This is a genomic window from Halorubrum miltondacostae (assembly GCF_041379815.1).
GTDB lineage: Archaea > Halobacteriota > Halobacteria > Halobacteriales > Haloferacaceae > Halorubrum > Halorubrum miltondacostae.
In genome coordinates, this window is record NZ_JBEDNY010000002.1 from 1 (window position 1) to 55,196 (window position 55,196).

A 55,196-nucleotide genomic window follows, 5' to 3' on the forward strand; every position below is an offset into this window, starting at 1 on the left:
ATTCCGAACACGGAAGTTAAGCCCACCAGCGTACCGTGAAGTACTGGAGTGAGCGATCCTCTGGGAACCACGGGTCGCCGCCTGCCCATTCATTCGGGAGAATACTCCCACTCGGCCCACGGACATTGCGTCCGTGGGCTTTTTTGCTGTATAGCGAGCGGCCACGCCGCTCACACGCGACCGCTAGGCTTAAACGCTCCACAGCGGTACGTTCGAACAGCGCCAAGGTGGCAGAGTCCGGTCAGACGCAGCGGCCTGCAGAGCCGCCCAACGCCGGTTCAAATCCGGCCCTTGGCTTTCTATTTCGGTCGCGATGCCCCGCGAGGTCGGTCCCGCGAACTGAGCCGCTTAGTAACCGTTAAACACCGGGTGACCTATGCGTCAACTATGCAACGACGCGCTGTGGCCGTGTTTGTCGCGCTGTTCCTCGCCGTCGCGGGCGTGGCGGGCGCGCTGACCGCGACGGCCGATAGTCCGGAAATCGGGTTCGAGAATCCGGAGATCGACGCCTCGCAAGGCGACACGATCGACGCCGGTGGGCAGTCGTACGTCGTGGCCGACATCTCCGAGACCGAAGAGGGCGGAGGCGGTCACGGTGGCTCGGCGACGACCGTTATCACCGGGACGCTCGAGCGCGAGTTCACCGCGGAGACTTCCGAGACGTGGGCGAACGGGTCGACCGTCTCGGTCGACGACCGCGAGTGGCGCGTCGAGGTCGCCGGCGAGAACGCCACCGAGTTCACGCTCGTCGAGGTACTCGACCGGCAGGCGATTCTCGAGGCCGACGACGCGGCCGAAAATGAGACGGTCACGCTCGACGACGGCGAGTACGTCGCCGTGACGGACGACTCCGGCGAACGGACTCTGGTGCCCGTCGAGGAGTACTTCCCCGCGCCCGAGCGGCGGTCGTACGCGACGGGCGAGACCCTCGAGTACGACGGACAGACGGTGACGGTCGACGGCGTGTCCGCTGACGGCGCGGTCCTCGTGTGGGAGACCACCGAGACGCAGAGCGTCGAGGTCGGGCAGCACTCGGTGGTGACGCTCGGCGGCACGGACTACGTCGCGCACTTCGAGGACACCTCGACGCTTCAGATGTCGTCGGACATCGAGGCGTACGAGGCGCAGGTCTCCGAGATCGACCAGTACAAGCAGTACAACAGCGGGCTCTCGCGCGTGTTCATCCTCGCGGTCCTGTCGTCGGTCATGCTCACCGGGATGGCGTTCATCCCGTCGCGATACTGATCCGCGGGCGGACCGGGTTCGGTTTTACCTCACTGGATTTCACCGACAGCCACTAGCCCGCGGCAGGTATACCCCGAACATGACATCGACAGCCGAAAAGGTCCGACAGCTCGCTCCGCATTGGGCGGTGATGTTCGTCGCCATATTCGCCGCGCTGGCGGTCGTCGAGCGCGCCGCCGGCGAACTCGGGCTCGCTCTGTCTCTGGCGATCGTGTTGGGCATCGCTTTCGCCTACCCCGTCGCCGTCCGCGCGCTCGGCGTCGCCCCACCTGTCTGGCAACCGTGAGGGTGCCGGCCGGGACGGCGGCTCGGTCCGTGCGGGCACGTCTTCATCGAGCGGGCGAGCCGAGGGGCTCGGACGGTGAGCGCTCGACGGCCCGCCCCCGTCAGTCCGATTACCGGGAGTCGGCCCCGACCGCCGGCCGCGCCGGACTCCTGCCCCGCGTGGAGCGGGACGGCCAGTCTCGGCGCGTAATTCATCGACCGATAACACCGGTGTCAGCCGGTCACGGTCCCGTCCCTCTCTATTTTATACGGCTCGGTCGCGTCGGATCGGTATGAGCGACGAGAAGCCGGCTCCGGTCACGTCGGAGCGCCCGGACGCACCGTTTCACACCAGCGGCACCGACCACGTCACGGTCTGGGGCAGCAACGAGGAGGACACGCTCGCGTTCTACCGCGACCTGCTCGGGATGCCGCTCGTCTTGCGGCAGCCCAACCTCGACGACCCCTCGCAGACGCACCTGTTCTTCGACACCGGCGACGGGCGGATCCTCACGGTGTTCGTGAGCGACGAGCGGGCGTCCGCGCGCGGTCAGCGCGTCAACACGGGAGCAGTCCACCACCTGTGTTTCAGCGTCGAGCCCGACGAGTACGAGGAGATCATGGCGGCGCTCGAAGACGCGGGGAAGGGGTACAACGTGTTCGACCGCGGCATCTTCCACTCGATCTACACGCAGGACAACAACGGGCTCGTGATCGAGCTCTCCGCCGACAAGTACGAGATACCCGACGACCGGAAGGGCGAGGTGCTCGCGACCGCGCAGCGGCTCCGCGAGGAGGACGGCGCGGACTTCGCCCAGGACCGACACATGGAGGGCGCGCTCGAAGAGCTCGGCCTGCCGGTGAACAAACACGACCTGCCCGACGCCGACGCCGGCGTCGGGATGTGAGATGCCCGCCCGATCGCCGGGGCCGCACGGCGGGGCCGACCCGCACGGCGACGAACCGCTGGTCACGGCCGGGACGCCGCTCGCCGACGCGGACGCGACGCTCGTGCTCGTCCACGGCCGAGGCGCGACCGCACGCAGCGTTGTCGACCTCGGCGAGCAGCTCGCGGGGAACCGCAACGTCGCGCTCCTCGCCCCGGCGGCCGCCGGCAACACCTGGTATCCGAATTCGTTCCTCGAGCCGGTCGCGGACAACGAGCCGGGACGGAGCTCGGGCCTCCGGGCCGTCGGCGCGGCCGTCGATCGGGCGGTCGAGGCGGGAATCCCCCGCGAACGCGTCGTCGTCGGGGGGTTCTCGCAGGGCGCGTGTCTCGCGAGCGAGTTCGTCGCCCGCAATCCGGCCCGGTACGGCGGGGTCGCAGTGTTCAGCGGCGGACTGATCGGCGAAGCGGTCGACGTCGGCGACTACGTCGAGGACGCGATCGGTGGCGCTGAGTCGGAACCGAGCGACGACGCCGAGAGTCCCCTCGCGGGCACGCCCGCGTTCATCGGGTGTAGCGATGTCGACCCGCACATCCCCGAGGAGCGCGTCCACGAGACGACCGCGGTGTTGGAGGCACTCGGGGCCGACGCGGACGAGCGGATCTACGAGGGGATGGGACATGGGATCAACGAGGAGGAGGTCGCGGCGGTGGCGGAGCTGGTCGCGTCACTGTCGTAGGCCTCCGGTTACGGGTCCGATCGCCGGCGCGCGCCGTCACGACACCGCCGCGATCGAGAGCCCCAGCGTCGCCAGCGCCGTGAGGAACAGGACCCCGCCCACCGCCGTCAGCGACGCCGAGAGACCGCCCGTCACCGTCGCTACCGAAGCCGGCACGCCGACCGCCGCGCCGATGAGCGCCACCGAGACGAGCCCCAAGGCCATCGGGTCGGCGCTCCCGACGCCGCGCCGGAGGCCCGGGAACGCCGTTGTTCGGTCGTCGCCCGTCCGACCGCGGCCCGCTCCGTCGGCCTTCCCGCTCGCACCGCGGTCGCCCTCCGGCCGCCGTCCCGTCACGATCCGCCAGCGGCCGTGCTCGCTGCGCGCGCGAGCGAACTCGCCGTCGACGAGGTCGGCGGCCCCGGGCGGGTAGCCGAGCCCGCGGACGAGGTTGAGGAAGTCGCTCTCGTCGTACCGCCCCGCGGTCGGCCACCGATACCGGTCGCGGAGCCGCTCTCCCGTCGGGAGCGCGTACGCGACCCGGACCGTGTCGTCGTCGCGCTCCCACCCGAGCACTTGGACCCGAACCGTGCCGTCGGCGCCGGCGTGTCGATCCAGCAGGTACAGCTCCGTCGCGTCGTCGAGTGCCGCGGGGTCGCGCTCCGCGAAGGAGAGCGGCGTCTCCTCCGGTGGCGGTGCCGCCCGCTCGGCCTCGCGCTCGCCGTTCTCCGTCTCCGGAGCGTCCATGCGTGTCGTTGTCATTCGACGGTGATAAGTGTCGGTCCGAACGGCCCGGGCCGTCGGACGCCCGGACCGGCAGCTCGGCTCACGCCAGCCAGTCGTCGGGCTTCGTGTCGTAGTCGACCTCGTCGGCGGTGATCCGCTCCCGAACCGACTCGTCGAGGTCGTGCTCTGTCACCTCGCCCCCGTCGTACTGGAGGCGCACGCCGACCTCGGTGCCGTCCGGCTCCTCTCCCCGCCGCTTGGCGCGCCGGACGGCCCCGTCGTCGTACTCGACGCGGATCGTCGCCAGGTTCACCGGGCGACCCCACAGCTCGAAGGCGCGCTTCAGCGTCGCCTTCGCGCGCTCCTCGTCGAGCGCGACCCCGTTGAACCGGTGGCCGAGGAGGAGCTCGCCCCGGTTCCGGAAGTTCCCGTCCAACACGACGATCGTCGGCTTCCCGAAGTTCGTGAACCGGAGGAGCAGCTTCTTGCGCACGTCCTCGGCGTCGACGCTGGCGACGCGGTGCTCCTCGGCGGCCTGGCTGTACTCGTAGGTGAAGTAGTTCCCTTCCCGGACGAACTCGTCCGTGAGGAACGCGTCGACGAACGTCACGTCGTTGTGGCTCTCGCGCACCGAGAACATGCGCTCCCAGCCGGCAGCGCGGTCGACGTCGGCGACCGCCTCCTCGACGGTCTCGTACCGGTCGACGTCGAAGAGGTACCGCGCCTGCTCCTCGAGTGCCTCCCGCGAGACGTTGCGGAGCGCGCCGTGGTGTTCCGGCCGCGAGAGAACGTAGTGTCGCTCCGCGAGCCCCTCGCGCGTGAGGAGCTTCCACGGGTAGCGCTCGACGTCGATGTCGTCGCTCGCCTCGTCGTCGCCGTCCCGGGCGGACAGCGCCCGGTCGACCGCCTCGGCGTCGACCCGCGAGTCGCCAGCGGCAGCGAGGTCGGCGAGTTCGTCGAGCGTCGCCGGTCCCGCGGCCGCGATTGCCGGGTGCGGCTCGAGCAGGTCCGCGACCTCGTCCAAGTCGATCTGCGAGTGGAAGTTCTCCGGCGTCACCCCCTCGACGCGGAGCAGCTTGTCGACCACCTCCTGGCGCGCGGCGCGGAGCTCCACGTGCGTCCACAGCTCGAACCCGAGCTTGTAGGGGTTGAGGCCGGGCGAGCCGAGCACCCGGGCCATGTGGTCCGCGTAGGTGAGGAACTCGTCGGGGCCGGCGAACCCCTCGCCGCCCATCATCGTCGCCTCCCAGTACGTCGCCCACCCCTCGTTCATCACCTTCGTCTGCTTCTGCCCGGCGAAGTAGTACGCCTCCTCGCGGATCGCGTCGATGACGGTCGTCTCCCACGGCTCGCGGTCGATCGCTTTCCCGCTCTCCGGGTCGTACCGCTTCCCGTGGTCGCGCAGGAAGGCGAGTACGTCGGGACGGGGCGTCTCCGGCTCGACGCCCTCGCCGCGCGCCTCGAGCCACTCGTCGTCGAACACGTCGCGGCGCACCTCCTCGGAGAGGTCGAGGTCGTCGATCCGCGCTTCGATCGCCGCGACCGGGTCCTCGTCGCCGTCGCTCACGTCGGCCGCGATCCCCGGCTCCTCGACGGACCGGGCGGCGTCGACCGGGCTGTGCTGGTCGATCGTGTCCTCCATCGCGCTCACGGCGTCGACGAGCCGCTCGACCTCGTCGCGGTCGACGTCGCTCCGCTTCGCGATCGACGCGATCCGGTCGGCGTTGCGCTCCAGCCTCGCGGCGGCGTTCGGGCCGCCCTCGCCGCGGTCAGCGTACAGCCCGAACCACTCGTTGTTCGCGAAGAAGTCCGCGTGCGCCTCGACGTGCGTGATGACGGCCTTCTGGTCGGCCGGGGCGTTCGACTCCTGGAGGAACGCGTGGGAAGGGTCGTCGTTGTTGACGATCTCGAACGCCTTCCCGAGCCCGTGGCGGTCCTTCTTCCGCTGTCGCTCGTAGTTCATCCCCCACCGCCAGTGCGGGTACCGGCGCTGGAAGCCGCCGTAGGCGATCAGCTCGTTCATCTGGTCGTGGTCGACCACCCAGTACCGCACCGGGTACGGCTCCAAGCCAAGCCGCTCGGCGAGTTCGCGCGCTTCGCGCGCCGGCTCGTCGAGGGCCTCGGCCTCGCGTTTCGCCTCGATCCTGTCGTCTCTCATCTGTGTTCACCTCCGTCGGTCCGGCGGGCGACGGTCGCCCCGTCTGGCGCGCTCCCCCCGCCGCTCGACTCCGTGCTGAGGATCTCGTAGATGGCGTCGGTGACGTCGTCGGGCTCGGAAACGCGCGCGACGGCCACGTCGTCGGCGTCGCCGAACGCGGACTCGACCTCGTCGGCGTGGCGGGCGTTCGCCGCGCCGTCGCCGGGCTGGGTCTCGACGTACGCCTGGAGGTTGGCGTCGATCGACTCCATCGCCGGGATCACGTTGTCTCTGGTGTCGCTGCCGGCGTTCTCCGAGTCACCCGCGGCGAACACGTACCGGTTCCACTCGCTGTACGGGTACTCCGTCAACAGCTCCTCGACGAGGTCGTACGCGCTGGAGATCCGGGTGCCGCCGCCGGACTGGATCCCGAAGAACTCCTCGCGGTCGACCTCCCAGGCCTCCGCGTCGTGGACGACGTACCGGAACTCGGCGGCGTCGTACTTCCCGGTCAGGTACCAGTCCATCGGCGTGAACACGCGCTCGACGAGCTCCCGCTTCGTCTCGCGCATCGAGCCGGAGGCGTCGCGGACGTTGATCACCACGACGTTGCGCTCGCGCTTCTCGATCACCTCCGGGTGGCGGAACCGCTCGTCCTCGCTGCGGAACGGGACGCTGTCAAGCCCCTCGCGCCGGATCCGGTGCGTGACGGGCTCGCGGTCGACCCCGTCGTCGAGTGCCTCGAAGCTCTCCCACCGGTCGAGCGCGGCGACCGGCTCGCCCGCCTCGTCCGCGACGGTCGCGGCGGCGTCGGCGATCCACGCCCGGGAGACGGGCGTCCCCTGATCGCGCGCCCACGCGAAGACGTCGTCCACGTCGGCCCCGTCGACGAACAGGCCCTCCCGGACGTACGCCTCGTCGAAGTCGGTGGCGAGGTGCCGTTTCAACCCCCGCTTGAAGAACTCGTCCACGTCGAGGGTGCCCCGTGGTCCGGAGCGGGCGGTGTCGGTGAAGTCGCCCTCCACCTCCTCTATCACCTGCTTCCCCTTCGGTTCGAGGTCGAGCCCGAGCGCCTCGTCGAGCTCGCGCGCGAACTCCTCCGGGTCCATCTCGTAGTACTCGTGGTCGCCGCCCTCTTCGCCCGGCTCACCCTCCTCGTCGCCGTCGCCGGGCTCGGGCTCGACCGGCTGGCCGGGCTGCGGCTGCCCGTCGCCGCCCTGCCCGACCCCACCGGCGGAGCGCTGGTCGTACTCGAACGCCGGGAGGTCGACGACCTTGATCGGGATCCGGACCCGGTCTGCGCCGGACCCGCCGAGGTCGCCGTGGCTAATGAACTCGGCGAGGTCCGCGCGGCGGGTCTCGCCCACCTCGCGGAAGCGCTCGCGGTCCTCGGTCAGTCCCACGGGCTCTCACCCCCGTTCGGGCCGACGCCGTCGTCCGGGTCGTCGCCGACGCGCCCGCCGTCGACCTCGGGCCACTCGTCGCGGACCTGCTCCATCACGGCCCGGCTGGTCAGCTCCGCGGACGCGGGGCTGTACCCGCGCTCGCACAGCCGGTCGATCGTCTCCGACTTCACTCGCTCCGTCTCGGTGTCCGCGGGCGGATCGGGCCACGCCGCGGGGTCGAGGTCCGGGAACCGGCGCTTCACGTCGGCCAGCTCGTTCGCGTCGATCACCGCCTTCAGCTCCGGCACCTCCGCGAGGTCGACGTCGTCGACGCTGAACGCGTCGTCGCGGTTGCGCCACGCGTACTGGGTGAGCCCGCGGATCACGCGCTTGCGCCGGAACTGCTCGACGTCGCGCCCGGGCTCGGTCCCTCGGTAGTCGCCCTCGTCGAACCGCCCGAGCGTCTCCGTCTCGAACACCTTCATGACGAGCGGGTCCGGGGCCTCGTCCTCCCGGCCCCGCGTCGTCGGGTCCTCGTCGTCCCACGCGTACACGTGCTCGACGTACTCGGCGACCGTCTCCGTCGAGACGGTCTCCTCCGCGAGCATCGCGTCGATCACGTCCTCGCGCTGTCGCTCGCGGATCCGGGTCGCGACCGCCCCGCGCCGCCCCTCGAACTCCGCGACCTCCGCCCGCGAGAACAGCGGCGCGTCGGCGAGCCCGCCGGCCATCGCGTCGAGCACGTCCGTCGGGGTGACGACACGCTCGACCGGCAGCTCCGGGTGGTGGCGGTCGGCGGTCGTCGCGAGCAGGTCGGCGACCGCGTCGCGGGCGTAGGTGACCGGGATCCCGTTGCGCCCGTCGCCAGGGGCGAGGTCGACGTCGGCGACGGTGACCGCATCGTCGCCGCGCCCGACCTCGCCGGTCTCGTACAGCTCGGCGGTCTCGATCAGGTCGAGGTCGCCGGGCAGGTCGTCGGCGTCGAGCCGTGTGACCACCGCGTACAGCGCCGCGGCGCCGATCGCGTGCGGCGCGATCTCGCGCTCGGCCACGCTCCCGTCCGACTCCCGGACGTCGACCGACAGCGGCGCGGTCCCCGGGTCGCTCTTCGCGTGGTTGTCCGCCGTCGGACCGCTCGCGACGGCCGATTCGGCGTCGCCCTCGACGGTCGCTCCACCGACCGCGGTCGCCCCGGCGATCTCCCGTCGGAGCAGCCGGGCCTCCAGGCGGCGATTCGTGAGGTAGCGGAACTCGTGTTTCGAGAGCCGCCGCTTCAGCGCCTTCAGCGGGTCGGCGTCGCCGCGCTCGGCGTGGCGGTCCAGCTCTGCGTCGAGGTCGGGGTTCGAGATGACGATCAGCTGGGTGTCGAGGTCCATCCCGATCCCCTTGTCGAGCTTCACGCGCCGCTCGTCGGGCACGTTGAGCAGCCGGCGGAGGAGGTCGGCGTGCTGGCTCGCGTCCTCGACGACGGTCGCGACGCCGTTCCCCTGCGAGAGCACGCCGTCGTAGCTGAACGCCTGCGGGTTCTTCCGGCCGCGGGAGTCGAGCTCGCGCAGCATGCCGCCCATCCACGAGCCGACGAGCCGCTCTTTCGGGGACCCGTCGTCCTCTGCGTGGAGGACGCCGATCCCCCGGCCGACGTCGACCACGTAGCTCGTCACGCGGAGGTGGTCGCGGTCGGTGATCGCCGAGAAGAGGTCCCGTCGCCCCTGCTCGCGGTAGGTCGACTCCAGGTGGTCGTACGCCTCGCGGCTGAACGGGTCGAGCTCCACGTCGGCCGCGATCGGGTAGGCGTCGCCGTCGACCGCGTCGGCGACCGACTCCCGGACCGGCTCCGGGAAGACGGACAGCGGGTGCGTCTGGACCGGACTGCGGTACCACGCGCCGGTGTCGCCGCCGTCGCCGTACGAGAGCGACGCGGCCCCCGCCCCGCCCCCGCCGCCTGCGCCGGCGCCGGTGACGTTCCACTCGACAGTGTACCGGCGGCCGGCGTCCGTCTTCGAGAACGCGCGGAGCCCGTTCACCAGGCACCGCTTGAATTCCGACTTGCCGGTCGCGGTCGGGCCGTCGATCCAGACTATCGTCTCGTCGTTGCCGCGCCCGGTCGCGGCCGCGCGCAGGTCGTCGACGAACGCGTTGAGCGCGCGGGTGTTGCCCAACACGGCGTGTTCCCCGTCGTTCGCCGGGTCGTCGAAGAAGCGGTACCGGTCGAGCGTCTCACCGCGCTCGCGGACCTCTCGGGTCCCCTGCGACTCGATCGCCGCGAGGACGTACCCCGCGCCGGAAGCGGCCGCGGTCGGCCGCTCCAGCACGCGGTCGACGTAGGACTCGAGGCTCATCGGCGGGTCGTACGCCCCCCGGAGCGCCTCGTCGGCCGCGTCGACGAACCCCTCGCCGTCGGGTCGGGTGCGGTCGCTCATCTCAGTCCCCGCCGTCCTCGATCTCCGAGCGCGCGACCGCCGCGCCCGCGTACTCCAACACCTCGGCGGCCCCGTCCTCGGAGTAGCCGCGGTCGACTAAGGCGTCGACCCAGGCGCTCCGGTCCTCGTCGTCGAGGTCGGTCGCGGACACTAACGCCGAGAAGTTGATGTTGTGCTTCTTGTCCTCCCACAGCTTGCGCTCCAGGGCGCGGCGGAGGCGGTCGTTCTCCTGCGGGTCGAACCCGCGCCCCTCGCGGGCGCGCCGGGAGACCCAGTTCGACACCTCCTGACGGAAGTCGTCCTTCCGGTCGGAGGGGACGTCGAGCTGCTCTTCGACCGCGCGCAGGAACGTCTCGTCCGGCTCGGTCTCCCGGCCGGTGAGCTCGTCGTCGACGGTGTCGTCGTCGATGTACGCCATCACGTGGTCCATGTACTTCTCGCCCTGCCGCCGGAGCTCGTCGACGTCGTACGCCAGCGCGTGGCGCACGTCCTCGATCGCCCGTTCGCGGTACTCCTCGCGGACGGTCTCTAGGAGCCGCTCGTAGCGGCCGAGGTCCTCGGCCGCGATCGAGCCGTGGCCGCCGAGGTTCGCTTCGAAGTGGTCGAAGACGGACAGCGGCGAGAGGTGGCTGCGGTCGCGGTGCGTCGCGTCCATGATCGCCTCGGCGATCTCGTCGCCGACGAACCGCGCGGAGATCCCGTCCATCCCCTCGCCGACGTCGGCGGACTCGGCGGCGTCCTCCCGGAGCTTCCGCCGATCGATCTCCTCGTCTTCGAGCTCGCCGTTGTACGCCTTCGCCTTCTCCAACAGGTTCACCGTCTCGTCGGTTGGCTCCTCCAACCGGGTGAGAACCCCGAAGAGCGCGGCCATCTCCAGCGCGTGGGGCTCGACGTGGACGTTGGGCACGTCCGCGTTGGCGAGCATCTTCTCGTAGATGTTCGCCTCGCTCTCGTACTCCAACACGTACGGGTAGTCGATCCGCTTGGTGCGGTCGTTGAACGCCTCCATCTTCTGGTCGCCGGTCTTCTCGCGGTACTCCGGCATGTTCGTCCGGCCGACGATCACCTGGTCGATGTCGATCCGCGGGTTGTTCTTCGGCTTGATCGTCGACTCCTGGGAGGCGTGGAGGAAGTCGTAGAGGAACTCCCGCTGGAGCTTGAGCAGCTCCTCGCCGGAGAAGAGGCCGCGGTTCGCGTTACAGAACGCGCCGGCGTAGTCGAACGCCCGCGGGTCGGACTCGCCGTAGACGGCGAGCTTCGCGTAGTTGACGTCGCCGGTGAGCTCGGTCTCGTCCTGATTCTTCTTGTCCTTCGGCTCGAACGTCTCGATACACTCCCGACGGTTCTCGTCGGCCACAAGCCGGACGACCTCGACGTGCTTGTCGAGGACGCGCTCTAAGTCGTCGTCGTAGTGCGCGAGCAGCTCGTTCAGGTAGAACTCCGAGGCTGGGTCCGGGTGCTGGTCGTTCCGGAGCGTGTAGGGAGCGTCGAGCAGCTCGTTGAGGTCGTCGATCACGGCCTGCCGCTGCGGCTTCGGGAGGAGGACGAGCGGGTCCTGGCTCATCGGCGAGCGGACGGTGTCGTCGTCTGGGTCTTGGTCGTCGATCACCGAACAGAGGTCGACCCACCGGAAGGTGTACATCCGGCCGGCGTCCTCGCGGGTGTACGCCTCGAAGTAGCGGCGCACGAGCCAGTCGAAGTGCGACTTCCCGGAGCCGACCGGCCCCAACAGGAGCTTGATCCGCTTCTCGGGGCCGAGCCCGCGGGCGCCGGACTTCACTTTGTTGACGAACTCGTGGATCGCCTCGTGGACCTCGCGGCCGTAGAACACGTTCTCGCCGTCGTGGTGCGGGTCCTCCGCGGCGAGCGCGTACTCGACGACGCCGCGTTCCTCGTCGTAGTGGGTCCCGTAGTAGTCGAACATGTCCGCGACGCGCTGGTGGGCGTTCCGCGCGATCCGCGGGTCGTCGTACAGCGCGTCGAGGTACCAGTCGAATGATCGCGCCGCTCTGAGATCGTCCGGAACCTCCGTCCGGTACTCCTCGCTGAGCCGTTCGAGCGTGTGTCGTTCTGCCATCGTATCACGTTCGCTCGGATCGCGGGTGGCGTCGTTCGGCCCCGACGCGACGGCTTGAGTCGTCGCTCACCGTGCGCGTGTCGACAACTCGTCTGACCGCGAGCAGCGCGTCGTCGTTCTCCGTGTCGGTGCCGGTGGTCGCCTCGCCCGTATCCGAGGCTATATATATGGGAGAGACTCTCACGGATAAGTATGTCGCTCGTTGACACTCGTCACTCTCCGTCCGGCCCCGTCGCCCTCGCCGAGTCCCCCCGGTTCACCGACGGTTCTTCGGTCGGTCTTATCAACGGTTCGTGAGATCGACGGCGGGGCTCGGCGCGTCCCCCCGGCGAGCGCTCGCGCGCGGACGCCGCGACCCGTTTTGGAACCGGAACCATCGGCCCCGGCACGCAGCCTTTTGCGGGACGCCCCCGCACCACCGGTGTGACGTTCAGCATCTGCGTCCGCGAGCGGTACACCGACGAGGACGGCGACGACCAGATCCGGTTCGGCGTGGCGGTGACGACCCGGCTGCCGGGCGTCGGCACCCTGTGTCCGTTCGCCTCGTCGGACGGGGCGGTGGCGACCCAGTCGCTCGTCAATGTCGAGTTGGGGCGGAAGGGGGTCGAGTACCTCGGCGACGGCTTGGCGGTCGACGACGCGCTGGAGGCGCTGTTGAACGCCGACGAGGGGAGCGCCCAGCGCCAGCTCCACGGCGTCGACGCCGACGGGACGTTCGCGTTCTCCGGCGACGAGTGTAACGGCTGGTACGGCCACCGCGAGGGACAGAACTACACGGTCGCCGGCAACCTCCTGACGGGCGAAGACGTCGTCGAGGACACCGCGGCCGCCTACGAGTCCGACGCCCACGGCGACGCGCCCCTCGCCGAGCGGCTGATCGACGCCCTCGCCGCGGGGCACGCCGCGGGCGGCGACAAGCGCGAGGACCTCGAGGTCCAGTCCGCCGCGCTGCTCGTCCGGACCACCGAGGAGGAGGCGGACGACCCGTACTACAACGACCTCCGCGTCGACGCGAGCGAGACGCCGGTCGCGGACCTCCGCGAGACGTACGAGACGGCCAAGCGCGGCTACGAGACCATCCTGGAGAAGTACGCGGAGGAAGCTGAAGACGAGGAAGAAGCGGGCGACGAGGGGGCGGCCGACGAGGAGGAGGACGAGACCGAGGGTACCACCGCGGACGACGCCGGGGAGTAGCGCCCTCGCTTAGACCGATAGCCGCGCGAGGATCGGCAGGTGGTCGGAGGGGTACCGCCCGCGGTCGTCCCGGTCCGCGAGCGTCGCGAACGCCTCGACGGACACACTCGGCGAGACGAGCGCGTGGTCGATCCGCCGACCGTCGATGAGGTGAGCGAAGTCGGTGAGACTCGTCTCCGGCCCGTGCCGGAGGTCGGCGGCGGCCGCGGCGTCGCGCAGCCTGGGGCCGTCGCCGGGATCTCCGCTGCCGGCGACTCCGCCGTTACTGCCGTCGTTCCCGCCAGTTTCGACGTCGTCTCCGACGAGGATCCGGTGCGGCTCCGACCCGGGCGTACAGTTGAGGTCGCCGACGAAGACGATCGGGAGTTTCTCGCCGTCCCCGCTACCGGCTCCCTCGCCCGTCGCGAGCGTCGGGAGCAGCTCGCGAAGCAGGCGGGCGGACTCGCGCCGCGCGCGGGCGCTTACGTGGTCGAAGTGCGCGTTGACGACGCGAAGTGCGGCGTCGCCGTTTCGGGCGCGAACCCGCGCCCACGTCGCGATCCGCGGGTGGGTCGCTCCCCATCCCGTCGACGGGGTCTCGGGGGTCTCCGAGAGCCAGAACGTCCCGTCCTCGACGACCTCCCAACGGTCGCTCCGGACGCCGATCGGACACCCCTCGCCCTCGCCGTCCGCCTCGCGGCCCCGCCCGACGAACTCGTACTCCGGGAGCCGGTCCCGGAGGTCGCGGCGCTGTTCGGGGACCGGCTCCTGGAACGCGGCGACGTCAGGCCGGTGAAAGCGGACGAGCCGCCCGACGGCGTCTCGGCGGTCGTGCCAGGCGTCGTGGTGGTCGCCGCGGTTGGCGTAGCGGACGTTGTAGCTCAGTACCCGGATCGCGGTCATTACCGTTGGGGTCGACGGGGAGGCGATTAAAATGCGCGGAGCGACGGCGGCGGCCGCGCGTGGCCGGCCGGCGTCTGCCGCCGCCGAGACGGATTCACGGGCGGCGATCGACTGCCGCTCCCCGGCCGCTCACACAGAGAACTCGTAGAGGTCGTCGCCGACGTGGTGGATCGACTCGACGACTTTCCCGCTGTCGCCGACCATCTCGTCGCCGTCGGCCAGCGCGCGGCCCACCGCCAGCACCTTCCCGTGTGTCTCCTCGGCGATCACGACGAGGTCGTCCGCGCGGATCTCCGGGTCGGCCTCGACGATGCCCGGGCGCATCACGTCGGCGCCGTCTGAGACGAACGAGATCGCGCCGGCGTCGACCGTGACGACGCCCGTCTCCGGGTCGTAGTCGTTCGCCCCTCGGACGGTGAGGAACGGCTCGTCGTCGTCGACGTAGAAGACGGCGGGGTCGCCGTCGACCAAGACGAGCTCGTAGCCGGCGTCGACGAACTCCACGAACTCGAAGGTCTCCCCGTCGATGTCGACCCCGAGGTGGTCGGCGACCGCGTCGCGGATCGCGGTGATCTGGTCGCTCCGGAGATGGTGCCGGGATTTCACTTCCATGAGCGTCCGGTCGACCGCTCGGCCGATAAATGGACCGCTCCGCGGCGTGACGGGCCGCCGATCACCGCCGTCGGGGGTCTCACGCGGTTGGATCGATCAAAACGGCCTTATGCTACCTCTCCATATCAGTTCGTATGCTCAATCCGCTCATTGCGAACGTCGCAAACACGCCCGCGATCGTTATCGGGGCGATTGCGACGCTGCTCATCGTCCTCGTCACGTCGGTGAGGGGGACCGGGTGGGAGCCCACCACCGACATCTCGGACGAAGTGATGGAACGCCGCGCGTCCGCGGTCCCGGAGACCGAGTTCCCGGAGCCGGGCAACCGCGCGGTCGGCGGCGGTGGCGGCGGCGGCGCCATCCCGGCCGCCGGCGAGGGAGAGGAGGGCGAGCTCGAAGAGGGCGGCACCGTCAGCTCCGGCCCCGGCGACATCCCCGAAGACGAGGTGGAGTACTTCGAGGTCGAGTTCGTCAAGCAGGGCGAGACGATCGAGCTCTCCAACGACGAGCCGATCCTCGAACAGGGCGAAGACGCGGGGTGGGACCTCCCGTACGCCTGCCGACAGGGGCAGTGCGTCTCCTGCGCCGGCCAGATCGCGGACGGCCCCTCTGAGGACTTCGTCGAGCACGACAACCAGCAGATGCTCGAAGAGGCCGAGATCGACGACGGCTACACGCTCACCTGCGTCGCGTACCCGCGCGACTCCTTCAGCATCGAGACCGGCGAAGCGCCGTAGTCCCGCCGGCGACCGCTCCGCACCGGATCTCCCGCTTCGCCCTCCGCTTCTCGCTTTCCGCTCGCGACACCCTTTTTCGCGTCTCGCCCCAACGAATCGCATGTCCCTCACCACGGCCCTCGTCGGGGGCGGCGGGGGCGTCGCTGTCGCGCTGATCGCCGCGGCCGTCTACCGCGACGCCGCGCGCGTCGGTGTCGACCTCGGTTCGCCGGCGGCGTGGGCCGCGCTCGTCGTCCTCACCGGCGGGGCGAGCCTCGTCACGCTGATCCTCGTCCCCGACGCGCCCCTGCCCGGCGTCCTCGTCCTCACCGCGCTCGGGCCGCTGCTGTACGTGCTCGAACGCGACGACTCGCTGAACGGCGACGACGCGGCCGACCCCACGCGGCTCCCCAGCCAGTCCGGCGAGTCCGCCGACGGAAGCGACGAAGCAGAGCGATAGCGCGCTCGGCTGCCGCCGTTCCGTCTCATCGACGATGACACAGTTCCTTTCGCGAGTTTCTGTGACTCCTAAACCGCAACTTTCCATACCGTCGGCGGTGAAGGAGGTGTAATGAGCGACGAGAGCGACGAAAGCCTCGCGGACCGGGTCGAGCAGTGGATGGTCGGACAGATGCCGATCATCCAGATGCACGGCGGCACGAGCGTCGTGCGCGAGGCGAACCCCGAGACCGGCGAGGTCGTCGTGGAACTCGGCGGCACCTGCTCCGGCTGCGGCATCTCCAACATCACCGCCGACAACATCCGCCGCGACCTCATCATGGACTTCGACGAGGTCGACAACGTCACCGTCCGAACCGCCTCCTCCGGCGACAACGGTGCGTCCACCGTCGAGGGCGGCCGCGGCGGGGAGCTCAAACACGAAACCGAGTCCGCCAACCACTTCTGAACGCGACAGGGGAGTCTCTCCCGGTGTTTCTCTTGCTTACAGCGGCGTGAACGGCAGCGACGCGAGCGAGCCCGGGCCGTAGTCCAGCGCGTCGGCCTGCGAGACGCCCTCCGGCGTCACGAGGTCGATCACACGCGGGGCGTTGTCCGCCGCCCCCTCGTGGGCGCCGCCGAAGACGTAGGCCTCGGCCTCTTCGGCGACCGGCCGCAGGGTGCCGACGTCCTCCGAGCCGACGATCGGCACCACCTCCCAGTCCGCGATGTTGTCGCCGACCACGGACTTCGGTATCGAGATAACCGCTGTGTCTGACTCGAAACTGGTGAACACCTCTGGAGTCCCGAGGCTACCGCCGTTAGTGTCGGTGATCCCCCTCCCGAAGCCACTGGCGTCGATCCGGTACTGCCACGGCTGATCGAACTCTGCGGTAAGATCCAGGTCGTCCAGTGCGGTCGTCCGTCCGTCGCTCGCGTCGGGGTTGCGAAGGTAGACGAGGAAGTAGTGCGGCGAGAAGTCGCCCCCGAACACGTCGTACAGGTTCTCAACCTCGAAGGTGAACCGGTACTCTTCCTCTGTCTCCAAGACGCGGAACGAGCGTAGGTCGAACGCACCGTCCCGGAACGCACCGTTCGTCGGGTAGACGTACTCGCCGGGACCGTCGTCGTCGCCCGCAGGGTCGGTGAACTCGCTAATGATGTCCCCCGGTGCGATCGTGACGGTCTCCGATGCCAGTTCAGCGCCGCCGTCGGGCTCGCGGACGGCGACGTCGAACGTGCCGATCCGCGAGATGCTGAAGCCGAGATCCACCCTTTCGTCCGTCGCGCTCGGCGGGAGCCGGACGTTGCCGACCGACTCGAACTCGCCGTCGACGAAGATATTGACGTTCGTGCCGCCGACGAAAGCGGCGTCGTTCGAGCCGGTCGCCGTGATGAACGGCTCGTTGAGGTCGGCCTCGCTGGCGATGTCGATCGAAATGTCCTGCTCCGGGCGCTCGTACTCCGGGAGGTCGTTGATCTCCCGTCCGCGAGCCGGCCGGAGTCGGACCGCGGTGCCGCCGCTCGGCACCGTAGACGCGAGCAGCGTCGTCGACGGGTCGACGACCGCCTCGTCGATCCGGGTCGCGGTCGGGTCGGCGTCGACGCCGCCACCGATCGCGTCGCCGTAGATCTCCGCGACGTACTTCGGGCCGGACCGGCCGTTTCCGTTGCCGCGACCGTCCTCCTTCCCCCGGTCCTTGCCCTTCCCGCGCTCCGTTCCGTTGCCACGTCCCGGCGCGTTGCCGGAGCTACCGGGTGCGAGGAAGTCGAGCGGCACGTCGACCGCCCGGCCGTCGCCGTCGGTCATGACGCCGAGGTACCACTCGTCGCCGTGCCGGCGGGCGATCGCGAGGTACTCGCCGATCGCGGAGCCGACGACGCGGGTCTCGTCCCAGCCGGCGGCCGGGACGGACTCGATGAAGCCGAACTCGGGTTTGGCGTCGAAGTTCTCGTTCTCGGGGACGTACCCGTCGTACTCGGCGGGAATCGGCGACGACTCTCCCGGCTCGGTGACGGCGACCGCGTTGAGGTTGAAGCCGCCGACGTCGCCGGTGAAGCCGTCCTCGCCGTCCTCGTAGTCGAGCTCGATAGCGATCTCGTTGTCGCCGGCCACCAGTTCGACCTCGGTCGTGAACACCTGCCAGTCGTCCCAGTAGGCGGTGAAGCCCGGCTCGACGGTCTCACGCGTGTCGTTGACGCGCAGGGTCGCTCGCGGCCCGCCGGCGTCGATCACGCGTTGCGCGTTCTCCTCCGGCGCGCTCGCGTACCGGAGATGGAGGTCGTACGTCCCGGCGGCGGGCACGTCGCGGACGACGTACGTCGCCGACGAGCCGCTCGGCGCACGGTTGGGGTCGACGGCGACGTGGTTCGTGCCGAACGCGTCCCGCCACGAGTCGTCGGTGACGAGGCCGTCGAGGTCGCCGGCCGCGGCTTGGAGCCCCTCGCCCACGTCGAACGTCTCGTCGACGTACCCCTCGATCCGGTCGGCGGCCATCTGGAGGCCGCTGAGGTACGTCGGGTACATCGCGAGCTGCTTGGCGCGGGTCGTCTGGATCTGGTCGCCGCGGTCGTCGCCGAACGTGATATCGAAGATGCCGGGCTGAAAGCTCACCGGGCCGGCGAGGTTCCGCGTGAACGGGAGCGTGACGTGGTGGTCGCGGCCGACGTTCGAGCCGAGCTGGCCGAACCCGTCGTACTCTTGGGCCTTCACCACCTCGCGGTTCGCCACATTCGGGTAGGTCCGGATCTCGCCGGTCGGCTTGATCCCCTCGTGGATCTCTAGGAGCTGGCGGTTCGCGGCCGCCTCCCGGATCACCAGTCGGTGGTGGTTCACCGCGAGCTGGTTGTGCTGATTGTGGGTCGGCTTGGCGCCGTCGCCGTTGATGCCGAGGCCCGGGTCCGAGACGTAGCCGTTCTTGATCGAGTTGATCCCCTCGGCCTCGTACCCCGCGAACACGTCCTCGTCGAGGATCGCGGTCTCGTACTGCGGGACGTTGCCGGCCGTCTCGTTGTGGATCGTCATCTCGACTGGGTCCGACAGCGACGCGCCGAACGCGGTCACCTCCGGCACGTCGAAGTCGGGGGTCGAGCCGTCCACCCCGAACTCGAACCCGGTGCCGTCGCCGGGGTAGGTGTCCCACCCCTCGTTCCACCCCTCGACGAGGACGCTGTCGAGCCCGTTATGGCTCGCGAAGCGCATGTACCGCTTCATCCGCTCGGTGCGCGCGCCGTGGACGTACGCGGCGGGGTTGCCGTCGTCCCCGGCGATCTCGTCGTCCGTCTTGTACTCCCAGTTCGCCTGCCCCGCGATCATCGTCCACCAGATGCCGACGTACTTGCGGGGCTCGATCCAGTCCGTGTCCGGCTCGCCGCCCGCGCTCGGCAGCGCCGACTCGTCGAGCGGGTCGGCCAGCAGCGGGACCAGCTGCGACTCGATCAGCTCGCCCGGTCGGTCGACGACCTGTATCGTCCGCCACGGGGTCGCCGCCGGGAGTTCGAGCGACGCCTTCGTCCCGTCCGGGAGCGGCGTGAGCTCCGTCGAGAACGCAGTCCCGCCGTCCGCGTCGCGCGGCGCGAGCGTCGCCGCCGCGTAGTCGTCGAGGTTCGCCTCGTGGACGCTGAGGTACGCGTCGCCCGCGTCGACGGTCAGCGGCGTGTGCGCCCCGGTCCGCATCGGTGTGTCGGTGGGCCGTCGGTTGTCGCTTCCGCCCGGAATCTCCGACAGCGGCGCCTCCGCGTACTCCTGTTCGAACCGCGGGTTCGTCACCGCGTTCTCGATCCACCAGGCGGTGTAGTCCGCCGCGAAGTCGACGCCGGTGTTCTCGGCGGCGACCACCGCCCGCTCGGCGTTGCTCGCGAACCCCTCGCCGAGCACGGTCCGGAGGCCGACCCCGTCGTCGAAGACGCGAATCTGGAGGGTCGCGGTGCGGGCGTCGTCCGCGGTGGTCCCGTCGTCCGCGGCGTCGGCGAGCCCGACACTCAGGGCGTGGTACTCCGCGGACACCTCCTCGTAGGCGCCCCACACCGGCTCCCACTCCTCGGTCGCGACCTGCCGAACCGTGCCCGTGACCGACAGTTGACCGTTCGCCCCCTCCGCGCTCGCCCCGAACGACGGCTGGTTCCGGAAGTCGAACCCGAGCGACGACGGCCCCACGTACGTTGTCCCGTCGCGAGCGACCTCGTAGGTCGGGACCCCGTCGCTCACGTCGACGGTGACCGCGATCGACCCGTCCGGCGACTCTATCCGCTGGACCGAGTCGTCCGCGCCGTTGGCTACCTGCGCGGCGTCGTCGGCCGAGACGGCGCCCGAGTAGGCCGCCGCAGCGACCAACCCCCCCACGCTCCCGAGGAACCCCCGCCGGCTCGTCTCTCTGAACGTTTGCTGTGATCGTTTCTCACGCATTCCGTCCGCAGCGTGTATACGATGAATAATAATGCTATTGTAACGAATCGAAGTGATTGGATTTCGAAACGACCGAGTCTGCGCGTCCCGACGGCCGGACCGCAGTCCTCGAATCGACTCCTACAACGCGTTTTCGAGCGCCGAGGCGACGCTCCGCGCCTTCTCGGCCAGCGGCTCGGGGGTGTGGCCGGCCGCGACCGACTCGGCCAACTCGTCGTCGTCGACGCGTTCGACCGTCCCGTCCGGGTGTTTCATCACGTCGACGTGGAGGTCGACGTAGCGGGCCGCGTCGGGGAACACCTCGACGGGCGTACAGACGTTGACGTACGTCCCGCGGACGGTCCCGTCACGCCCGCGGTACGTGGTCGGGTACCACCAGCGGCCCTCCTTCAGGCTGGTCTCGGCGACGTCGCCGGCCTCGCGGTCGACGCCGAGGCCGTCGTAGGTCCCGCCGCCGCTCATCTCCCGCTCGACGGTGACCGTCCCGTCCGCGTCGACTCCGGTGACGGTCGCCTCCCCGAGCGTGATCAGCCGCCCGTCCGGCTTCCCGTGGTCGATCCGGAGCGCGTCGCCCTCGCGCGGACCGAACGCGTCGGCCACGACCGCGAACGGGAACTCGGCGTCGGCGGCGGGTTCACAGAGCGCCTCGGCGAGGTCGACCCCGGCCGAGGCGTCCGACGACCCGGCCTTCACGCGGTGGTGGCCCGGCATCGTCGCGGTCGCGGTCCGCCGCGCGTCGTCGAGCCCGCCCCGGCTCTCCCGGCCGAACCAGACCCAGACGCCGGCGTTCGGCGCGGCGAGCGGGGCGTCGCGGAGTCGGCCCCTGTCGTCGAGGACGCCGAGCCCGCCTCCAGCCCCGCCGTCGGCTCCGCCCTCGCCGTCCGCTTCGGTCGCCGCGCGCAGCTCCTCGGCGGCATCGACCGCCGCGTCGAGGCCGGCGGTGAGTGCCTCCGTGTCGGCGTCGACGGCAGGGGGCCGCCACACCGCCCGCCAGCCCGCCGGCGGATTGAGGTCGAGGAGGTCGAGCATCCCGGCCAGCTCGCGGGCCGCCTCGTCGTCCCGCACGTCGACGCGCGTCCCGGAGCCTGGTTCGAGCGCGACGAGGTCGCCGCCGACCCGCAGCCTCCCCGCCAACTCGGGGCGGCGGTCGGTCCACGGCGCAGCCGACTCGCGCACCTGGACCCGGACCGGATCGCCCGTCTCGATCCGGGCGTCGATGTCGCCGTACGGGAGGTACCCCTCGGTGGCCGCTGCGGGCGCGCCCGTCGCTCCGCCGTCGTCACCGACTCGGAGGTCGACCACCGCGCCGCCGCCGAGGGTCTCCGTCACCTCGCCGTCGAGGACGGTCCTCGGCGGCGTCGGGTCGGGCCACGCGAGCGCGTCGCGCCCCACGCCGGTCAGGAACTCTCGGACCGCGCCGAGCGCGTCGGGGTCACCGCTCGCGCCGATCCCCTGTCGGTCCCCGCTCGTCTCGATCCGGACGTCGGGCGGCTCGGTCCCGAACTCGGCGTCGAACCGCCGGCGGATCGGCCCGGAGGCGTCGACAACCTCGTGACCGGCGTCGAGCAGGCGCGCGGTGAGGGCCGTCGCGTAGATACCGCGGACGCGGGCACGGACCATCGTCAGAGGGCCTCGCGCTCTCGCGCGAACCGCACGCGGTCGTTGACCGTGTCCCCGAGCGAGAGCTCGACGACGGTCGGCGTGCCGCCGTCGTCTTCCCGAAGGATCCGCCCGCCCTCTACCGGGACGCCCCAGCCGTCGAGCGAGAGGTAGCCGCGGAGGTCGCTCCCGTGCGTGAACAGGTCGACGTCGGCGCTCGCGTGCTCCTGAATCGACGCGGCGCTGTGCGCCATTTCCATGTCCGAGTAGTAGGCGCCGTCTCCGCCGAAGAACTCCCGGAGGCGGTCGGCGTCTCTCGCGACCAGTTCCGCGACTCGGTCCGAGGCGTCGGCGACGGCATCGGCGTCCAACCCGGCCTCCTTTAGGGCGCGCTGGACCCGCGGGTCGAAGTGCATACCCCGCCTTCGCCCGCCGCGGTTTCAATCCTGTCGGCCGCGGGCCGGCCGCGGTCGGTGACGCGGGTCCCGTTCCCGTCCCCGGTGCGCGCGCTCGGTCCCGCCCATCGGTTAAGTCACCGGGGAGAGAAACGGGAGCCATGCCAACCGACGAGGACCCGATCGCCTCCCGAGCCGACGACGACCGCGACCTCTACGATGTCGCGACTTGGGAGGAGCGCACCTCCCTCGACGGGCTGTCGGTCGCGCTGTACTGGCTCCTCACGCGCTCCGCGAAGGCGGGGGTCGTCCTCGTCGCGTTCGTCGGCCTCTTAGCGATCCTCGGCTCCTTCGGGCTCGGGCTCCTCTTCGACCCGGCCATCGCGATCCTCCTCGGGCTCTCCGTGGTCCCCGCCCTCGGGCTGGCCGTGTACGTGTACGTCTCGGACGTGACGACCGGCGAGCCGCTGTCGCTCCTCGTGGCGACGTTCCTCCTGTCGATCCTCACCGCGACGTTCGCGGCGATACTGAACAGCGTGCTCCAGCCGTACTTCCGACCGCTCGGGTTCCTCGGGATCGTCGTGTTCTTTTTCGTCGTCGTCGGCCCGATCGAGGAGTCCGTGAAGCTGCTCGCGGTGCGGCTGTACGCGTACACCGACAATCGCTTCGACGCCGTCATCGACGGCGCGGTGTACGGGGCCATCGCGGGCCTCGGCTTCGTCGTCATCGAGAACTTCGTGTACATCGCCCAGAACGTCGACATGGCAGAGCTGACGGTCGGGATCGCGACGCTCGGCGCGGGCGACGGCATCGCCGCGCTCCGGGCGCTCGCGGGGCCCGGCCACGTCGTCTACTCGGCGTTCGCGGGCTACTACCTCGGGCTCGCGAAGTTCAACCCCGGGAACCGCGGCCCGATCATCGTGAAGGGGCTCGTCCTCGCGGCCGCGATCCACGCGCTGTACAACACCCTCGTCGGCCCGGTGACCGGGATCGCCTCGGGGCTCCTCGGCCTCCCGCAGGTCGTCGCGCTGTTCGGCTTCGTCGTCGTCTTCCAGGGCGCGTTCGGGTACATCCTCATCCGGAAGATCCGGCGCTACCGCGACGCCTTCCTCGACACGCGCGACGCGGTCGGCGCCGACGTCGAGCCGGAGCTCGACGAGTTCGAACAGTAGTCCCGCCGAGCGTCCGTCTCCTCCTCCGGCTAGGGCGCGTTCTCGACGCGCGAGCGGTCGCCCGTCCCGCCCGTCAGCGCGCTCGCGAGCGCCCCCTTCACCACGACGTCGTCACCGAGGTCGGTGAGCCGCACCTCCGGGACGTTGATGAACACCATCTCCGGGAGCTTCTCGCGGATCGGGTCGAGGACGCGGTCGGGGTTGTTGAGCGCGACCGCGCCCCCGACGCTCACGACGATCGGCGCGTACGCGTGGATGACGTTGGCGATCCCCATGGCGTTCCAGTGGGCGACCTGGTCGATCACGTGGTCGGCGAAGGTGTCCTCGCCCGCCGCCTCAAACACGTCGACCGCGGAGAAGTCGGGATCCTCGATCGGGAGGCTCGTCTCGATCGGGTCCTCCTCGTACAGCTCGCGGGCGTACTTCGGGATGTTGTTGCCAGAGCAGTACCCCTCCCAGTGGCCGTCGAGGCCGCAGCCGCAGGTCATGAACCCGTGCGGGTCGACGGTCATATGGCCGACCTCGCCGGCGTTGCCGTCCCACCCCGAGAGGACGTTGCCGTCGACGGCGACGCCCGCGCCGATCCCCGAAGAGATGGTGAGGTACACCATGTCGTCGGGGTTGCGCTCGGAGTGGAACCGCTCGCCGATGACGCCCGCGATCGTGTCGTTGTGGAGGTACACCTCGTCGGTGTCGAGCAGCCGCCCGACCGGTCCGACGAGCGGGATGCGCTCGACGGTGTCCGGGAGGTTCGCGGGTCCCTGGACGACCCCCTCTGCCAGGTCGAGCGGGCCGATCGAGCCGATCCCGGCCGCGGTCGCCTCGTCCGGCGCGATCCCGGCGTCGGTACACGCCCGCCGCACCACGTCCAAGACGGCCTCGGTGACGGCGATGCCGCTCGGCCCGCGCGGGGTACCTCGCGACGCGGAGCCGAGGACCGCCGCGGTCTCGTCGCCGACGACCGCCCGGACGTTCGTCGCCCCGAGATCGACGCCCACGTAGTACATCGGGTGTAACGGCGGACCCGTCTCACTTAAGCGGGACGCTTCGGGCGGTCGAGCGGGGTGACCGACCCGGGGCGCCCGCGGGAAACCGCGTTACGACGCAGGCTCGCGGACGAACGTCACCGGGCACGGCGCTGAGAGCATGACCTCCTGCGCGACGCTGCCGAAGACGGCCTTCCCGGTCGGCGAGCGCCGCCGACCGCCCACGACGACGCGGTCGGCTCCGAGCCTCTCGGCGGTCTCGACGACCTCGGTCGCGAGGTCGCCGACCGCGCCGCGGATCGAGTGCCGCACGCCGGCCGCCGACAGCGCCCTCGACAGCGCTCGGGTGGCCGCGTGTCGCTCCGCGACCGCGTCGGGCGTCGAACTCTCGCTGCCCGCCTCGAAGCCGAGCTTCGCGCGCGTCTCGTCGAACTCCTCCTCGCCGAACACGTGGGTCAACACGACCTCGGCGCCCGCCGGCTCCGCGACTGCGACTATCTCGTCCGCGAGCCGCTCGATTCCTTCCTCGTCCTCGGTCCCGACCGCCAGCACGATCGTCTCGATGCTCATACCCGCACTTCGTCCCAGACCGAGTTAAGACTGATGGAGTTTTTACTCAAAACCGAATAAATATTTAACCGATCGATCCTGACACTCTCCGGCCACGTCGGTGCGGCCGCGACCACACGCGCCGGACGAGCGGGACGCTGGAGGAGATGCGACTCTCGACGAGAGAACGGCGTCGCCGCCGGTCGGGAAGTCCGATCAGTAGTCGGGGGCGTCGTCTTCGACTTCGCGCTTCAGCGAGTCGCGGCGGGACTTCGCGTCGCGACCGGTCGCCTCCAGCAGGAACTCGTTCTTCGCGTCGACCGCGTCCGCGGCCGCGTCCGCGTTCCCCTCAGCGATGACGTCCTCGGCGGGCCGCTCCTCGAAGTGGACCGCCAGCTTGTCCTTCTTGCTTCCGTATTCGGCGGCACCCGCGACGATCCGGTCGAACACCGGGTTGTTGGGGTCGCCGACGACGTACAGCTCGTGGCCCTGCCACTCCTCCGTGCCCGTGACCTCGCCGAAGTACTCCTCGACGGAGCCCTTCAGGTCCGGCATGCGGTCGTCCAGATGCTCGCCGCGGCGCATCTTGTACTCCTTCATGCCGCGACCGTTCGACAGGCCGGCGTAAACCAGTTTCGTCACGGCCGCTCGGCGGCCGACGCGGCGTTTTATACGGCGGTTACTGCGGCCGCTCGTCGACGTACCCGCGCTTACACTCCGGACAGATGTCTCCCGCCCGCATCGAGCTCCCGTCCGCGGCGCGGACCATCCCGCACTCGGGGCAGTAGTACTCGGTCGGCTCGTCCGCGCCGGCCGTCTCCAAGTCGGGGCTCTCGCCGCGGGTGATCCCCGTCTCGCCCTCGCCGGCGTCGAACGAGACGGTCTCCGCGTCGTCGGGCGCCTCGACGTACTCCGTCTCCTCGGACTCCTCCTCCCGCTGCTCCGCGGCCTCCGGGGTGATTCCCCCGCCGAACTCCACGCCCGCATCGCCACCCTCGCCGACCTCGGCGCTGAACCCCTCGTCCTCGCCGCCGTGGTCGGGCCACGCGGCCTGGCCGTCGCCCGCCGCGTCCCCCTCGTCGACGGACGGCCACGCGCCCCGCTCCCGCTCGCCGGTCGCCGCCGCCGCCTCGTCGTCGAGGATCACGCCGTCGTCGCTCTCCGCGTCCGTCTCGTCGCTCGACGCCGACTCCGCCGGAGCGTCGCTCGCGGCCGACCGGTCACCCGTCGGCTCGCTGCCAGCGTCGAGCAGCTCCGCGTCCTCGTTTCCCCCGCCGGCGGGGTCCGGTCGCTCCGGCGAGTCAGACGGCCCCTCGGCCTCGTCCGGCGCCGGGCCCGCGTCGGTCGCGCCGGGTTCGTCGTCGACCGGGCCGTCGTCGATGATCACCGCGTCGTCGCTCCCCGCGCCTGGCTCCTCGTCGAGCGTGAGCCCGTCGTCCGCGGTCGCGGCGTCGTCCGCGTCGACGGGCGCCGACGCCGCTCCGGGAGTCGCGGTCCCCTCGGCGGGTCCCGCGGCGTCGCCGTCTGCTGGCGTCGCGGCCGCTCCCGTGTCGGTTCCGGCGGCGTTCGCGGCCGCCTCGTCGGCCAACTGCTCCATCGTCGTCACCTCGGTGTTTTCGCTGACGATCTGCGTCTCGCCGCAGCGAGCGCAGGTCTTCACCTCCCTGACGGTCGTGACGACCTCGTCGCCCTCCTCCTCGCGCTCGTGCTGGAGTTCGGGCTCGTCGAAGTCGTGTCCGAGCAGACACCTGAGTCCCATTGTGCCTCCCTGCGGTGCCGAGGGTAAAAAACGCCCCGTCGGCGTCCGACGCTCGGCACACGACCGTTTCGCGGTCGCCGTCCGCAGTTCCAGCCGCCGCGTCCGCGGACACAGACTCTTTTGTGGATCGCTCGCGTACCGTAAGTCGACATGCCTACTGTATCCTACAAGGGCGAGGAAATCGAGTGCGAGGAGGGCGCTAATCTCCGCAACGTGCTCAAAGAGGCCGGTCTCTCCGTCTACAACGGTAAGATGGAACAGCTCAACTGCCGCGGTGCCGGGTCGTGCGGCTCCTGTGCGGTCCAGGTCGACGGCGAGGTCAGCGAGCCGAGCAAGAAAGAGAAGGCTCGCCTCTGGCTCCCGCCGCACCACCCGAGCCACGACGTCCGTCTCTCCTGTCAGACCACAGTCGAGGGCGACGTCGAGGTGACGAAGGGCCGCGGGCTCTTCGGGCAGCACATCTGAGCGCGGACGCGGCCGCTCTCGTCTCTTTTCGGACTGCTCCGCGGGCACGCGACGAGCGGGGCGCTCGTCGGGAGTAAAATACGACCGCGGCGGACGTGAGCCCGCGACGCGGACGAAAAGGTTTGCTGTGTGTCAGAGTCGCGTTCGGCGTCAGCCGGACCGACCCACCTTCTCGGATCGGCTTACTGCCGAACGACGTTGGTCGCGCGGGGGCCCTTCTCGGAGGACTCGATGTCGAACTCGAGCTCCTGACCCTCTTCGAGGTCCGGGCCGCCGACGTCTTCCATGTGGAAGAACACGTCGTCGTCCGCGTCGTCAGTCTCGATAAATCCGTAGCCGCCAGTGTCGTTGAAGAAATCAACCTTTCCGGTCGCCATTGTAACCACAGAGAAGTCCCGACCGGGGATAAGAATTGCGAGTGTACAGTTACCACGACTCTCTCTGGACGATTGTTCCCAGAAAAGAGCGGTTTTCTGCGCAGATACTGACCGCACGACGGATTCGCGGCGCGCGAACGACAGGATCGTGTCGTTCTCCGGCCCTCCGCCGGACGCCGACGTTTATATTTCCGGCCGCGAAATCGACTCGTGTGTCACATGAGTACCCAGCGGACGGTCCCGCCCTCACGCTCCGCGAGAACGGCCCGGCCCTGCTGGTTCCCGCGGCGTGGGGCGTCGCCGCGGGCGCGGTCCTCGGCGCGGTCTCCCTCCACGCGCTGTTCGTCGCGCACGTCGTTATGAGCGTCCTGCTGGTCGCCTTCGTCGTCGCCTCTTGGCGCGACATGGCGACCGGGGTCCTCCGAGCGTGGAAGCTGACGATCCTCGCGGGGACGCCGGTCACGCTCGCGGGGGTCCTCGGGTTCCTCGCGCGCGACGGGGTCGCGTTCGCGGCCGCGCTCCCGACAGGCGCGCTCCTCGCCGTCGCCTTCTACGGCTGGATGCTCCTCCCCGCGCCGGCGTTCTTCTACACGGGGCTCCGCGACGCGACGGTCCCGCGCTCGACCGTCCACCACGTCGCGGCCGCGTGTTCGGTCGCGGGCGCGGCCGTCGCCGCGTTCGCCGGCTCGGGGACGGGGACGGTCGGGGGCATCGCGCTCGTCGGCCTCGGCCAGACCGCGGGCATCCTCGCGGCCACGGCGCTGTACTGACCGGGGGTGTCCGCCGCGCTTCCGCCATTTCCCCGGCTCACCGCCCTCCAGTCACTCGTCCGCGTCGCCGAGCGCGCGCCGGAGCGCCCCCCGGTGGAACTCGACCGCCGCGTCGCGGTCGACCGGCGGGTAGCGCGGGTTCGTCACCACCCCCTCGCCGTCGACGGCCGCGCTCGCGACGGCCGCGGCGCAGTGCGCGCGCTCGACGCGCGGCAGCGGCGCGACGGACTCGTAGCCGTCCCGGAACGCCCGCCGGAGCGGCTCGGTCTCGGCCACCGGCACGTACCAGTCGACGACGAGGTGTTCGGTCTTCGCGACCGACACGCCCCGCGGGGCGGCCAGCGGCGCTTCCCAGTCGAGGACGGCCGTCACCGCGCCGTCCGCGACGATGGCGTTCCCCGGGCGGAAGTCCCACGGGAACAGCCGCGGCTCGGCGTCGGACGCAGTCGGCTCCCGGAACGCGTCTCGAAGCCGAGCGCGAAGCCCGTCGAACTCCTCGGGGAGCCGGTCGACGTGTCGCTCTCCGTACCGGCGGAGCCACTCGTCTGCGCTGACCGGATCGGGGACGGAAAGCGACGCGTCGCGTCCGAGGACCAGCTCCGCGTCGATCGCTTCGCCGGCCGCGCCGTCGACCGCGAGCCGCCCGCACCCTGAGAACCGAAACGCCTCGTGGAGCGCCGCGAGCCACCGGCCGAACGCCCGCGCGACCCCCCGCCGGCCCGCCGGACCGAGATCGACGAACGCCTCGTGGAGGTCGCGCCCGTCGACCAACGGCGTCACGAGCCACCCGGTGCCGTCGACGACGCCCTCGCCGAGCGGTCGGGGAACGGGGACGTCCGTCCGCTCGCCGACCGCCGTCAGCAGCGCCGCCTCGGTCCGGGTCGCGGCCGGCGTCTCGGAGAACTGGACGACCACCGGCGCGGCGCTCTTGAATCGCACCACTTCCGTCCGCTTGCGATTTCCGCGCCCGAGCGGTTCGACGCTCGCGACCGTCGCCCCTGGTCGCGTCTCGGCGAGGGCGCGACTCCTGACCGCGTCGCTCACCGCCCCTCCTCCGCCTCGGTCGTCTCCGATTCGCCGCTTTCGGCCCCGTATCCCTCGGACAGCAGGCCCGGGAACTCCGCTAACGAGTCGAGGACGTAGTCCGGGCGGTACGGGGCCGCCGCCTCGTCGGGGTCCGCGCGGAGCCACGCGGACCGGAGCCCGGCGTTGTGCGCGCCGGCGACGTCGTACGACAGCGAGTTCCCGACGTACAGCGTCTCCGCCGCGTCGACAGACAGCGCCGCGGTCAGTCGCTCGAACGGCTCCGCGTGCGGCTTCCGGCGGGGTAGGTCCCCGGCGTACACGATCGCGTCGACGAGGTCGTTCAGCCCGAGTGCCTCGATCTTCGCTCGCTGGCGGTCCTCGGGGCCGTTCGTGAGCACCCCCACGGGTCCCGCCGCCGCGGCAGCCGCCAGCGCGTCGCTCGCGCCCGGGAGGAAGGCCACCCGCGACTCGTCGGCGACCGACTCGAACGCCGCCGCGAGCGCGACGGGGTCCACGTCTCTTCCGTGTTGGGCCGCCAGCCGCGCGAACCCCGCGCCGAGGTAGCCAACGCGATCGTCGGGATCCGGCGGACCGTCGAGGAGGGGCCACAGCTCTTCCGGCTCGCCGAACGGCTCGACGCCCGCCTCCTCGAACGCCCGGCGATACAGGGCGGTCACGTCGTGGTCGTGGCGGCACAGCGTGTCGTCGAGGTCGAACGCCACCGCTGCGAACCGGCTCATGGACGATCGGAGGCGCCGCGCGGCGAAGTCGGTTTCGCCGACGCGCCCGTAGGCCCGACGGTGACCGACCCCGACGATACCCACGACTGCGAGACCTGCGGCGCGAGCGTCGCCGCCGCGGACGCGCGCCGGTCCAAGCCGTTCGGCGACCTCGACCCCGACACGTGGCAGACGCTGAACTGCCCGCACTGCGGCGACCGCCTCGCGACCGTCCTCGTCGGCAACGAGTGACGGCGCATGGCTCGCCCCGTCGCGGTGCGCGGCACCGGCCGGTCCGAGCGTGCGACCGACTTTCCGAGCGGACGCGTCGATCCTGTACCGCCGCCCCTCGCGGTCAGAGACAGATCGACGCACGGCCGACGCTTTCCGTCGAACCCACGTCGAAGAGTATGCCGCCTCCCCGATTTGAACGCCGGAAGACGTCGCTCCGCTCGTCTTCCGAGCCCCCGCTCGCTTCGCTCGCGGAGACGGGGGACAGCTCGATCTTCAGTCAGCACTCACAGTGTCGATGTGCGGAAACAAGAATGCCGCCTCCCCGATTTGAACGGGGGACAGCTCGATCTTCAGTCGAGTGCTCTCCCAGTCTGAGCTAAGGCGGCTCGCACTCGCACCAACGCCGATTCGAGACAAAAGGATTTCGAAAGGGCGCTGGCGGACTGCCTCGTCCCGGTCGCGTCGGTCGAATTCGGGACACCCGGTTCGACCGATCCTCGAAATCGGACGATATCGCCGCCGATCCGGGGCGACGGCGCAGATCGGGGCTTCCGCAACGGCCCCGTTTCTCCCGCCCCTCCGATCCGTCGATGCCATCACACGACCACGACGACCACGACGCGCACCACGAACACCTCGACGCCGCGATCGACGAGCGCGACGACTGGGCGCGCCGCCGGCGCAAGGGGATCCCGACCGACAAGAACCTCCTCGTCGTCGCCTGTATGGACGAGCGAATCCCAATTGAGGAGGCGCTCGGCATCGACCTCGGCGACGCGCAGGTGTTTCGCAACGCCGGCGGCAAGGTGACCGACGACGTGATCCGGTCGGCCGCGCTCACGACGAACTTCTTCGACACCGACGAGATCGTCGTGATCAACCACACCGACTGCGGGATGATGAGCGCGCCCGACGAGGCGATCCGCGAGGGGCTCGAAGCCGAGGCGGGCGACGTCGACACCGCGGACCTCGACCCGTCGCTGCCGGAGCTCACGATCGGCGACGCCGACCTCCTCGACTGGGTGAAGATGACCGACGACATCGACGCGGCCTGCGCCGCGCAGGTCGAGTACCTCCGCGAGTCCGCGTTCATTCCGGACGACACCACGGTCTCCGGCTACGTCTACGAGGTCGAGTCCGGCGAACTGCGCCGCCCCGACGAGCGCATCGCCGAGGAGATCAGCGAGCGACGGGCCTGACCCCGGACGACGGCCGGCTGGCCGCTCACGCACCTCCCGCCCCGCGCCGAGGTGTGACGCTTTTATGCGCCCGCGGCGAATCGAGGCACGAAATGGACCGAGTACGCGCGCCCACGCTCCGGCGAGGTGAGGCCGGTGGGCGCTGACGCCGACGCCGGATCCGGCTCCGACGCCGCGAGCGACGATACCGGTGCGCCGGTCGTCGCCGGCTTCTTCTCCGGCTGCGGCGGCCTCGACCTGGGATTTGAGCGGGCGGGCTTCGACGTGGCCCTCGGGAGCGACCAGTGGGAACCGGCCGCGGAGACGTACCGACGGAACTTCGCCGACACGGAGTTCCTCGAGGGTGACGTCCGCGGGTTGGACGCCCCCGGGATCCGCGACGCGGTCGCGGGCGCGGGCTACGACCCCGACGGCGTCGACGTGGTGATCGGCGGGCCGCCCTGTCAGGGGTTCAGCCGGCTCAACAACGAGCAGATCGAGCTCGACGAGATGGAGAAGGACCGCCGGAACACGCTGTTCGAGGAGTTCCTCCGAGTCGTCTCCGTCCTCGAACCCCAGCTGGTGTTGATGGAGAATGTCCGCGACCTGATCAACCGCCAGACGAGCGACGACCGGTACGTGAAGGACCTCATCGTCGACGAGTTCGCGGCGCACGGCTACAAGTGCGAGTATCGGGTGTTAGAGGCCGAACAGTACGGCGTCCCCCAGAAGCGCCGCCGGATCTTCTTCATGGGCACCGACCGCGACGTGCCGATCCGCTTCCCGGAGCCGACGACGCCCGAGGGAAGCTGGCGCACGGCCGGCGAGGCGCTCGCGGACGCGACCGACGACCTCCCGAACATGACGTACGCGGACACCGGCGAGAAGACGCTCGAACGCATCCGCCACGTCCCGCCGGGCGGCTACTACCGCGATCTCCCCGACCGCCTGAAGACGAAGAAGTACCAGTGCGACTGCGAGGACACCGACACCTGCCCGCACGAGCCGGAGATCGTCAAGCGGTACGGAACATATCTTCGCCGGCTTGACCCCGACGAGCCGTCGCTGACGGTGAGCACGAACGTCTTCATCCACCCGAGCGAGGACCGCTACCTCACGCCCCGCGAGATGGCGCGGCTCCAGACGTTCCCCGACGAGTTCGCGTTCGAGGGGACGAAGACCGACGTCATGAAACAGATCGGCAACGCGGTCCCGGTCCGACTCGGCGAGGAACTGGCGACTCAGCTCCGAGAGTACTACCCGGAAATCCGCGACGCCCCGCCCGCCGACCCCGACGTGTACGAGCAGCAGTCGCTGACGGATCTGGCCTGAGACTCTTCTTCCCGGCGCTCTCGGCTGCGATATGTTGGTTATATGCGTCGATGAGGTGACTTGCCCGTATGGCCCCTGAATGGTCACGCCGGAAGGCCCTCCGGATCTCCGGTACGGCCGCCCTCGCCGGTCTCCCCGGGTTGTAGCGCCGTCGGTCTCGACGCCCAGCCACAGGTCGCCTCGTCGCTCGGAACGACCGCCTACGAGACGATCATCGACGACCAGCCGACTCCCGCGGACGGTGTCCCCGCGGTCTGGGGGGTCGTCTTCGCCCATCCGGACCCGGCGCGGAAGCTCGTCGACTGGGGGGCGCTCACGCCAGTCGAAGGGGACAGCGGTCCCGGGACGGAATTCCGTACGTTCGACCCGAACACACAGTTCATGTCCATCATCGTCGGCGTGCTTCCGACGGGTGACGGGCTCACGGATCACAGCGAAGACAGCGAGAATCTGGTCGATGACGTCGTCGACGACTTCACCGACCGTTCCGCCTACCGAGGCGGACGGCTCCGCTACGACGTGACCTCGTACCAGGCGTTCCCCCCGGACTTGGACACGCCCGAGTACCACTACGACTACTCGTTCACGCTCTGGCGCCTGAACGGGGCCGACAGACCGACCGACATCACCGTCGAGTATCACGACCCCTGAAGTGTCGACGACACCCGGGCCAGGCACCGTCGCCCGCTGAGCGTATCTCAGATGACGACTGGTGACTCGGATCGGCGGCGAGTTCACCGAACGACCTTCGAGTACCGTTCAGCACCGCCCCCTGCGCTACCCATCTCCCGTCGCTGACGGCCGCCGCCAGCGACTCCAGCGAGAGACCTTCGGTTCCTCTGGCAGCTGGCGCGTAGCGCCGACGACCCTGCGGGCACGCGCCAACGTCTGCTGCGGGTCGCTCGGGAGGGTTCGAATCCGCTCTACTGCTGCTGCTCGCGGGATTGCTCGCAGCAGGAGGATGGGACCGCCCGGATTCGAGCCTCGGTCGTTCCGCTCGCGCCACTCGCTTCACTCCTCGCTTCGAAGCCGGCGCAAGACCGCGCCGCTTGCGAAGTTGCTCGCGCCGCGAAAGTGGGACCGCCCGGATTCGAACCGGGGTCACGGGCACCCAAGGCCCGGAGTATACCACTAACCCACGGTCCCGTACCCGTACGTACCCGGAAGAACCGCTAAAGGGTTTCGTTGCGCCGCGCTCACTTCTCGTCGTCGCGCCGTTCGAGGTCGGCGACGATGTCGTAGGGGTCCGTCCCTTTCCGCACCGAGTCGAGGATGAAGAACGCCTCGTCGGGCGCGAGGAAGTGCCGCGTCACCCCGCGACCCAGCGGCGTGGGGTCGAAGCCGTCGATGAAGTTCCATTCTAGCAGCTTCCCGAGCGCGTGTTTCGTCGGCACCTCGCCGATCATCCGGTCGTTGAGGCGCTTGGCCTTCTTCCCGGCGACGAGGACGTTCGCCAACGTCTCCTCGGCGGCCGCGGTCTCGTCGTAGTGGGTCGCCACGTCCTCCATCTCGCCTTTCAGGAGGGTGAACGCCACCTCGTCCTCCGTACGGTCCATCGAGCCGTGGTAAATGCCGTCGGGCTCGACGAGGAGGTACACGCGGCCGCGGTCGTGGTAGTCCGGGCGCCCGGCGCGCCCGAGCATCTGCGAGAACTCCTGGACGGAGAGCCACTCGATCCCCATCGCCAGCGAGTCGAAGATCACCTGTGAGGCGGGGAAGTCGACCCCGGCCGCCAGCGCCGCGGTGGTGACGACCGCCGAGAGGTCCTGGTTCCCGAACTGTCGTTCGACCTTCTTCCGGCGGCCGTAGTCGAGGCCGGCGTGGTACGGCGCGGAGTCGTACCGCAGTTTGCGGCTGATCTCGTGGCAGCGCCGCCGTGAGTTGGTGAAGATGATCGTCTGGCCGCGGTACCCCTTCGACGACTTCGTGTCGAACTCGCGTTTCACGAGCTTGTCGGCGATCTGGGCCTTCTCGCGGCCGTCCGCGAATGTGACGTGGCGCTCGATGGGGACCGGGCGCTCCTCGTACTCGATGAGTGTCGCGCGGAGCTTCCCCGCGAGCCACTCCGGGTTCCCGACGGTTGCCGAGAGGTAGACGAACTGCGTCCCGTCGTAGCCCGCGTGGGTCTCCATCCGGTCCTCGCTGTAGTACTTCAGCCGAGAGATGAGCCCGTCGAGCCGGTGGCCGCGCTCGCCCTCCTTCAGCGTGTGGACCTCGTCGATGACGACCGTCCCCACGTCGCCGAGGTCCTTGCCGGTCCGCAGCGCGTGGTCGATCCCTTCGTACGTGCCGACGATCACGTCGGCGTGCGGGTCGAAGCGGTTGCCGTCGTCGTTCACCCGCGAGGAGCCGACGCGGATTGAGACGTCGAGCAGGTCGCCGTAGCGGTCCTCGAAGTCCTCGTGCTTCTGGTTCGCGAGCGCGACGAGCGGGACGAGGAAGAGGAGCTTCCCGTCGCTTTTCAGCGCGCGGTCGATCCCGGTCAGCTCGCCGACGAGCGTCTTCCCCGTCGCGGTCGCGCTCACCACGAGCTGGTCGTCGCCGTCGAGGAGCCCGTTCCGTACGGAGAGGCTCTGAACCGGGAGCAGCTCCTCGAAGCGGCCCTGGAGGTGCGAAGACAGATCCGGGTGGAGGTCCAACTCTTCGGTCCGGACCGGTGAGACGTCGTCGACGTTCGCCGACACCTCGTCGTACTTCGTGAGGTCGGGGTCGAGTCCGCCTTGGAGGAGGCTCACGATTCGGTCGAGGTCGCCCGACTCGTACAGTAGCTCCTCTAACCGCTCTTCAGCCGCGCCCGTGAACTCGCCTTTGTACGACAGCTCCCGTTCCAGCTCCCGCCGGGCGCAGTCCCGGCAGACCAGCTCGCCGTTGTGGTCGATGGCGTCCTCGGTGGTGATCGGTCCGTACCGACTGTCGCTCGCACAGCGGCGACAGGTCCGGACCGCGGTCGCCTCGAGCTGGTACCCGTCGAGCATCTCCTTCAGCCGCGTTCGGTTCTCCGGGGAGGTCTGCTCGGAGATCCGGATCCGACCGGCCGCCCGCGCGAGGTCGACGAACTCGTCCGGCTGGCGGGGGTGGTCCTCCCCGTCGCGGATCACGCGGAATTTCCCCGGACGCGGGCCCGCGGAGGTCTCCTTGAGTTCGAGCCGCCCGCGGAGCACGCGACTCCCGTCGCGGTTCGCGACGACGGTGTAGTCGCTCCGCGACTCGTGGAGGAACAGCGTCTCGACCTCGGCCAACTGCTGTGACACTGCCGTGCGGTACGCGAGCGAGGTATTTCAGGAGTTCGGCTCGTTGCGCGGCGCCGCTATCGCCGCGGGACGCCGCGGCTCACTGACGCGAACGCGCGGAAAAGAACCCGCCTCACGGACGGGGGGAGTCGGCGGTCGTTACGAGACGAGCAGCTTCTCGCCGCGGTCGACCGTGATCCGGCACGGCGGGGAGAGCTTGTTGTACGCGCGGCGGAACGCCTCCTTCACGACGGAGGCCTGCTCGACGTCGCAGTAGGCCGTGAAGACGACGTCGTCCTTGTTGAGCCGCGCGGCGGTGCCGACGGGCTTGCCGAACGCTTGGCGCATCCCGTCGGAGACGCGGTCCGCCCCGGCGCCGGTCGCCTGCTTGTTCTCTCGGATGACCTGGTGGGGGAACTTGCGGAGGGTCATCTTGTAGTTCCCCTCGCCGAGCTCCTTGATCAGGTGGCGGTTCGCCGAGAGGCGCGCGCTCTCAAGCGAGCCGTGTCGGACCTGGAGCTCCTCCTCGACGCGGAGGCTGATCTGGACGGGGTAGTCGTCCGGCTCCGCGGAGAGGTCGCCCATGTTGTGCTGGGCGATCTTCGAGCCGGGGATGCCCGTGATGTACTCCCGGCGGGTGTACGACGGCTTGTCGATCGTCCGATACATAGAGGCGGGTTTGTCAGACATGGCTACTTGTCCGATGTAGCCCGCGCTGCGGCGATAAACCCTTCGATAGCGAGGCGTCCGCCGCGGCTCCTCGGGGAGTCTGTGCCGGCGATCCGCCGGATTGCGATCTGCGTTGACACGCCGCTTGCTCACTCATCCGGCGTCGGTTCGAGCGCCACGTGGTCGAACCCGCGGTCCGCGAGCCGCTCCGCGGCGCGGTCGGTGACGGACGGGGCGACTAAGATCCCGCGCACCTCCGGCGAGTCCGCGTTGTCGGTTTCGCCGTCGCCCCCGTTGCCGGCGGTTTCGCCGTTGGTCTCGCTGTCACTCGCCTCGGTCCCGAACTCCTCGCGGAGCGCCCGCACGTACCGCGCGAGCTGTCCCACGGCGTCCGGGCCGACCCGGCGGCGCTTCAGCTCGACGACCACCGGCGCGCCGTCGGCGTCGACGCCGAAGACGTCCATCGGGCCGGCGCTGGAGGGGCGCTCGGTCTCGCGGGGCTCGAACCCCGCCTCGACGAGGCCGGGGCGTTCCAGGATCCGGGTCCGGAGGTCCTCCTCGCTCCCGTGGAGGGTGAGGTCGCGGCCGCCGGTCACGGTCATCGCGGAGAGCTGGTGGACGGCCGCGAAGCGGACCGTCAGGGTCTCGTCGGGGTTGTCCCTCGTCGAGCGCACGCGGAGCCGCCCGTCGCGCACCGCGGCGCGGTGTTCCGAGCCCGGTGGCTGCCAGTTGACCGGCTGGCGCCCCTCGTCGGTGTGGACGAGGGCGGCGCCGTCGGGCTTCAGCACCACCAGCCGGTCGCCGGGGCCGAGGTCCGAGGCGGCGCGGCCCTCGTAGCTGACCGTACAGCGGCCGAACAGGCTGACGAGGTCGCCGCGCTCGAAGGCGTCCTCCAGCTCCCAGAGGGCCTCGCGGTGGCTCGGGTCGTGGACGCTCGTGACTGTCACTGGCTCTCGTACGCGGTCGCGGCTGAAAAAGGGCGCGAGCGGTGTGTGCCGTCTCAGTCGCCCCGTCGCGACACGACGATGCCGGCGACGAAGAGGACCGCGCCGAGCGCGAACGCGGCGATGCGAAGCGTCATGTCCGAGACGAGGATTCCGGCCAACACCGAGACACCGAATCCGGAGTGTAACACCGCGGTGAGATTCATACGTTCGGTACGACCGCGCGGCACAAAAGCGGGTCGAACCGGCGCGATCGGGGGCCGCCCTCGGGCCGAGTCAGGTCCCGTGCTCCCAGCTCCCCATGTACTCGCGTTGCTCGTCGCTGAGGTCGTCGTACTCGACGCCCTCGGCGGCGAGCTTGATATCCGCGACCTCGCGGTCGAGTTCGTCGGGCACGTCGTGGACGCCGGCGTCGTACGCGTCGCCGTTCGCGGCCAGTTCGCGGACGACGACCGCTTGGACGCCGAAGCTCTGGTCCATCACTTCGACGGGGTGGCCGAGGGCGATGGGCGCGGCGAGGTTGACGAGCCGCCCCTCCGCGATGACGTTGAGCACGCGGCCGTCGGGCATCTCGAACCCCTCGACGCCGTCGCGGACCTCGTAGCGGTCCACGGCGAGGTCGTCGAGGTCGTCGAGGTTCACCTCCACGTCGAAGTGGCCGGCGTTCGCGAGCAGGACGCCGTCGCTCATCTCTTCGAAGTGCTCGCGGGTGATCACGTCGCGATTGCCCGTCGTCGTGATGAACACATCGCCCTTCGCGGCGGCCTCGGCCATCGGCAGCACCTCGTACCCCTCCATGTGGGCCTCGAGCGCCTTCCGCGGGTCGACCTCGCAGACGATGACGTTCGCGTTCTGACCGGCAGCCTTCTTCGCGACACCCTTGCCGCACTGGCCGTAGCCGCCGACGACGACGTTCTTGCCGGCCCACGAGAGGTTCGTCGTCATCGCGATGGTCGCGAGCGACGACTCGCCCGTGCCGTGGACGTTGTCGAACAGCTGCTTCATCGGCGTGTCGTTGACAGCAAAGACGGGATAGTGGAGCTCGCCGTCCGCGTCCATCGCGCGCAGGCGGTCGACGCCGGTGGTCGTCTCCTCGGCCCCGCCGACGATGGAGTCGATCAGGCCGGGGTACTCCTCGTGGACGAGTTTCACCATGTCCATCCCGTCGTCGACGGTGATGGTCGGCTCGTGGGCGATACAGGCGTGCATCGCGTCGTAGTACTCGTCGTCGTCGACGCCCCGCACGGCGTAGGAGGTGATCGACTCGTGGTCGTCGAGCGCGGCCGACACGTCGTCGTGCGTCGAGAGGGGGTTACAGCCGGTGATCGCCACCTCGGCGCCGCCCTCGGCCAGGAGTTCCACGAGGTTCGCCGTCTTCGCCTCGACGTGCATCGCCATCGCGATGGTCTCGCCGGCGAGCGGCTGCTCGTCGACGAACTCCTCGCGCAGCGCGTTCAAGATCGGCATGTGCTGGAGCGCCCAGTCCATCTTCCGGCGGCCCTCCTCGCGGGCCGCTTCGACGTCCGAGAGGTGCTGTGACACCGGCGGATACGCGGTTTCGCTCATACGTATTGGTTCGCTCACGGCGCACTAAACCCTGCCGACACCGGCGTCCGCTCAGAAAAGGAGGGCATCGGTCAGCGGCGACCGCCGCCCGCGTCACCGAACCGAACCGCGGACCGCGTCGTCAGTTACCGCCCGGGCCGCCAGCGTTGTCCGGCGGGCCGCTCTCGCCGTCGTCGTCTTCGTCGTCTTCGTCGTCCTCGTCGCCCTCGTCGTCTTCGTTGTCTTCGTCGTCTTCCTCGTCCTCCTCAGCCTCATCCTCTTCCGCGTCGTCTTCCTCGGTCTCGTCCTCGTCCGCGTCGTCGTCCTCAGACTCGTCCGCTTCGGATTCGTCGTCGTCGTCCTCAGACTCGTCCGCTTCGGATTCGTCGTCGTCGTCCTCACCGTCCTCCGCGTCGTCGCCGGCGTGGTCCGGCGGGCCCTGCTCGCCGTCGGGACCGACCCCGTCCGGCGCGTTGCCGGGCGCGTCGGTCTCGTTCTCCGCGTCCTCGTCGTCGGCGTCGTCGGGGCCGCCGGGGCCGCCGGCGTGGTCCGGCGCGTTACCGGGGTTGTTCTCCGTCACGAAGTCCGAGACGGCGGCGCCGATGCCGCCCTCGCGGTTCTCGAGCCCCTCGATGAAGTCCCGGACGAGCTGGCCGAACGGCTGCGCCTCGGCCTCGTCGTCCTCTTTTTCGGCGGTCAGCTCGACCGTCTCGGAGACGCTCTCGTTCTCGTACGCGGCGGTGATCTCGACGGTGACGTCTTCCTCGGCGTCGGGCAGCGTCACCGTGCCGTTGGCGTCCGTCTCGTACTCGCCCGTCCCGTTGTACGAGGCGTTCTCACCGGCCTCGTCTGCGAGCTCGACGACGACGGAGGCGTTCTCGACCGCGGCGTCGTCGTCCGTCACCGTGACGACGGGCTCGCCGCCGGTGTTCTCGACGTCGAGTTCGAGGCCGTCGGGGGCCTCGAGTTCGACCGTCTCGGAAACGCTCTCGTTCTCGTACTCGGCCGTGACGTCCACCGTCACGTCCTCCTCGGCGGCGGGCAGCGTCACCGTACCGTTGGCGTCCGTCTCGTAGTCACCCTCGCCGACGTAAGAGGCGTTCTCGTCGGCGGTCGTGACGTTAACCGAGGCGTTCTCGACCGCGGTGTCGTTGTCCGTCACCGTGACGACGGGCTCGCCGTCGGTGTTCTCGACGTCGAGCTCGAGACCGTCGGGCGCCTCGAGGTCCACCGTCGTCGAGGCGGTCTCGTTATCCGCCGCGGCGGTCACGTCGACCGCGACGTCCTCCTCGGGCGCGGGGAGCTCGACGGTGCCGTTGGCGTCCGTCTCGTACTCGCCCGCTCCCGCGTACGACTCGTTCTCCGCGTCGACGACGCTCACTACCACTGTGGCGTTCTCGACCGCGGTGTCGTTCTCGGTCACCGTGACCGTCGCTATCCCGTCCGCGTCCTGCTCGACGCCCACTTCGAGGTGGGTGTCGGCGGCCGCCACACCGGTCATCGCGCCCAGCGCGACGACCGCGACCAGTAGGATGGCTGTCGTGCGTTCGCTCATGTCCACTCGGGTCCAATCCTCCTACCTGTATAAAAAGCGAAGTCGCTTAACGCGGTTTAATTCGGTTTGTATTCGGGTTAACGGCGCCAAAACAGCTATTCTGTATATCTGACGTTCGACCGCGGATCTGGCCGTGATCGAACCCGGATTCGCTCCCGCTTTCGGGTCGGTCGTCGCTCGCGCGCGCTGGCTTCGCCGCCGCCGCCAGGGGCGGCCGCTCGTAGCCACGCGCCACCGCAGTTCTGTCGAGAAATAGCGTGCGTGCCCGCTACGCCGACTCGACGCGGTCGACGAGCTCGCTCGCGGCGGTCGCGGCGCGTTCTTGGACCGACGCGGCGTCGAGCGTCAACACCTCGCGGTCGCGCATGAGGATTTCGCCGTCACAGACCGTGTGGCGCACGTCGCTCCCGCGGGCCGCGTACGCGAGGTGCGAGACGGGGTCGTGGACCGGCGTCAGGTGCGGCGCGTCGAGGTCGACCACGGCGAGGTCGGCGGCCGCGCCCGGCTCGATCCGCCCGCCGGGGAGTCCGAGGGCGTCCGCGCCGCCGGCCGTCGCCATCTCCACGACGGCGCCGGCGGGGACCGCGCTCGCGTCGTCCGCGGCGAGCTTCCCGAGCATGGCGGCGTCGCGCATCTCGTCGAACACGTCGAGGTCGTTGTTCGAGGCCGCCCCGTCGGTGCCGAGCGCGACCGTCACGCCGGCCTCGCGGAGCCGCTGAACCGGCGCCATCCCGCTGGCGAGCTTCATGTTCGAGGCCGGGCAGTGGACGACCGCGGTCCCCGTCGCCGCGAGGCGGTCGATCTCGGTCTCGTCGACGTGGACGCCGTGCGCGAAGAAGTCGTCCGGGCCGAGCGCGTCGAGGTCGTCGGCGTATGCGACCGGTCGCTCCCCGCGCTCGTCGACGATCGGCTCGACCTCGTCCGTCGTCTCGTTCGCGTGGAGGTGGACCGGGACGCCCGCCTCCCGCGCCTCGGCGACCCCCTCGCGGAGGTACTCCTCGCCGACCGTCGTCAGCGAGTGCGGCATGAACGCCGTGCGGATCCGGCCGTCCGCCGCGCCGTCGAGCTCGCGGGCGACCGCGAGGCTCTCTTCCACGTCGCTCCGCGCGTCCGCCGCGTCCTTGCCGACCGTCACCACGCCGTGGCCGAGGCGCGCGCGCAGGCCGGCGCGGTCGACGACAGCCGCCACCCGGTCCATCGCGAAGTACATGTCCGCGAACGCGGTCGTCCCCGACCGGATCATCTCCAGTACGCCGAGTTCCGCGCCCGCCTCGACGTCGTCCGGCGTCAGCTCCGCCTCGGCCGGCCAGATGTCCTCGCGGAGCCACGGGTCGAGCGGCTTGTCGTCGGCGTACCCGCGCAGCAGCGTCATGGCGATGTGCGTGTGCGCGTTTACGAGCCCCGGGATCACGAGCGATCCCGACGCGTCGAGCGTCTCGTCGGCCGCCCCGCCGACCGCGTCGTCGACGTCGGTCGGCGCCCCGACGGCCCGGATCGTCCCCTCGTCTCGGTCGACCGCGACGTCCGCCCGCTCGACCCGGCCGTCGGGCCGGAGCACTCGCCCGCCGCTGACGCGGAGCTGGTTCATACCGGCCCGTTCCGGCCGCCGCACCAAACGCCTTCGGTTCCCCGCCCGAGCCGGGGGCTGCGAGCGGCCCCGACGGAGTCGAGCGACACGACTTTACCGCCGGATCGAAACGCACCCGCATGGCTCTCGACCGCGTCGTGGCGACACTCACCGCCAGCAAGGTCAGGACCGCCCTCGTCGGACTAATCGTCGTCGCCGCCGCGGTCGGCGGCGCGTTCGCCCTCGGCGTGTTCGGCGTCCCGAGCGTCGCCGCCGTGAACAACTCCTTCGGCGAGGTGACGGACGAGAAGACGGTCGTCGAGACGGACCTTGTCGTCTCGAACCCGAACCCGTTCGGCGTCGGCCTCGACGGCGTCTCGGTCGACTACGCCGTCTCGATGAACGACGTCGAGATGGCGCGCGGCGGCCGCGAGGGGGTCAGCGTCGCCGCGGGGAACTCGTCGATCGCGTTCCAGACGGACCTGGAAAACGAGGCGATCCCCCCGTGGTGGACCAGCCACGTCCGGAACGACGAGCGGACCACCGTCGCGATCGACGCGCGGGTCTCCTCGGAGCGCCTCGGTCGGGGCACGAACCTCACCCGCACCCGCGAGATCGAGACCGACCTCATCGGGGCGTTCACCTCCGAGGAGACCCGCCCGGTGAACGCCGACGCCCCGCTGGTCGACGACCCCGTCCTCTACGTCAACGAGACGCGCGGGCGCTGGGGGACGGTGACCGACGCCGAGACGCCGATCGCGATGGAGTTCGACGTGTACAACCCCAACCTCGAACCGTACGTCGTCACGGAGATCGGCTACGACGTCACGATGAACGGTGTCGAGATGGGCTCTGGGTCGACCGCAGAGGAGTACGTCATCCCCTCGTACGGCTCCGAGACCGTCGAGCTCACGGCCGCGCTCCGCAACGAGCGCCTCGACGACTGGTGGGTCACGCACCTCGACGAGTCGGTCAACGGCCATCAGGTGAGCGACCTCCGGATCGAGTTCTACGCGGTGGTCGAACTCCCCGGCGGCGAGCGGGTCACCGTCCCGCTCGATGCCCTGACGTACGAGGAGACGGTCCAGACCGACATCTTCGACGAGGGGCTCCACCGGGGGTCCGGCGACGAGAGCGCGAGCGGGTCCGGCGGCTCCGACGACGAGACGACCGACGACGGCGCCTCCGACGAGAACACCACCGACGACGGCACGAGCGGCGGAGACTCGACCGACGAGAACACCACCGACGACGGGTCGAACGACGGAAATACGACCGACGGGAACACGACCGACGACGACGATGACGACGGGGGACTGCTCCCGCTGTCCGTCGACTGACCCGGCTTCGTTCCGGCGCCAGAACCTTCTTAGCTCGCCGCGGCCGCGTTCCGGCATGGTAACCGACGCCCAGCAGGCGTGTTTCGAGGCGGGGATCAAGTTCGGCTCGCTGTACCACCAGTTCGCCGGCACGCCGATCAGCCCGTCCAGCACGCGGAGCATGGAGACCGCGATGGCGGAGTCGATAGAGAACCAGCCGCACTGCGAGGCGGTCGACGTGACGATCCACGACGACCGCGTGGCCGACGCCATCGACCACGAGAACGGGTACACCGAGCTCACCGGCTCGTTGATGGACGTCGAGATGCGGATCGCGTACGAGGGCGTCACGGTCCGCACGCGGATGGCGATGGAGGACGGCTATCCCCTGATGGAGCTGGTCTCCGTGGCGGAGTGAGCCGACGCCGGCCTTCGGCGACCGGAGCCCCCGCGGACGTCGCGTTCGCGCGCGTCCGGTGCCGGGCTGACTAAACTGGTGATAAGGCGACTATATTGTCAATATGTGATTGATCATTCGAATTTTGCCGGCAGTACGTTTATATTCTTGAGTCGAAACGTGGTATGTGATACCGGATGGATGGATCAAACTCGGACGATCTCGATCATCTGTTCAGCGAGACGGTTCGGGAGACGAAGGACGGATCCGTGTACGGGGGCTGGCGGTCGATCCGGGACGCGGACGCCGTCCCGCTGAGTTTCGGGTTCCCCTATCCCGACTCGTTCCCGAACGACGAGCTGGTCTCGGCGGCCGAGTCCCTCTTCGAGTACGAGGGAGACTGCGCGCTCCAGTACGGCGGCGGGGAGTACGCCGACGCGCTCCCAGAGGTGATCGTCGATCGGGCCCGCGACCGCGGCATCGACTGTACGACGTCACAGCTCCACCTGACGAACGGCGCGACGAACGCGATAGACACGGTGTGTCAGACCTTCCTCGACCCCGGCGACACGGTGTTCGTCGAGTCGCCCACGTTCATGGGCGCGCTGCGGCTGTTCCGCAACTACGGCGTCGACATCGAGGGGTGCGAGATGGACGCCGACGGGCTCGATGTCGAGGCCCTCGCCGACGAGCTCGCCGCTCGCGACGCGGCGGGGGAGCCGCTCCCGAAGTTGCTGTACACCATCCCGAACTTCCACAACCCGACCGGCGTGACGCTCTCCGCGGAGCGTCGCAGGCGACTCCTCGAACTGGCGGCGACGTACGACTTCCTCGTCCTCGAAGACGACCCGTACGGCCAACTCCGCTACGACGGGTCGGAGCCGCCGCCGATCAGGGCGCTCGATCGGACCGGCCGCGCGATCCGGGCCAACACGTTCTCGAAGACCATCGCTCCGGGCGTCCGGACCGGCTGGATCATCGCCGAGGAGTCGTTCGTCGAGCAGTTCGAACGGATCAACGCGGGCGGAGAGCCCAGCTACACCCGCGGGCTCATCGCCCGCTACGCCGAGGACGGTCGACTCGAACAGGCCATCGAGGAGCTCTGCGCGGGGTACCGCGAGCGACGGGATCGGATGATTGAGAGCCTTGCGGAGCGGATGCCGGCCGGGACGACGTGGAGCGACCCGGACGGTGGCTTCTTCGTCTGGGTGACGTTCCCGGCGGGCGTCGACGCGGAGGCGATGCTCGCCGACGCCATCGACGAGGGCGTGACGTACCTCCCCGGCTCGTTCTTCTACGCCGGCGACGGGGGAACCCGCAACGCGCGGCTGTCGTTCAGCCACGCCTCGCCCGCCGAGATAGACGAGGGGGTCGCCGCGCTGGCGACCGCGGTCCGCGCCGAGACTCCGCCGGTCGAGGCCGACGACTGACCCCCGGTCGACGCGGATCGGAGAGCTCGATCGAGCCCCGTGACCGACCGTTCAGACCACGCGATTGCGGAGTTCGTCGAGGTCGTCGGCGGCGTACCGACGGTAGTTCTCCTCGAACAGCGACCCGACCCGGTCGGCGTACTTCGGAGTCGACCCCGCCATGTGCGGGGTTATCACCGCGTTCGGCAGGTCCCACAGCGGCGACTCGGCCGGGAGCGGCTCCGACTCGAAGACGTCGAGGGCCGCCCCGCGGATCCGCTTCTGCTGGAGGGCGGTCTCGAGTGCGGCCTCGTCGACCACCTCGCCGCGCGCGATGTTCACGAGGACCGCGTCCGACCGCATCGTCACGAGCGCCTCGGCGTCGATCAGTCCGCGCGTCGCCTCGACGAGCGGGCACGCGAGCACGACGTAGTCCGAGCGGGCGAGGACCTCGGAGAGCCCGGCGGGCGGATACGCCTCGTCGACGACGGCGGGGGCGGTCTCCGGGGTGCGCTTCGTGCCGATCACGTCCATGTCGAACCCCGACGCCAGCTCCGCGACGCGCGTCCCGATCGCGCCGACGCCGACGATCCCCACGGTCTTCCCGGCGAGCTCGCCGGCGGAGTAGTCCCGCCAGACGCCGTCGCGCTCCTGCTGGCGGATCCCCTTGTGGATCCGGCGCTCGAAGACGAGCAGGTACCCCAGGACCTGCTCGGCGATCGGGTTCGCCGCGACGCCGGCGGCGTTCGTCACCGCGATCTCCCGGTCCGCGAGCGCGTCGAGATCGTACGCGTCGACCCCGGAGTTGAGCGTCTGGATCCAGTCTGGCCCGGCCTCGTCGGAGAGCTCGTCGCTCACCGGCCGGATGGTCAAGACGACGTCGGCGTCGTCGATCGCCTCGCTGGACTCCGCGGGCGTCGCCGCCGTCTCGATCCGCTCGGCCGACGGCAGCGCGTCGCCGAGCCGCGAGCGCAACCCCTGAGCGAAGTCGCCGCCGAAGACGCCCCGGACGCTGTGGTGGAACAGCACGTCCGCCCCGGCGGTCGTCGCCGAGTCGACGCTTCTCCGCACGCGCGGCTCACTTCCCATACACGCTCATCGCGTCGGGGTTGAACTCGACGGAGACCTCGCCGGAGTCGGGCACGTCCGACCGGCCCTGGACCGCGACGTCGAGTTCGGGAAGCGAGTCGTCGTGGGGTTCGACCACCAGATTGGTCCGCTCGCCGTGGAAGAAGTGATTGACGACCGTCCCGTCGACGACGCCGGTTCCGGGCTCCACGAGCTCGACCTCCTCGGGCCGGATGGAGGCGACCACGTCGCCTTTCGCGCCGGCGTCGCCTAGGTCGATCGCCGTCTCGGTCCCGGCGTCGAGCTTGAGCCGCGGCGGGTGCGTCGTGTTCTCGACGACGCCGTCGAGCAGGTTCGTGTCGCCGATGAAGTCGGCGACGAACGCGGTCGCCGGCTCGCGGTAGATCTCTTTCGGCGTGCCGACCTGCTCGATCTCCCCGTCGTTCATGACGGCGAGCCGGTCGGACATGCTCATCGCCACGTCTTGGTCGTGGGTCACGTAAAAGAACGTGCTCTCGACGCGGTCGTGGATCTCTTGGAGCTCGACTTGCATCTGCTGGCGCAGCTTCCGGTCGAGGCTCGAGAGCGGCTCGTCGAGAAGGAGGATGTCCGGCTCGTTCACCAGCGCGCGTGCTATCGCCACGCGCTGCTGTTGCCCGCCCGAGAGGTCCTGAGGTTTGCGCTCATCGTACCCGGAGAGGTCGACGATCTCGAGGTACTTCTCGATGAGCCGCTCGCGTTCGCCCGCGTCGACTCCGTCCTTCTCGAGTCCGTACCCCACGTTCTCCGCGACCGTCATGTGCGGGAAAAGCGACAGGCTCTGGAACACGAGGTTCGTGTTCCGTTTGTTCGGCGGCCGGTGGACCACGTCCTCGCCCTCGATGCGGATCGAGCCCCCCGTCGGGGTCTCGAAGCCGCTTATCATCCGCAGGGTGGTCGTCTTCCCGCAACCGGAGGGACCCAACAGCGAGAAGAACTCGCCGTGTTGGAGGTCGATATCGATTCCGTCGACGGCGACCGTGTCTCCGAACTCTTTGGTGACGCTGTTGAGCTGTACCGCCGTCGTTGGTGTCGTCATACCGCGATTGTCCGGACGGTGACTATTCAAGCTTTCCTCCAATTAGATCGCATACTCCCGATACTACATACAATAAACTGGACATTATATCCGTAAGTATAATTAAAAAGCCAAGAAAATCATACGTTCGTTAGATAAAGAATATGCTTTTTATTTCGCACCCGGTCTCGGGGGGATTTCACGCTGTTGAGTAGAATATATGGTTCGATCAATAAATTCATGATAAGAACACTGTTCAGATGTATATTAGGACAATCACTCAATGATTATGTATTACTCAGAGTAGATTTATTAAACAGAAGAAATCCTCGTTTCATGACGATGATAGACAGACGGCAGTTCATCAAAGCGGCAGGTGCGACCGGCGTTACGGGTATGGCTGGCCTCTCCGGGTGTATGGGTGGCGGCGGATCGACAACGGTCTCGATCCTGACGTGGACGGGATACGATGCGGTCAACGATCAGGTCGAGGAGGCGCTCGACGGCGTGGAGCTGGAGATCTCGGTGGCCGACGGCTCGGCGAACATGTTCTCCACGGTGAACGCCGGCGGGGGCGAACAGTTCGACATCGTCATTCCGAACAACGAGTTCGTCCCGCGGTTCATCGACGCGGACCTGGCGGCGCCGGTAGACATGGATATTATGACTAACTTCGACGCGCTGTACCCCACGTTCCAGAGCGCGGCGGAGGGGCAGTTCTCGGATGGAGAGGAGATCTACGGGATGCCCCTCCAGTTCGGCTGGTACGCGTACGGCTACGACAGCTCGGTACTTCCGGAGGACCACGAGCAATCCTACGACGTTCTGTTCAGCGAGGAGTACGCCGGCGTGGACCTCACAGGCGCCATCACGCTGTACGACGGCTACTACAAGACGATCATGGCCACGGGGCTCGCGCTCGGCTACACCGAGGCGTTCGAAGGCGACACGGTCTCGTTCACCGACGAGCAGTTCGCAACGATCGAAGAGACGCTCATCAACTTCAAGCCGAACCTGCTCGGGTTCGTCCACGACGAGGAGACGCTCACGCAGGACTACCAGAACGGGAACATCATCGCGTCGTTCGCGAACCGGAGCACGCACGTGGGTATCATGAACGACGTCGAGGACGTGGAGTTCTCCCAGCCGGCCGAAGAGGAGCTCACCTGGTTCGAGGGGGCCGTCGTCACCGCGGGCTCTTCGAACAAGGAGGCCGCCTTCCAGGTGTTGAACGAGTACATCGCCCCGGAAACCGGCGCGGTGCTGTCGGAGAACCGGAACATCATGAACACGTCCCAGGACGCGATGGACAACATCGAAACGGAAGCGCTCCAGATCGAGCCGGGCGTCCTCGACGGGATGATCCCGTTCAAGCCCGCCGAGCGGGACGACCAGTGGATCGAGATGTTCCAGCGGGTCAAGAACGCGTGAGCGTCCCATGAGTAGCTTCGAAAAGATTGACGACGCGTTCGAACGGCAGAACGAGCGAGTGAAGATCGCTCTCATGGCGGGACCGGGAGTCGGCTGGCTACTCACGTTGATAATGATCCCGGCCGCGTTCCTCGTGATGGTGAGCTTCGCCCAGATCGACCGTTCGTACGATGTGGTGTGGTCCCTTTCGGTGTCGAATTACAGGGAGTTGTTCGTCGGCGAGAGCGGGCTGTTCCAGACTCCGTTCGTCGACTCCTTCCTGCTCTCCCTGCGCATCGCAGGTGCCACCACGTTCCTGACCGTCATCCTCGCGTACCCGGTCGCGTACCTGCTCACGCGGCTCTCTGGGCGTCGATTCAAATTCCTGCTGTTCGCGGTCCTCGTCCCGTTTTTCACGATCTTCATCGTGCGCATCTACTCGTGGCTCTCGCTCTTCGGCAGTCAGGGGCTGATCAACTCAGCGCTGGTCGCGACGCCCTTCTTCTCAGGGCCGCTCGGGATCTTCGAGTACGGGGTCGTGGCTGTGACCCTCTCGCTCACCCACGCGTTCTTCCCGTACATGCTGTTGACGCTGTATTCGAGCCTCGAAGGGATCGATTACGGCGTCATCGAGGCGTCGCGTGACCTCGGAGCGACGCGGCTGGAGATCGCCAAGGACGTGGTGGTCCCGCTGTCGGCGCAGGGACTCATTACCGGGTGCGTCTTCGTGTTCGTCCCGGCGCTCGGGACGTTCATTACGCCGCAGTTCCTCGCCCGGGGGAAGTTCACGATGATCGCCGAGGTACTCACGACCAGAATCAATCAGCTGTACGCGATCGATTACGGGGCGGCGGGGTCGCTGTTCCTCATCATCCCGACGATCATCGCGTTCGCGATCGTGATGCGTACCACCAACCTGGAGGCGATGGGGTGAACTATGTCGGACCGTGAGGAATACACTCGGCTGTCGCGTCTCGTGGGGCGCCCCGCCCTCTCGGAGACCCTCTCCGTCGACCGGGTCATCTCTACCTTCGTTTCGTACGGGATGTGGGCGCTGACGATCGGGATCGTCGTGTTCCTCTGGCTCCCGCTCTCGCAGATAATCGCGCTCTCGTTCACGGAGAACTCGGTGTTGTTCCCGCTCGGCGGGGTCACACTCCAGAACTACGTCAGCCTGTTCACCAACGAGTCGCTCCTCGCGGCGGCCAGACAGAGCGCGCTCGTCGCGACGGTGTCGGCCGCGGTCGCGACGCTGATTGGCGTCCCGCTCGGGTTCGCCCTCGCTCGGCACAGCTTCCGGGGCCGGTCGGCGCTCAGGGGACTCGTCATCGTCCCGCTGTTGATGCCGGGGATAATCATGGGGATCTCCCTCCTCGTCCTGTTCCGCGTCGTCGGACTCTCGTCCGGCTTCTTCACTACCGTGCTCGCTCACTCTGTGTACGGGCTCCCGTTCATCGTCCTGCCGGTCGTCGCCAGACTCGCCGTCTTCGACCGCAAACTCGAGGAGGGCGCGCGCGACCTCGGCGCGGACGGTCGTTCCGTGCTCCAAGATGTCACCCTCCCGATCATCTCCCCCGCAATCGCGGCCGGCTTCGTGTTCGCGTGGCTCCGCTCGTTCGAGGATTTCATCCGCGTCTTCTTCGTCGGGGGAACGATGGACGCGCTCACCAAGGAGATGTACGGTATGGTGGTGTACTCACAGGGTACCGAGGCGATGGACCCGATGGCGACGATCATCGTCTTGATCGTCAGCATCGCGTTGGCCATCGCGATCAACCTCCGAGACATCCTCGAGTACGTCTGAACGATCCGGGGGGTCTCTTCATTTCGACCCCGGCCTCGACGCTATCGACTAGGGAACAAGTACACCGAGCCCACCGATCCCCCGACGGACGCCGAACTGCGGATCGGCTACGCGGGGTTGTCGGCACGCGGACGGCGACAGAAGACGGCTCACCCGCCGACGGCGCCGGTCGAAGTGATCTCTGACGGCGGTACGCCCTCTGACGCCGACCCGAACGCTTAGTACCGCGACGCGCGTACCGCGATCTAACCGGTCGCCGACGCCTCATCTCTCCCGGTTTCAGAGCCCCACATGGTCGACAGACGCCACGACAGTTCGACGGACCGCACCGGCTTCGACGAGACGAAGAACTATCTCTCGAACGCCCTCGGCCGCGTCGTGCCGCGGTCGGTGGCGCGGCGCGCGGTCGATGTCGCCGTCAGCACGGACGCCGCCGAGTACGCGCCCGACGAGCCGGTCACGATCACCGTCGCGATCCGCAACCGCCTGCCGGTTCCGGTCGAGGTCCCCACCTCGACCCGCCGCGCGTGGGGCTGGGCGGTCGACGGCGTGCTGGAGGCCACGGACGAGCGGCTCTACGTGCGCGCCGAGGAGTCCACGCTCGCGTTCCGGGCCGGTGAGACGAAGCGGGCGACGGCCACCTGGAACGGCCGCTTCCGCCGAACCGACGGCGACGGCCTCGATCGCTCCGTCCGCGCCGACCGGGGGGAACACACGATTTCGGCGTTCGTTCCGGTCCCCGACGCTGACGAGCGCCACGAGGACAGCGTTCGGATACGGATCCGATAGCCGGCGGCTCTCGGTCGTCCCGGTCGTCTCCTGTCGCCTCGAAGAAAAAACGCGCCAGCAGGTCGCTCAGTCGTCCGCCTCGGGCGCGCCGAGACGCGCCGCGCCGTCCGACGCGCCCTCGTCGACGGCGCTGGCGACCGCCTCGTCGCGGCGCAGGTGACACGCGGCGTAGTGCCGGCCGTCGGTCAGCGCCGACTCGACCTCGTAGGCGGGCTTCGCCGTCGCGCAGACGCTCTCGTCCGCGAACCGCTCGGTGAGGATCGCCTCGGCGTCGTCCCACTCGTCGCGCTCGATGTGGTCGAGCGCCTCGTCGAGCAGCGTACCCGCGTCGCCGCTCGGCACGCCGTCGTCGAAGTACCGGCCCCGGAGCGCGTCGGGGTCGGTCTCCTCGAACGCCCGGCGCTTGACCGCCCGCTGGAACCGCACGACGCTCCGCCACGTCTCGTCCGTCATGTCGTACGTCTCCGGCTGGATCAGCTTCGGACACCGCGTCCGGAAGCGACAGCCCGAGGGCGGATCGATCGGCGACGGCACGTCGCCGGACAGGAGTTCTTCGCGGCCGCCGCTCCGCGGGTCCGGAACCGGGATCGCGTCGAGCAGCGCTCGCGTGTACGGGTGCTTCGGGTTCTCGAACAGCTCCTCCTTGTCGGCCAGTTCGACGACGTTCCCGAGGTACATCACCGCCACCCGGTCGGAGATGTGCCGGATGACGCTCAGGTCGTGCGCGATGAAGAGGTACGTCAGGTCGAACTCATCTTGTAGCTCCTCCATCGTGTTGAGCACCTGCGCCTGGATCGAGACGTCGAGCGCCGACACCGGCTCGTCGCAGACAATGAAGTCGGGGTTCACCGACAGCGCCCGCGCGAGGTTGACGCGCTGGCGCTGGCCGCCGGAGAACGCGTGGGGGTACCGGTTGTAGTGTTGCGGGTCGAGCCCCACCTTCTCTAGCAACTCCTTGGCGCGCGCCTCGCGCCCCTCCTCGTCGAGCATCCCGTGGGCCTGCATCGGCTCCTCGACGATCGGGCCGACCTTCATCCGCGGGTCGAGCGACGACTGCGGGTCCTGGAAGATCATCTGCATGTCCTTCCGCATCCGCCGCAGCGGCTCGCCGGACAGCGACGCGAGGTCCTCGCCCTGGAAGTAGACGCTCCCGCTCGTCGGTTCGAGCAGCCGGAGGACGGTCCGCGCGAGCGTCGACTTCCCGCAGCCGGACTCGCCGACCAGCCCGAGCGTCTCCCCCTCCTTGATGTCGAAGCTCACGCCGTCGACCGCGCGGACGTTCGACGACGATCGGGTGACGTACGGGAACTCGTCGTCGAGGCCCACGCTGCCGAGGAGCCCGCTGTCGTTGTCGAAGTACTTACACAGGTCCCGGACTTGGAGCAGGGCGTCGGGGTCCGACGCCGCGGGGCCGACGCCGCTCATTCCGCCTCACCTCCCGTCTCCGTGAGGCCGGCGGAGAACCCGCTCCCCGTCTGCGTCTCGACCGCCGGGCTGTCGTCGTACCCGACGTCGAACGCGTCGTGTTTCACGCACGCGGCCGTGTGCGTCGCCTCGCCCTCGTCGCTCAGGTCGCGCAGGTCCGGGTGGACCTCGCGGCAGACCTCCCGGGCCTCGGGGCACCGGGAGTGGAACCGGCAGCCCGAGGGCGGGTTGATCGCCTCGGGCATCACCCCCTCGATCGGCCTGAGCTCGTCGACCGTCTTGTCCGGTCGCGGCATCGAGTCGAGCAGCGCCGACGTGTACGGGTGTTTCGTGTCGTAGAACAGGTCGTCCACCTCGGCCTGCTCGATGATCTCGCCGAGGTACATCACGTTGACCCGGTCGCAGATCTCCGCGACGACGCTCATGTCGTGGGTGACCCAGATGAACGACGTGTCGTACTTCTCTTGCAGGTCCGTCACCATCTCGAGGATCTCACCTTCGACCGTGACGTCGAGGGCGGTCGTCGGCTCGTCGGCGATGATCAGGTCCGGCTGGCACGCGAGCGCCATCGCGATCAGCACACGCTGCCGCATCCCGCCGGAGAACTGGTGCGGGTACTCATCGTACCGGGACTCCGGCGCGGGGATCCCGACCTCCCGGAGCATGTCGATCGCCTCCTCTTTCGCCTCGTCCGGGTCGAGGTCGCGGTTGATCTCGATGAACTCGCGGAGCTGTCCCCCGACGGTGAAGACGGGGTTCAGCGACTCCATCGGGTCTTGGAAGATGATCGCGATCTCGCGGCCGCGGATCCGCTTGCGCATCTCGGGCTCGGTGAGCATCTCGTCGCGCGGCCGCAGTTCGCCGGCGCCGTCCTCCTCGAGTCCGAAGATCGTCTCGCCTTTGAATTCGATCTCGCCGCCGACGATCTCGCCCGGGCTGTCGACCAGCCGGAGGATACTGGAGGTCGCGACGGACTTGCCCGCGCCGGACTCGCCGACGAGCCCGACAATCTCTCCCTCGTACACGTCGAAGGAGATCCCGTCGACGGCGCGGACCGTCCCGTCTTCGGTGAAGAACTGTGTCTTGAGATCGCGTACGCTGAGTAGTGGTTCGGTCATATCAGTTGTTTATCCGCGGGTCGAGGGCGTCCTGGAGGCCGTCGCCGAGGATGTTGAAGCCGATGACGGTGATCAGAATCGCGATGCCGGGGAAGAGGCTGAACGTCGGGGCCGGGAGCATGTAGTTCCGCGACGCCGAGAGCATCTGCCCCCACGACGGCGTCGGCGGCTGCGCGCCGAAGCCGAGGAACGAGAGCCCCGCGACGATGAGGATGCTCACCCCGATCTGGAGTGTCGCCTGGACGAGCACCGGGGCGAAGCTGTTCGGGATGACGTGCCGGAGGATGATGTTCCGGTCTTTTACGCCCGCCGCGCGGGCGGCCTCGATGTAGTCCTCTTCGCGGACGGAGACGACGCGGGAGCGGATCAGGCGGTTGAACACCGGCACCGACGTGATCCCCACGCCGATCATCGCGAAGCTGAGGTCCCGCCCGAACGCGGTCATGAACGCGATGACCAACACGAGGAACGGGATCGCGTAGATGGTCTCGGTGACGCGCTGGAGGACGTCGTCGATCCAGCCGCCGTAGTAGCCCGACACCGCGCCGATCAGCGTGCCGCCGACGAGGCCGATCGCCGTGGCCATGAACCCGACGGTGATGGCGATCCGCGTGCCGTAGAACAGCCGACCGAGGATGTCGCGGCCCCGGTGGTCGGTCCCCATCGGATGTTGGAGCGTGCCCTGCCCATACTGGTTTTCCATCCCGACCGGCGGGAGGAGCCGCTCGACCTGTTCGGGGTCCTGGACCGGGCTGTACCAGATCGCCTCCGCGACGCCGTAATCGAGGATGTAGTAGTCGAGCGAGCCGAGCACCGCCACGAGCGTGATGAACCCGACGGTGTAGATCCCGATCCGGGCCGTCGTGTCGCGTTTCACCTGCCGCAGGGTGTACCGGAGGCCGACGCGGGCCTCGATCTCCCCGGCACCCGTTCCCTCCGCCGAGCCGTCGGTCGCTGAGTCTGTTTCGGTAGCCATTATGTCTCGTCACCGTAGGCGACGCGGGGGTCGATGTAGGCGTACGCGATGTCGGTGATGATGACGCCGACGACGAACGCGACGCCGAACATGAACGTCGTCCCCATGATGAGCTCGTAGTCTTGATTGTTGATCGCCGTGATGATCAGCCGGCCCATCCCCTGGATCTCGAAGACGGTCTCGGTGAGGACCGCACCGCCGAGCGCCGTCGAGAGACCGAGGCCGACGATCGTGATCACGGGCAGCT

The 55,196-nt window shown here is 69.2% G+C and carries 52 protein-coding genes, 3 tRNA genes and 1 rRNA gene (1 of these 56 running past the window's edge); 24 read left to right on the forward strand and 32 right to left on the reverse strand.

All coding sequences use genetic code 11. The annotated features are described in order from the left end of the window. From rrf to ABNG04_RS05535, 6 genes are all read left to right on the forward strand, one after another. Positions 1-86, forward strand: a 5S ribosomal RNA gene (rrf, locus tag ABNG04_RS05510); the annotation flags it as partial. A 135-nt stretch (positions 87-221) separates the two neighbouring features. Continuing rightward, a tRNA-Cys gene (locus ABNG04_RS05515) sits at positions 222-297 on the forward strand. A gap of 90 nt (positions 298-387) precedes the next feature. After that, a complete protein-coding gene (locus ABNG04_RS05520) occupies positions 388-1,245 on the forward strand; it encodes a DUF8231 family protein (RefSeq protein WP_510952313.1) in 858 nt (285 codons plus the stop codon). A gap of 79 nt (positions 1,246-1,324) precedes the next feature. Further along, complete coding sequence (locus tag ABNG04_RS05525) at positions 1,325-1,531, forward strand: hypothetical protein (protein ID WP_371160783.1); 207 nt, start codon at positions 1,325-1,327, stop codon at positions 1,529-1,531. A 271-nt stretch (positions 1,532-1,802) separates the two neighbouring features. Further along, positions 1,803-2,417, forward strand: coding sequence for a VOC family protein (locus ABNG04_RS05530; RefSeq protein ID WP_371160785.1), 615 nt, complete (start codon positions 1,803-1,805; stop codon positions 2,415-2,417). A gap of 1 nt (position 2,418) precedes the next feature. After that, the gene (locus ABNG04_RS05535; RefSeq protein WP_371160786.1) at positions 2,419-3,135 is read left to right on the forward strand and encodes an alpha/beta hydrolase; all 717 of its coding nucleotides are present in this window, start codon (positions 2,419-2,421) and stop codon (positions 3,133-3,135) included. A 36-nt stretch (positions 3,136-3,171) separates the two neighbouring features. Here ABNG04_RS05535 and ABNG04_RS05540 read toward each other — a convergent pair whose 3' ends face one another. The 5 genes from ABNG04_RS05540 to ABNG04_RS05560 all read right to left on the reverse strand — a co-directional run bounded on the left by ABNG04_RS05540 (position 3,172) and on the right by ABNG04_RS05560 (position 11,859). Then, on the reverse strand, positions 3,172-3,861 hold the full coding sequence (locus tag ABNG04_RS05540; RefSeq protein ID WP_371160788.1) for a hypothetical protein: 690 nt from the start codon (positions 3,859-3,861) through the stop codon (positions 3,172-3,174). Positions 3,862-3,940: 79 nt separating this feature from the next. Beyond that, positions 3,941-5,998 carry a SpoVR family protein gene (locus tag ABNG04_RS05545; RefSeq protein ID WP_371160790.1) on the reverse strand — a complete coding sequence of 686 codons (2,058 nt, stop codon included), beginning with the start codon at positions 5,996-5,998 and terminating at the stop codon, positions 3,941-3,943. Further along, complete coding sequence (locus ABNG04_RS05550) at positions 5,995-7,380, reverse strand: DUF444 family protein (protein WP_371160792.1); 1,386 nt, start codon at positions 7,378-7,380, stop codon at positions 5,995-5,997. The genes ABNG04_RS05545 and ABNG04_RS05550 overlap by 4 nt, the downstream gene beginning before the upstream one ends. Then, positions 7,371-9,782: a kinase anchor protein gene (locus tag ABNG04_RS05555; RefSeq protein ID WP_371160794.1), complete on the reverse strand. Its 2,412-nt coding sequence runs from the start codon at positions 9,780-9,782 to the stop codon at positions 7,371-7,373. Before ABNG04_RS05555 ends, ABNG04_RS05550 begins: the two co-directional genes overlap by 10 nt. Position 9,783: 1 nt before the next feature. After that, a complete protein-coding gene (locus ABNG04_RS05560; RefSeq protein WP_371160796.1) occupies positions 9,784-11,859 on the reverse strand; it encodes a PrkA family serine protein kinase in 2,076 nt (691 codons plus the stop codon). Between the two features lie 423 nt (positions 11,860-12,282). Here ABNG04_RS05560 and ABNG04_RS05565 point away from each other — a divergent pair, with 423 nt between their 5' ends. Then, positions 12,283-13,053: a DUF1028 domain-containing protein gene (locus ABNG04_RS05565; protein WP_371160798.1), complete on the forward strand. Its 771-nt coding sequence runs from the start codon at positions 12,283-12,285 to the stop codon at positions 13,051-13,053. 9 nt (positions 13,054-13,062) lie between these two features. On the opposite strand, the gene ABNG04_RS05570 is transcribed toward ABNG04_RS05565, so the two are convergent. Both ABNG04_RS05570 and ABNG04_RS05575 read right to left on the reverse strand, forming a co-directional pair. Next, entirely contained in the window at positions 13,063-13,935 is an 873-nt protein-coding gene (locus tag ABNG04_RS05570) for an endonuclease/exonuclease/phosphatase family protein (protein ID WP_371160800.1), read from the reverse strand. 129 nt (positions 13,936-14,064) lie between these two features. Beyond that, positions 14,065-14,547, reverse strand: a complete 483-nt coding sequence (locus tag ABNG04_RS05575; protein WP_371160801.1) for an RNA-binding protein — start codon at positions 14,545-14,547, stop codon at positions 14,065-14,067. A 134-nt stretch (positions 14,548-14,681) separates the two neighbouring features. Here ABNG04_RS05575 and ABNG04_RS05580 point away from each other — a divergent pair, with 134 nt between their 5' ends. The 3 genes from ABNG04_RS05580 (at position 14,682) to ABNG04_RS05590 (ending at position 16,170) form a co-directional block, all read left to right on the forward strand. After that, the gene (locus tag ABNG04_RS05580; RefSeq protein ID WP_371160803.1) at positions 14,682-15,284 is read left to right on the forward strand and encodes a 2Fe-2S iron-sulfur cluster-binding protein; all 603 of its coding nucleotides are present in this window, start codon (positions 14,682-14,684) and stop codon (positions 15,282-15,284) included. A 100-nt stretch (positions 15,285-15,384) separates the two neighbouring features. Beyond that, positions 15,385-15,723 carry a hypothetical protein gene (locus ABNG04_RS05585; RefSeq protein ID WP_371160805.1) on the forward strand — a complete coding sequence of 113 codons (339 nt, stop codon included), beginning with the start codon at positions 15,385-15,387 and terminating at the stop codon, positions 15,721-15,723. 111 nt (positions 15,724-15,834) lie between these two features. Continuing rightward, positions 15,835-16,170, forward strand: coding sequence for a NifU family protein (locus ABNG04_RS05590; protein WP_008444204.1), 336 nt, complete (start codon positions 15,835-15,837; stop codon positions 16,168-16,170). A gap of 36 nt (positions 16,171-16,206) precedes the next feature. Here the strand turns inward: ABNG04_RS05590 and ABNG04_RS05595 are convergent, their stop codons facing one another. The 3 genes from ABNG04_RS05595 to ABNG04_RS05605 form a co-directional block, all read right to left on the reverse strand. Further along, positions 16,207-20,043 (reverse strand): glycoside hydrolase family 97 N-terminal domain-containing protein, encoded by a 3,837-nt coding sequence (locus ABNG04_RS05595; RefSeq protein ID WP_371161923.1) that lies wholly within the window; start codon positions 20,041-20,043, stop codon positions 16,207-16,209. A gap of 183 nt (positions 20,044-20,226) precedes the next feature. Further along, on the reverse strand, positions 20,227-21,726 hold the full coding sequence (locus tag ABNG04_RS05600) for a ribonuclease FAU-1 family protein (RefSeq protein ID WP_371160807.1): 1,500 nt from the start codon (positions 21,724-21,726) through the stop codon (positions 20,227-20,229). A gap of 2 nt (positions 21,727-21,728) precedes the next feature. Next, positions 21,729-22,121, reverse strand: a complete 393-nt coding sequence (locus ABNG04_RS05605; RefSeq protein ID WP_371160808.1) for a DUF7532 family protein — start codon at positions 22,119-22,121, stop codon at positions 21,729-21,731. A 140-nt stretch (positions 22,122-22,261) separates the two neighbouring features. Here ABNG04_RS05605 and ABNG04_RS05610 point away from each other — a divergent pair, with 140 nt between their 5' ends. After that, positions 22,262-23,272 carry a PrsW family intramembrane metalloprotease gene (locus tag ABNG04_RS05610; protein WP_371160810.1) on the forward strand — a complete coding sequence of 337 codons (1,011 nt, stop codon included), beginning with the start codon at positions 22,262-22,264 and terminating at the stop codon, positions 23,270-23,272. A 29-nt stretch (positions 23,273-23,301) separates the two neighbouring features. Here ABNG04_RS05610 and ABNG04_RS05615 read toward each other — a convergent pair whose 3' ends face one another. The 4 genes from ABNG04_RS05615 to ABNG04_RS05630 all read right to left on the reverse strand — a co-directional run bounded on the left by ABNG04_RS05615 (position 23,302) and on the right by ABNG04_RS05630 (position 26,566). Continuing rightward, on the reverse strand, positions 23,302-24,279 hold the full coding sequence (locus ABNG04_RS05615; protein ID WP_371160811.1) for an ROK family protein: 978 nt from the start codon (positions 24,277-24,279) through the stop codon (positions 23,302-23,304). A gap of 90 nt (positions 24,280-24,369) precedes the next feature. Beyond that, positions 24,370-24,828 (reverse strand): universal stress protein, encoded by a 459-nt coding sequence (locus tag ABNG04_RS05620; RefSeq protein WP_371160813.1) that lies wholly within the window; start codon positions 24,826-24,828, stop codon positions 24,370-24,372. A 195-nt stretch (positions 24,829-25,023) separates the two neighbouring features. Beyond that, positions 25,024-25,407: a DUF5611 family protein gene (locus tag ABNG04_RS05625; protein WP_371161925.1), complete on the reverse strand. Its 384-nt coding sequence runs from the start codon at positions 25,405-25,407 to the stop codon at positions 25,024-25,026. A 79-nt stretch (positions 25,408-25,486) separates the two neighbouring features. Next, complete coding sequence (locus ABNG04_RS05630) at positions 25,487-26,566, reverse strand: DUF7093 family protein (protein ID WP_371160815.1); 1,080 nt, start codon at positions 26,564-26,566, stop codon at positions 25,487-25,489. A gap of 150 nt (positions 26,567-26,716) precedes the next feature. Between ABNG04_RS05630 and ABNG04_RS05635 the strand changes: the two genes are divergently transcribed. After that, positions 26,717-27,031, forward strand: coding sequence for a 2Fe-2S iron-sulfur cluster-binding protein (locus ABNG04_RS05635; RefSeq protein ID WP_371160817.1), 315 nt, complete (start codon positions 26,717-26,719; stop codon positions 27,029-27,031). A 182-nt stretch (positions 27,032-27,213) separates the two neighbouring features. Here ABNG04_RS05635 and ABNG04_RS05640 read toward each other — a convergent pair whose 3' ends face one another. Further along, on the reverse strand, positions 27,214-27,408 hold the full coding sequence (locus tag ABNG04_RS05640; protein ID WP_004599158.1) for a cold-shock protein: 195 nt from the start codon (positions 27,406-27,408) through the stop codon (positions 27,214-27,216). A 185-nt stretch (positions 27,409-27,593) separates the two neighbouring features. Between ABNG04_RS05640 and ABNG04_RS05645 the strand changes: the two genes are divergently transcribed. Continuing rightward, positions 27,594-28,178 carry a hypothetical protein gene (locus ABNG04_RS05645; RefSeq protein WP_371161927.1) on the forward strand — a complete coding sequence of 195 codons (585 nt, stop codon included), beginning with the start codon at positions 27,594-27,596 and terminating at the stop codon, positions 28,176-28,178. A gap of 51 nt (positions 28,179-28,229) precedes the next feature. Here ABNG04_RS05645 and ABNG04_RS05650 read toward each other — a convergent pair whose 3' ends face one another. Both ABNG04_RS05650 and ABNG04_RS05655 read right to left on the reverse strand, forming a co-directional pair. After that, positions 28,230-29,222: a phosphotransferase family protein gene (locus tag ABNG04_RS05650; protein WP_371160819.1), complete on the reverse strand. Its 993-nt coding sequence runs from the start codon at positions 29,220-29,222 to the stop codon at positions 28,230-28,232. Continuing rightward, complete coding sequence (locus ABNG04_RS05655; RefSeq protein WP_371160821.1) at positions 29,219-29,944, reverse strand: HAD family hydrolase; 726 nt, start codon at positions 29,942-29,944, stop codon at positions 29,219-29,221. Before ABNG04_RS05655 ends, ABNG04_RS05650 begins: the two co-directional genes overlap by 4 nt. A 60-nt stretch (positions 29,945-30,004) precedes the next feature. Here ABNG04_RS05655 and ABNG04_RS05660 point away from each other — a divergent pair, with 60 nt between their 5' ends. Beyond that, positions 30,005-30,175 carry a hypothetical protein gene (locus tag ABNG04_RS05660; protein ID WP_371160823.1) on the forward strand — a complete coding sequence of 57 codons (171 nt, stop codon included), beginning with the start codon at positions 30,005-30,007 and terminating at the stop codon, positions 30,173-30,175. Between the two features lie 294 nt (positions 30,176-30,469). On the opposite strand, the gene ABNG04_RS05665 is transcribed toward ABNG04_RS05660, so the two are convergent. Beyond that, positions 30,470-30,543, reverse strand: a tRNA-Phe gene (locus ABNG04_RS05665). 204 nt (positions 30,544-30,747) lie between these two features. On the opposite strand from ABNG04_RS05665, the gene ABNG04_RS05670 reads away from it, so the two are divergent. From ABNG04_RS05670 to ABNG04_RS05680, 3 genes are all read left to right on the forward strand, one after another. Next, complete coding sequence (locus tag ABNG04_RS05670) at positions 30,748-31,356, forward strand: beta-class carbonic anhydrase (protein WP_371160825.1); 609 nt, start codon at positions 30,748-30,750, stop codon at positions 31,354-31,356. Between the two features lie 135 nt (positions 31,357-31,491). Further along, positions 31,492-32,667, forward strand: a complete 1,176-nt coding sequence (locus ABNG04_RS05675) for a DNA cytosine methyltransferase (RefSeq protein WP_371160827.1) — start codon at positions 31,492-31,494, stop codon at positions 32,665-32,667. A gap of 60 nt (positions 32,668-32,727) precedes the next feature. Continuing rightward, on the forward strand, positions 32,728-33,318 hold the full coding sequence (locus ABNG04_RS05680) for a hypothetical protein (RefSeq protein ID WP_371160829.1): 591 nt from the start codon (positions 32,728-32,730) through the stop codon (positions 33,316-33,318). 424 nt (positions 33,319-33,742) lie between these two features. Here the strand turns inward: ABNG04_RS05680 and ABNG04_RS05685 are convergent. The 8 genes from ABNG04_RS05685 to ABNG04_RS05720 form a co-directional block, all read right to left on the reverse strand. Beyond that, positions 33,743-33,813: transfer RNA gene (locus tag ABNG04_RS05685), tRNA-Pro, on the reverse strand. Between the two features lie 50 nt (positions 33,814-33,863). Continuing rightward, positions 33,864-35,918: a DEAD/DEAH box helicase gene (locus ABNG04_RS05690; protein ID WP_371160831.1), complete on the reverse strand. Its 2,055-nt coding sequence runs from the start codon at positions 35,916-35,918 to the stop codon at positions 33,864-33,866. Between the two features lie 138 nt (positions 35,919-36,056). Next, positions 36,057-36,587 (reverse strand): 50S ribosomal protein L16, encoded by a 531-nt coding sequence (locus ABNG04_RS05695; protein WP_004599151.1) that lies wholly within the window; start codon positions 36,585-36,587, stop codon positions 36,057-36,059. Positions 36,588-36,715: 128 nt separating this feature from the next. Beyond that, positions 36,716-37,513 (reverse strand): endonuclease NucS, encoded by a 798-nt coding sequence (nucS, locus tag ABNG04_RS05700; RefSeq protein ID WP_371160833.1) that lies wholly within the window; start codon positions 37,511-37,513, stop codon positions 36,716-36,718. A gap of 53 nt (positions 37,514-37,566) precedes the next feature. Further along, positions 37,567-37,716 carry a hypothetical protein gene (locus ABNG04_RS05705; protein WP_371160835.1) on the reverse strand — a complete coding sequence of 50 codons (150 nt, stop codon included), beginning with the start codon at positions 37,714-37,716 and terminating at the stop codon, positions 37,567-37,569. Positions 37,717-37,786: 70 nt separating this feature from the next. Further along, entirely contained in the window at positions 37,787-39,076 is a 1,290-nt protein-coding gene (locus ABNG04_RS05710; protein WP_371160837.1) for an adenosylhomocysteinase, read from the reverse strand. Between the two features lie 121 nt (positions 39,077-39,197). Next, entirely contained in the window at positions 39,198-40,610 is a 1,413-nt protein-coding gene (locus ABNG04_RS05715) for a DNA primase (protein ID WP_371160839.1), read from the reverse strand. Positions 40,611-40,878: 268 nt separating this feature from the next. Beyond that, positions 40,879-42,198: an amidohydrolase gene (locus tag ABNG04_RS05720; RefSeq protein WP_371160840.1), complete on the reverse strand. Its 1,320-nt coding sequence runs from the start codon at positions 42,196-42,198 to the stop codon at positions 40,879-40,881. A gap of 119 nt (positions 42,199-42,317) precedes the next feature. On the opposite strand from ABNG04_RS05720, the gene ABNG04_RS05725 reads away from it, so the two are divergent. The 3 genes from ABNG04_RS05725 (at position 42,318) to ABNG04_RS05735 (ending at position 45,323) form a co-directional block, all read left to right on the forward strand. Next, the gene (locus tag ABNG04_RS05725; RefSeq protein WP_371160842.1) at positions 42,318-43,517 is read left to right on the forward strand and encodes an LEA/WHy family protein; all 1,200 of its coding nucleotides are present in this window, start codon (positions 42,318-42,320) and stop codon (positions 43,515-43,517) included. A 55-nt stretch (positions 43,518-43,572) separates the two neighbouring features. After that, on the forward strand, positions 43,573-43,914 hold the full coding sequence (locus tag ABNG04_RS05730; protein WP_371160844.1) for a dihydroneopterin aldolase family protein: 342 nt from the start codon (positions 43,573-43,575) through the stop codon (positions 43,912-43,914). A 176-nt stretch (positions 43,915-44,090) separates the two neighbouring features. Next, the gene (locus tag ABNG04_RS05735) at positions 44,091-45,323 is read left to right on the forward strand and encodes an aminotransferase-like domain-containing protein (protein WP_371160846.1); all 1,233 of its coding nucleotides are present in this window, start codon (positions 44,091-44,093) and stop codon (positions 45,321-45,323) included. 51 nt (positions 45,324-45,374) lie between these two features. Here the strand turns inward: ABNG04_RS05735 and ABNG04_RS05740 are convergent, their stop codons facing one another. Next, the gene (locus ABNG04_RS05740; RefSeq protein ID WP_371160848.1) at positions 45,375-46,391 is read right to left on the reverse strand and encodes a D-2-hydroxyacid dehydrogenase; all 1,017 of its coding nucleotides are present in this window, start codon (positions 46,389-46,391) and stop codon (positions 45,375-45,377) included. Continuing rightward, positions 46,381-47,448, reverse strand: a complete 1,068-nt coding sequence (locus tag ABNG04_RS05745) for an ABC transporter ATP-binding protein (protein ID WP_371160849.1) — start codon at positions 47,446-47,448, stop codon at positions 46,381-46,383. The genes ABNG04_RS05740 and ABNG04_RS05745 overlap by 11 nt, the downstream gene beginning before the upstream one ends. Positions 47,449-47,769: 321 nt before the next feature. On the opposite strand from ABNG04_RS05745, the gene ABNG04_RS05750 reads away from it, so the two are divergent. The 4 genes from ABNG04_RS05750 (at position 47,770) to ABNG04_RS05765 (ending at position 51,430) form a co-directional block, all read left to right on the forward strand. Further along, positions 47,770-48,858, forward strand: coding sequence for an ABC transporter substrate-binding protein (locus ABNG04_RS05750; protein WP_371160851.1), 1,089 nt, complete (start codon positions 47,770-47,772; stop codon positions 48,856-48,858). A gap of 7 nt (positions 48,859-48,865) precedes the next feature. Then, complete coding sequence (locus ABNG04_RS05755; RefSeq protein ID WP_371160853.1) at positions 48,866-49,771, forward strand: ABC transporter permease; 906 nt, start codon at positions 48,866-48,868, stop codon at positions 49,769-49,771. 3 nt (positions 49,772-49,774) lie between these two features. Next, positions 49,775-50,641 carry an ABC transporter permease gene (locus ABNG04_RS05760; protein ID WP_371160855.1) on the forward strand — a complete coding sequence of 289 codons (867 nt, stop codon included), beginning with the start codon at positions 49,775-49,777 and terminating at the stop codon, positions 50,639-50,641. A 291-nt stretch (positions 50,642-50,932) separates the two neighbouring features. After that, positions 50,933-51,430 (forward strand): DUF7974 family protein, encoded by a 498-nt coding sequence (locus ABNG04_RS05765; protein ID WP_371160857.1) that lies wholly within the window; start codon positions 50,933-50,935, stop codon positions 51,428-51,430. 66 nt (positions 51,431-51,496) lie between these two features. Here the strand turns inward: ABNG04_RS05765 and ABNG04_RS05770 are convergent, their stop codons facing one another. The 4 genes in view from ABNG04_RS05770 to ABNG04_RS05785 are tightly spaced (at most 1 nt apart) and all read right to left on the reverse strand, a layout consistent with a single transcriptional unit that may run on beyond the window. Further along, positions 51,497-52,855 (reverse strand): ABC transporter ATP-binding protein, encoded by a 1,359-nt coding sequence (locus ABNG04_RS05770; protein WP_371160859.1) that lies wholly within the window; start codon positions 52,853-52,855, stop codon positions 51,497-51,499. Continuing rightward, the gene (locus tag ABNG04_RS05775; protein ID WP_371160861.1) at positions 52,852-53,973 is read right to left on the reverse strand and encodes an ABC transporter ATP-binding protein; all 1,122 of its coding nucleotides are present in this window, start codon (positions 53,971-53,973) and stop codon (positions 52,852-52,854) included. The genes ABNG04_RS05770 and ABNG04_RS05775 overlap by 4 nt, the downstream gene beginning before the upstream one ends. Before the next feature lies 1 nt (position 53,974). Beyond that, a complete protein-coding gene (locus ABNG04_RS05780; protein ID WP_371160862.1) occupies positions 53,975-54,949 on the reverse strand; it encodes an ABC transporter permease in 975 nt (324 codons plus the stop codon). Further along, positions 54,949-55,196: the final stretch of an ABC transporter permease gene (locus tag ABNG04_RS05785; protein ID WP_371160864.1), read on the reverse strand. Its footprint extends 751 nt past the window's final position; the window shows 248 of its 999 coding nt (coding positions 752-999); its start codon lies beyond the right edge, outside the window; it ends in the stop codon at positions 54,949-54,951. The genes ABNG04_RS05780 and ABNG04_RS05785 overlap by 1 nt, the downstream gene beginning before the upstream one ends.

Excerpts from the sequence above, each read along its gene's own strand:
- ABNG04_RS05520 (WP_510952313.1), top strand. The coding sequence starts at position 388 with ATGCAACGACGCGCTGTGGCCGTGTTTGTCGCGCTGTTCCTCGCCGTC.
- ABNG04_RS05525 (WP_371160783.1), top strand. The coding sequence starts at position 1,325 with ATGACATCGACAGCCGAAAAGGTCCGACAGCTCGCTCCGCATTGGGCG.
- ABNG04_RS05530 (WP_371160785.1), top strand. The coding sequence starts at position 1,803 with ATGAGCGACGAGAAGCCGGCTCCGGTCACGTCGGAGCGCCCGGACGCA.
- ABNG04_RS05535 (WP_371160786.1), top strand. The coding sequence starts at position 2,419 with ATGCCCGCCCGATCGCCGGGGCCGCACGGCGGGGCCGACCCGCACGGC.
- ABNG04_RS05540 (WP_371160788.1), bottom strand. The coding sequence starts at position 3,861 with ATGGACGCTCCGGAGACGGAGAACGGCGAGCGCGAGGCCGAGCGGGCG.
- ABNG04_RS05545 (WP_371160790.1), bottom strand. The coding sequence starts at position 5,998 with ATGAGAGACGACAGGATCGAGGCGAAACGCGAGGCCGAGGCCCTCGAC.
- ABNG04_RS05555 (WP_371160794.1), bottom strand. The coding sequence starts at position 9,782 with ATGAGCGACCGCACCCGACCCGACGGCGAGGGGTTCGTCGACGCGGCC.
- ABNG04_RS05560 (WP_371160796.1), bottom strand. The coding sequence starts at position 11,859 with ATGGCAGAACGACACACGCTCGAACGGCTCAGCGAGGAGTACCGGACG.
- ABNG04_RS05570 (WP_371160800.1), bottom strand. The coding sequence starts at position 13,935 with ATGACCGCGATCCGGGTACTGAGCTACAACGTCCGCTACGCCAACCGC.
- ABNG04_RS05575 (WP_371160801.1), bottom strand. The coding sequence starts at position 14,547 with ATGGAAGTGAAATCCCGGCACCATCTCCGGAGCGACCAGATCACCGCG.
- ABNG04_RS05580 (WP_371160803.1), top strand. The coding sequence starts at position 14,682 with ATGCTCAATCCGCTCATTGCGAACGTCGCAAACACGCCCGCGATCGTT.
- ABNG04_RS05585 (WP_371160805.1), top strand. The coding sequence starts at position 15,385 with ATGTCCCTCACCACGGCCCTCGTCGGGGGCGGCGGGGGCGTCGCTGTC.
- ABNG04_RS05590 (WP_008444204.1), top strand. The coding sequence starts at position 15,835 with ATGAGCGACGAGAGCGACGAAAGCCTCGCGGACCGGGTCGAGCAGTGG.
- ABNG04_RS05600 (WP_371160807.1), bottom strand. The coding sequence starts at position 21,726 with ATGGTCCGTGCCCGCGTCCGCGGTATCTACGCGACGGCCCTCACCGCG.
- ABNG04_RS05605 (WP_371160808.1), bottom strand. The coding sequence starts at position 22,121 with ATGCACTTCGACCCGCGGGTCCAGCGCGCCCTAAAGGAGGCCGGGTTG.
- ABNG04_RS05610 (WP_371160810.1), top strand. The coding sequence starts at position 22,262 with ATGCCAACCGACGAGGACCCGATCGCCTCCCGAGCCGACGACGACCGC.
- ABNG04_RS05615 (WP_371160811.1), bottom strand. The coding sequence starts at position 24,279 with ATGTACTACGTGGGCGTCGATCTCGGGGCGACGAACGTCCGGGCGGTC.
- ABNG04_RS05620 (WP_371160813.1), bottom strand. The coding sequence starts at position 24,828 with ATGAGCATCGAGACGATCGTGCTGGCGGTCGGGACCGAGGACGAGGAA.
- ABNG04_RS05625 (WP_371161925.1), bottom strand. The coding sequence starts at position 25,407 with ATGAAGGAGTACAAGATGCGCCGCGGCGAGCATCTGGACGACCGCATG.
- ABNG04_RS05630 (WP_371160815.1), bottom strand. The coding sequence starts at position 26,566 with ATGGGACTCAGGTGTCTGCTCGGACACGACTTCGACGAGCCCGAACTC.
- ABNG04_RS05635 (WP_371160817.1), top strand. The coding sequence starts at position 26,717 with ATGCCTACTGTATCCTACAAGGGCGAGGAAATCGAGTGCGAGGAGGGC.
- ABNG04_RS05640 (WP_004599158.1), bottom strand. The coding sequence starts at position 27,408 with ATGGCGACCGGAAAGGTTGATTTCTTCAACGACACTGGCGGCTACGGA.
- ABNG04_RS05655 (WP_371160821.1), bottom strand. The coding sequence starts at position 29,944 with ATGAGCCGGTTCGCAGCGGTGGCGTTCGACCTCGACGACACGCTGTGC.
- ABNG04_RS05670 (WP_371160825.1), top strand. The coding sequence starts at position 30,748 with ATGCCATCACACGACCACGACGACCACGACGCGCACCACGAACACCTC.
- ABNG04_RS05695 (WP_004599151.1), bottom strand. The coding sequence starts at position 36,587 with ATGTCTGACAAACCCGCCTCTATGTATCGGACGATCGACAAGCCGTCG.
- ABNG04_RS05705 (WP_371160835.1), bottom strand. The coding sequence starts at position 37,716 with ATGAATCTCACCGCGGTGTTACACTCCGGATTCGGTGTCTCGGTGTTG.
- ABNG04_RS05710 (WP_371160837.1), bottom strand. The coding sequence starts at position 39,076 with ATGAGCGAAACCGCGTATCCGCCGGTGTCACAGCACCTCTCGGACGTC.
- ABNG04_RS05715 (WP_371160839.1), bottom strand. The coding sequence starts at position 40,610 with ATGAGCGAACGCACGACAGCCATCCTACTGGTCGCGGTCGTCGCGCTG.
- ABNG04_RS05720 (WP_371160840.1), bottom strand. The coding sequence starts at position 42,198 with ATGAACCAGCTCCGCGTCAGCGGCGGGCGAGTGCTCCGGCCCGACGGC.
- ABNG04_RS05725 (WP_371160842.1), top strand. The coding sequence starts at position 42,318 with ATGGCTCTCGACCGCGTCGTGGCGACACTCACCGCCAGCAAGGTCAGG.
- ABNG04_RS05730 (WP_371160844.1), top strand. The coding sequence starts at position 43,573 with ATGGTAACCGACGCCCAGCAGGCGTGTTTCGAGGCGGGGATCAAGTTC.
- ABNG04_RS05735 (WP_371160846.1), top strand. The coding sequence starts at position 44,091 with ATGGATGGATCAAACTCGGACGATCTCGATCATCTGTTCAGCGAGACG.
- ABNG04_RS05740 (WP_371160848.1), bottom strand. The coding sequence starts at position 46,391 with ATGGGAAGTGAGCCGCGCGTGCGGAGAAGCGTCGACTCGGCGACGACC.
- ABNG04_RS05745 (WP_371160849.1), bottom strand. The coding sequence starts at position 47,448 with ATGACGACACCAACGACGGCGGTACAGCTCAACAGCGTCACCAAAGAG.
- ABNG04_RS05750 (WP_371160851.1), top strand. The coding sequence starts at position 47,770 with ATGATAGACAGACGGCAGTTCATCAAAGCGGCAGGTGCGACCGGCGTT.
- ABNG04_RS05755 (WP_371160853.1), top strand. The coding sequence starts at position 48,866 with ATGAGTAGCTTCGAAAAGATTGACGACGCGTTCGAACGGCAGAACGAG.
- ABNG04_RS05760 (WP_371160855.1), top strand. The coding sequence starts at position 49,775 with ATGTCGGACCGTGAGGAATACACTCGGCTGTCGCGTCTCGTGGGGCGC.
- ABNG04_RS05765 (WP_371160857.1), top strand. The coding sequence starts at position 50,933 with ATGGTCGACAGACGCCACGACAGTTCGACGGACCGCACCGGCTTCGAC.
- ABNG04_RS05770 (WP_371160859.1), bottom strand. The coding sequence starts at position 52,855 with ATGAGCGGCGTCGGCCCCGCGGCGTCGGACCCCGACGCCCTGCTCCAA.
- ABNG04_RS05775 (WP_371160861.1), bottom strand. The coding sequence starts at position 53,973 with ATGACCGAACCACTACTCAGCGTACGCGATCTCAAGACACAGTTCTTC.
- ABNG04_RS05780 (WP_371160862.1), bottom strand. The coding sequence starts at position 54,949 with ATGGCTACCGAAACAGACTCAGCGACCGACGGCTCGGCGGAGGGAACG.